Annotated in this window: 49 protein-coding genes and 1 riboswitch; of the genes, 3 read left to right on the top strand and 46 right to left on the bottom strand. The window is 45.9% G+C overall.

All coding sequences use genetic code 11. The annotated features are described in order from the left end of the window. Positions 1–46: 46 nt before the first annotated feature. The 28 genes from ACFO4R_RS05340 to ACFO4R_RS05205 all read right to left on the bottom strand — a co-directional run bounded on the left by ACFO4R_RS05340 (position 47) and on the right by ACFO4R_RS05205 (position 27410). Positions 47–580, bottom strand: a complete 534-nt coding sequence (locus tag ACFO4R_RS05340) for an energy-coupling factor ABC transporter permease (RefSeq protein ID WP_379788012.1) — start codon at positions 578–580, stop codon at positions 47–49. A 372-nt stretch (positions 581–952) separates the two neighbouring features. Then, complete coding sequence (hemL, locus tag ACFO4R_RS05335) at positions 953–2248, bottom strand: glutamate-1-semialdehyde 2,1-aminomutase (RefSeq protein ID WP_379788011.1); 1296 nt, start codon at positions 2246–2248, stop codon at positions 953–955. Between the two features lie 553 nt (positions 2249–2801). Continuing rightward, positions 2802–3065, bottom strand: a complete 264-nt coding sequence (locus tag ACFO4R_RS05330) for a hypothetical protein (protein ID WP_379788010.1) — start codon at positions 3063–3065, stop codon at positions 2802–2804. A 7-nt stretch (positions 3066–3072) separates the two neighbouring features. After that, positions 3073–3432, bottom strand: a complete 360-nt coding sequence (locus tag ACFO4R_RS05325) for a hypothetical protein (protein ID WP_379788009.1) — start codon at positions 3430–3432, stop codon at positions 3073–3075. Positions 3433–3700: 268 nt separating this feature from the next. Then, positions 3701–4663, bottom strand: a complete 963-nt coding sequence (gene hemB / locus ACFO4R_RS05320) for a porphobilinogen synthase (RefSeq protein ID WP_379788008.1) — start codon at positions 4661–4663, stop codon at positions 3701–3703. Continuing rightward, positions 4660–6174: a uroporphyrinogen-III C-methyltransferase gene (gene cobA / locus ACFO4R_RS05315; RefSeq protein WP_379788007.1), complete on the bottom strand. Its 1515-nt coding sequence runs from the start codon at positions 6172–6174 to the stop codon at positions 4660–4662. Before cobA ends, hemB begins: the two co-directional genes overlap by 4 nt. Next, positions 6161–7060, bottom strand: a complete 900-nt coding sequence (hemC, locus tag ACFO4R_RS05310; RefSeq protein ID WP_379788006.1) for a hydroxymethylbilane synthase — start codon at positions 7058–7060, stop codon at positions 6161–6163. Before hemC ends, cobA begins: the two co-directional genes overlap by 14 nt. Further along, a complete protein-coding gene (locus ACFO4R_RS05305; RefSeq protein WP_379788014.1) occupies positions 7051–7686 on the bottom strand; it encodes a precorrin-2 dehydrogenase/sirohydrochlorin ferrochelatase family protein in 636 nt (211 codons plus the stop codon). Before ACFO4R_RS05305 ends, hemC begins: the two co-directional genes overlap by 10 nt. Next, positions 7686–8924: a glutamyl-tRNA reductase gene (gene hemA, locus ACFO4R_RS05300; protein WP_379788005.1), complete on the bottom strand. Its 1239-nt coding sequence runs from the start codon at positions 8922–8924 to the stop codon at positions 7686–7688. The genes ACFO4R_RS05305 and hemA overlap by 1 nt, the downstream gene beginning before the upstream one ends. 4 nt (positions 8925–8928) lie before the next feature. Next, positions 8929–9696, bottom strand: coding sequence for a precorrin-6A reductase (gene cobK, locus ACFO4R_RS05295; RefSeq protein ID WP_379788004.1), 768 nt, complete (start codon positions 9694–9696; stop codon positions 8929–8931). An 11-nt stretch (positions 9697–9707) separates the two neighbouring features. After that, complete coding sequence (gene cobJ, locus ACFO4R_RS05290; RefSeq protein WP_379788003.1) at positions 9708–10439, bottom strand: precorrin-3B C(17)-methyltransferase; 732 nt, start codon at positions 10437–10439, stop codon at positions 9708–9710. Positions 10440–10768: 329 nt separating this feature from the next. Then, positions 10769–11884, bottom strand: a complete 1116-nt coding sequence (locus tag ACFO4R_RS05285) for a cobalt-precorrin 5A hydrolase (RefSeq protein ID WP_379788002.1) — start codon at positions 11882–11884, stop codon at positions 10769–10771. Positions 11885–11888: 4 nt separating this feature from the next. Beyond that, positions 11889–12641, bottom strand: a complete 753-nt coding sequence (locus ACFO4R_RS05280; RefSeq protein WP_379788001.1) for a cobalt-precorrin-4 methyltransferase — start codon at positions 12639–12641, stop codon at positions 11889–11891. A gap of 12 nt (positions 12642–12653) precedes the next feature. Next, entirely contained in the window at positions 12654–13361 is a 708-nt protein-coding gene (gene cobI / locus ACFO4R_RS05275) for a precorrin-2 C(20)-methyltransferase (protein ID WP_379788000.1), read from the bottom strand. A gap of 2 nt (positions 13362–13363) precedes the next feature. After that, the gene (cbiT, locus tag ACFO4R_RS05270) at positions 13364–13948 is read right to left on the bottom strand and encodes a precorrin-6Y C5,15-methyltransferase (decarboxylating) subunit CbiT (RefSeq protein ID WP_379787999.1); all 585 of its coding nucleotides are present in this window, start codon (positions 13946–13948) and stop codon (positions 13364–13366) included. A gap of 8 nt (positions 13949–13956) precedes the next feature. Next, a complete protein-coding gene (gene cbiE / locus ACFO4R_RS05265) occupies positions 13957–14565 on the bottom strand; it encodes a precorrin-6y C5,15-methyltransferase (decarboxylating) subunit CbiE (protein WP_379787998.1) in 609 nt (202 codons plus the stop codon). Then, complete coding sequence (gene cbiD / locus ACFO4R_RS05260) at positions 14562–15695, bottom strand: cobalt-precorrin-5B (C(1))-methyltransferase CbiD (protein WP_379787997.1); 1134 nt, start codon at positions 15693–15695, stop codon at positions 14562–14564. The genes cbiE and cbiD overlap by 4 nt, the downstream gene beginning before the upstream one ends. Positions 15696–15704: 9 nt before the next feature. Next, complete coding sequence (locus ACFO4R_RS05255; RefSeq protein WP_379787996.1) at positions 15705–16340, bottom strand: cobalt-precorrin-8 methylmutase; 636 nt, start codon at positions 16338–16340, stop codon at positions 15705–15707. Then, positions 16328–17251, bottom strand: a complete 924-nt coding sequence (locus ACFO4R_RS05250) for a GHMP family kinase ATP-binding protein (RefSeq protein WP_379787995.1) — start codon at positions 17249–17251, stop codon at positions 16328–16330. The genes ACFO4R_RS05255 and ACFO4R_RS05250 overlap by 13 nt, the downstream gene beginning before the upstream one ends. After that, a complete protein-coding gene (locus ACFO4R_RS05245; RefSeq protein WP_379787994.1) occupies positions 17248–18333 on the bottom strand; it encodes an aminotransferase class I/II-fold pyridoxal phosphate-dependent enzyme in 1086 nt (361 codons plus the stop codon). Before ACFO4R_RS05245 ends, ACFO4R_RS05250 begins: the two co-directional genes overlap by 4 nt. Before the next feature lie 740 nt (positions 18334–19073). Next, positions 19074–20039 (bottom strand): adenosylcobinamide-phosphate synthase CbiB, encoded by a 966-nt coding sequence (gene cbiB / locus ACFO4R_RS05240; protein WP_379787993.1) that lies wholly within the window; start codon positions 20037–20039, stop codon positions 19074–19076. Beyond that, positions 20036–21409, bottom strand: coding sequence for a cobyrinate a,c-diamide synthase (locus ACFO4R_RS05235; protein WP_379787992.1), 1374 nt, complete (start codon positions 21407–21409; stop codon positions 20036–20038). Before ACFO4R_RS05235 ends, cbiB begins: the two co-directional genes overlap by 4 nt. Continuing rightward, positions 21392–21622, bottom strand: a riboswitch (cobalamin riboswitch). It overlaps the preceding gene by 18 nt. A gap of 657 nt (positions 21623–22279) precedes the next feature. After that, the gene (locus ACFO4R_RS05230) at positions 22280–23449 is read right to left on the bottom strand and encodes a 30S ribosomal protein S1 (RefSeq protein WP_379787991.1); all 1170 of its coding nucleotides are present in this window, start codon (positions 23447–23449) and stop codon (positions 22280–22282) included. Further along, positions 23442–24317 carry a 4-hydroxy-3-methylbut-2-enyl diphosphate reductase gene (gene ispH, locus ACFO4R_RS05225; RefSeq protein WP_379787990.1) on the bottom strand — a complete coding sequence of 292 codons (876 nt, stop codon included), beginning with the start codon at positions 24315–24317 and terminating at the stop codon, positions 23442–23444. Before ispH ends, ACFO4R_RS05230 begins: the two co-directional genes overlap by 8 nt. Beyond that, positions 24318–24875, bottom strand: a complete 558-nt coding sequence (locus tag ACFO4R_RS05220; protein WP_379787989.1) for a lysophospholipid acyltransferase family protein — start codon at positions 24873–24875, stop codon at positions 24318–24320. Beyond that, positions 24863–25525: a (d)CMP kinase gene (cmk, locus tag ACFO4R_RS05215; RefSeq protein WP_379787988.1), complete on the bottom strand. Its 663-nt coding sequence runs from the start codon at positions 25523–25525 to the stop codon at positions 24863–24865. Before cmk ends, ACFO4R_RS05220 begins: the two co-directional genes overlap by 13 nt. A gap of 191 nt (positions 25526–25716) precedes the next feature. Beyond that, positions 25717–26592, bottom strand: a complete 876-nt coding sequence (locus tag ACFO4R_RS05210; RefSeq protein ID WP_379787987.1) for a MurR/RpiR family transcriptional regulator — start codon at positions 26590–26592, stop codon at positions 25717–25719. Positions 26593–26699: 107 nt separating this feature from the next. After that, entirely contained in the window at positions 26700–27410 is a 711-nt protein-coding gene (locus tag ACFO4R_RS05205; protein ID WP_379787986.1) for a pseudouridine synthase, read from the bottom strand. Positions 27411–27552: 142 nt separating this feature from the next. Here ACFO4R_RS05205 and ACFO4R_RS05200 point away from each other — a divergent pair, with 142 nt between their 5' ends. Then, positions 27553–28092: a helix-turn-helix domain-containing protein gene (locus ACFO4R_RS05200; RefSeq protein WP_379787985.1), complete on the top strand. Its 540-nt coding sequence runs from the start codon at positions 27553–27555 to the stop codon at positions 28090–28092. A 315-nt stretch (positions 28093–28407) separates the two neighbouring features. Here the strand turns inward: ACFO4R_RS05200 and ACFO4R_RS05195 are convergent, their stop codons facing one another. The 16 genes from ACFO4R_RS05195 to ACFO4R_RS05120 all read right to left on the bottom strand — a co-directional run bounded on the left by ACFO4R_RS05195 (position 28408) and on the right by ACFO4R_RS05120 (position 44970). Further along, the gene (locus ACFO4R_RS05195; protein ID WP_379787984.1) at positions 28408–28551 is read right to left on the bottom strand and encodes a hypothetical protein; all 144 of its coding nucleotides are present in this window, start codon (positions 28549–28551) and stop codon (positions 28408–28410) included. After that, positions 28529–29134, bottom strand: a complete 606-nt coding sequence (scpB, locus tag ACFO4R_RS05190; RefSeq protein ID WP_379787983.1) for an SMC-Scp complex subunit ScpB — start codon at positions 29132–29134, stop codon at positions 28529–28531. Before scpB ends, ACFO4R_RS05195 begins: the two co-directional genes overlap by 23 nt. After that, positions 29121–29834: a segregation and condensation protein A gene (locus ACFO4R_RS05185; RefSeq protein ID WP_379787982.1), complete on the bottom strand. Its 714-nt coding sequence runs from the start codon at positions 29832–29834 to the stop codon at positions 29121–29123. Before ACFO4R_RS05185 ends, scpB begins: the two co-directional genes overlap by 14 nt. A gap of 152 nt (positions 29835–29986) precedes the next feature. Further along, on the bottom strand, positions 29987–30595 hold the full coding sequence (locus tag ACFO4R_RS05180) for a site-2 protease family protein (protein WP_379787981.1): 609 nt from the start codon (positions 30593–30595) through the stop codon (positions 29987–29989). Between the two features lie 95 nt (positions 30596–30690). Then, positions 30691–32358 carry a ribonuclease J gene (locus ACFO4R_RS05175; RefSeq protein ID WP_379787980.1) on the bottom strand — a complete coding sequence of 556 codons (1668 nt, stop codon included), beginning with the start codon at positions 32356–32358 and terminating at the stop codon, positions 30691–30693. 487 nt (positions 32359–32845) lie between these two features. Next, positions 32846–33283 (bottom strand): Fur family transcriptional regulator, encoded by a 438-nt coding sequence (locus ACFO4R_RS05170; protein ID WP_379787979.1) that lies wholly within the window; start codon positions 33281–33283, stop codon positions 32846–32848. 82 nt (positions 33284–33365) lie between these two features. Next, positions 33366–33605 carry a DUF1292 domain-containing protein gene (locus ACFO4R_RS05165; protein WP_379787977.1) on the bottom strand — a complete coding sequence of 80 codons (240 nt, stop codon included), beginning with the start codon at positions 33603–33605 and terminating at the stop codon, positions 33366–33368. Between the two features lie 229 nt (positions 33606–33834). Next, on the bottom strand, positions 33835–34251 hold the full coding sequence (gene ruvX, locus ACFO4R_RS05160; RefSeq protein WP_379787976.1) for a Holliday junction resolvase RuvX: 417 nt from the start codon (positions 34249–34251) through the stop codon (positions 33835–33837). Positions 34252–34265: 14 nt separating this feature from the next. Further along, positions 34266–34529 carry an IreB family regulatory phosphoprotein gene (locus tag ACFO4R_RS05155; protein WP_379787975.1) on the bottom strand — a complete coding sequence of 88 codons (264 nt, stop codon included), beginning with the start codon at positions 34527–34529 and terminating at the stop codon, positions 34266–34268. 362 nt (positions 34530–34891) lie between these two features. Then, positions 34892–35884: a phosphate acetyltransferase gene (pta, locus tag ACFO4R_RS05150; RefSeq protein WP_379787974.1), complete on the bottom strand. Its 993-nt coding sequence runs from the start codon at positions 35882–35884 to the stop codon at positions 34892–34894. A 577-nt stretch (positions 35885–36461) separates the two neighbouring features. Then, entirely contained in the window at positions 36462–37211 is a 750-nt protein-coding gene (gene nadE / locus ACFO4R_RS05145; protein WP_379788013.1) for an NAD(+) synthase, read from the bottom strand. A gap of 151 nt (positions 37212–37362) precedes the next feature. Beyond that, positions 37363–37998, bottom strand: a complete 636-nt coding sequence (locus ACFO4R_RS05140) for a YigZ family protein (RefSeq protein ID WP_379787973.1) — start codon at positions 37996–37998, stop codon at positions 37363–37365. A gap of 10 nt (positions 37999–38008) precedes the next feature. Continuing rightward, positions 38009–39295 (bottom strand): GTPase HflX, encoded by a 1287-nt coding sequence (gene hflX, locus ACFO4R_RS05135; protein WP_379787972.1) that lies wholly within the window; start codon positions 39293–39295, stop codon positions 38009–38011. A gap of 21 nt (positions 39296–39316) precedes the next feature. Continuing rightward, the gene (locus ACFO4R_RS05130) at positions 39317–40099 is read right to left on the bottom strand and encodes a hypothetical protein (protein ID WP_379787971.1); all 783 of its coding nucleotides are present in this window, start codon (positions 40097–40099) and stop codon (positions 39317–39319) included. Positions 40100–40160: 61 nt separating this feature from the next. Further along, positions 40161–43595, bottom strand: a complete 3435-nt coding sequence (locus tag ACFO4R_RS05125; protein WP_379787970.1) for a hypothetical protein — start codon at positions 43593–43595, stop codon at positions 40161–40163. Between the two features lie 13 nt (positions 43596–43608). Beyond that, positions 43609–44970 carry an SWIM zinc finger family protein gene (locus tag ACFO4R_RS05120; RefSeq protein WP_379787969.1) on the bottom strand — a complete coding sequence of 454 codons (1362 nt, stop codon included), beginning with the start codon at positions 44968–44970 and terminating at the stop codon, positions 43609–43611. Positions 44971–45377: 407 nt separating this feature from the next. Here ACFO4R_RS05120 and ACFO4R_RS05115 point away from each other — a divergent pair, with 407 nt between their 5' ends. Further along, positions 45378–45656: a GNAT family N-acetyltransferase gene (locus ACFO4R_RS05115; RefSeq protein WP_379787968.1), complete on the top strand. Its 279-nt coding sequence runs from the start codon at positions 45378–45380 to the stop codon at positions 45654–45656. A gap of 107 nt (positions 45657–45763) precedes the next feature. Here ACFO4R_RS05115 and ACFO4R_RS05110 read toward each other — a convergent pair whose 3' ends face one another. Both ACFO4R_RS05110 and secG read right to left on the bottom strand, forming a co-directional pair. Then, on the bottom strand, positions 45764–47785 hold the full coding sequence (locus ACFO4R_RS05110; protein ID WP_379787967.1) for a sodium-translocating pyrophosphatase: 2022 nt from the start codon (positions 47783–47785) through the stop codon (positions 45764–45766). A 14-nt stretch (positions 47786–47799) separates the two neighbouring features. Beyond that, the gene (gene secG / locus ACFO4R_RS05105) at positions 47800–48027 is read right to left on the bottom strand and encodes a preprotein translocase subunit SecG (protein ID WP_379787966.1); all 228 of its coding nucleotides are present in this window, start codon (positions 48025–48027) and stop codon (positions 47800–47802) included. 301 nt (positions 48028–48328) lie between these two features. Here secG and ACFO4R_RS05100 point away from each other — a divergent pair, with 301 nt between their 5' ends. Then, positions 48329–49042 (top strand): YebC/PmpR family DNA-binding transcriptional regulator, encoded by a 714-nt coding sequence (locus ACFO4R_RS05100; protein ID WP_379787965.1) that lies wholly within the window; start codon positions 48329–48331, stop codon positions 49040–49042. Positions 49043–49445: the final 403 nt, after the last annotated feature.

The raw sequence follows: 49445 nt of genomic DNA, 5'->3' as shown, positions 1-49445 counted from the left end.
GAGCAGTTCATTTGGCATCGATCGTTTTATGGTTAAGATGCCTTGTTTAATTTGTGTAGACACGCTCTAGGAAGGCCGCCATAAATACGGCGAGTTTTACATTTACCTTCTTTAAGGACTTGAATACCGCATAAGCTACAAGCGGTCCCGCAACCGCCATGGAAAAGGTGTTGGCACCGAGGGTGGATAGTCCTCCGTGTGCCAGGAACAAAGCTTGAAACACCAGCACGATCAAACCCAACACCGCCGTAGGTGCAGGTCCGAACAGGATGGCTGCAAGACCCGTTCCTGTCGGGTGCGAGGTGCTGCCCGTTACGGAAGGCAGTTTCAAAGCGGAAAGCACGAAGATAAACGCTCCGCAAAGTGCCAACAAAAGTTTTTTCTCAGGTGTTTCCTTCAAGATCTTGGAGATCTTGTTAAATCCGATCAACACAAAAGGCAAACTTGCCGCTGCCCAAACCGCACACCACAGCGGATCGAGAAACCCTTCCATAATGTGCATCGCGTTGGAGTATACGGGAAACATAAAGACCATATACACCAAAGCGATCAGTACCGCCTTTCTCTTTTTGATGTTCATAGGAACCTCCTTCTCATAATAAAATATTTGAACAAAACCTCGGATGTCTTCTTCCCCCCAGTACAGAAAACATCCTTATCATATCGACTTCGGCATCGCAAATTGCAACGGCACCGAAGTAAATATCTTATTTTTAAGAAAGCACCGCATAACACAAGCATTTTAAGGCAAGTGTCTCTGATCAAACAGCGTGATCCTGTTGTCAAATCATTACTATTCTCGGATAGAAGTACGGTCATATCCGTTCCGCGACTACGAAAACTCATTTCATCTTCCATGTAGTGCAGAGCTCCGATATCAATACCTCAAGTGATGTCCTGCAGATCGTAAAACAGAGCAGGTCGATCCCTCCATCCCCCCGAACAAGTCCTCTTATCGATGAGCCAGACCGCGCATGACCTTTAAATTGCTCTCTATCGTCCTCTCGATGTCCTCATCCGTCAGAGTTATATTCATAAACATCGCTTCGAACTGAGCAGGCGGAAGCAGGATGCCTTCTTCGAGCATAGCGCGGAAGTAGGTCGCATAGAGTTTGACATCGGAGGTCATGACGCTCTCGTATGAATCGATCTTTTTATCGGTAAAAAACAGGCTCAACATAGAGTGATAACGGTTGACCCTCGCTTTGATTCCGCACCTCTCGATATTTCTTTGAAACCCTTCTTCCAAGCGCTTCGCCTTCTCCGTAAGAGAGGAGTAGACTCCGCCGTCTTCCTTCAGTCTGTCAAGCACATAGCAACCCATCTTCATCGCCAGAGGATTGCCCGACAACGTCCCCGCCTGATATACACTTCCGCTCGGTGACACCTGCTCCATAATCTCCCTCTTTCCCGCATAGGCACCCACAGGAAGACCTCCCCCTATGATTTTGCCGAAACAGACCATATCCGGCACGATGCCGAACAGTTCGGCGGCACCTCCGTAGGATAGCCTGAACCCCGTGATCACCTCATCGAAGATCAGCACGATGTCTTCTTTCGATGTGAGTTCTCTCAAGGCCTGCAAAAATTCCATCTTGGGAGTGACCACGCCCATATTGCCCGGCACAGGCTCGATGATCACGCAGGCGATGTCGGGACCGTGTCGCTCCACTTCCCTTCGGACGGATTCGATATCGTTGAATCGGCAAACCAAGGTATGTTTGATCGTATCCTCGGGCACTCCGGGACTCGTGGGAACGTTAAAGGTCAAGGCTCCCGACCCCGACTTCACCAAAAGGGCGTCCGAATGTCCGTGGTAACATCCCTCAAACTTGATGATCTTATTGCGTCCGGTGTAAGCCCTCGCTACCCTGATTGCCGACATGGTGGCTTCCGTTCCCGAATTCACCATTCTGACCATATCGATCCCCCGATAGGCACCCACGATCCTCTCGGCCATCTCAAGCTCGACCTCGGACGGAACACCGTAGGAGATCCCTTCGCCCAAGGCCTCGATTGCAATACGGTTGAGTCCTTCATCACAATGCCCCAGGATCATTGGTCCCCAGGAGGAGATATAATCGATGTATTTATTTCCGTCGACATCGTAGAGATAACTTCCCCTTGCCTTTTGAATAAAGACGGGGTTTCTTCCTACGGAGCCGAAGGCGCGAACAGGGCTGTTTACTCCTCCCGGAATAACCTCCTTCGCCTGTTCAAATAAGTAGTCCGATTTTTTAAACTCCATGTCCCTCACTCCTTACCTATAATAATACCATTTTATTTTTTCTTTTCTACAAGAGTTTCCTCCATAAGGTGAACAACGCCGGATCTAAACTCTCCGATCCGATAAAGCCCCTCCGTTTGACAACCTTTAAGATCATCATCCTTATATGAACGTCAGAAAAATAATTTTTACGACCATCGGTCTTCGCTTACCATATTCTCCAAAAAACAAACTTCTTGATTTTTCTCTTTCTTCTATGCTAAGATGTGTGTAATGGCTCATAATTTTTAAACTCTTTGTATTTTTAGTGTCCTAACTTCATTATACAAGTTTTTAGTTTATGAGTCATTTTGTTTTATTTAGTGTTGCACTTATATTGTAAACCTAAAACTATATTATCTATCGGAATCGACAGGTTGAACTCTTTGAACCGTCGCCCTCCAAATTGTTTTTTCGGCAATGCCAGAGGTTTCATACCCGGTATTTCAAATGGAGAACAGTATTACACATCCCTATTGCCGGACTTCAGATAATAGGAAATACAGATTTGAAGAAACCTCGAAACCTTCCACCCTTACTCCAAGTCCTCTTTTGTGATCGCCATGGATGGATATTGCATCAAATTCGTCAGGTCCATATCCATGGGAACGCTGTACATCATATAGCACTGATCGGAATTTGCAACGATCATCTCCTGCATCTTCTCTTGGGCGAGGTTTCTGTCCTGAGTGATAAAAACCACGGAGACCACGCCCACTTTTTTGCTTCCTTCCTCTCTTATTCCTCCGCGCAAAACAACCTTTAATTCCTTCTTTACCTGTTTTTCCACATTTTCCATTTCTCTCCTACCTCCTGTTTTCTTCTCTTGACAATGCAAGACGCTCCTGCATTTCCTCGAGCTTTCTTTGTCTTTCCTTTTTGCTCAAGCCTTTGTTCAACTCTCTCCAAAGTTCCAACCGATAGTGCAAGCTTTCAGATTTCGGCGGAAACTCTACCTTTCTACCGTCTATAAGCATCCCTTCCAACCGATTCCGACAGATCTCATCATCCATGACCGCCATATACAGACAGTCCCTCTCATACTCTTCTCTCAACTTCAAACGCAGTTTGGATACCAAACAACAGCCCAAAGCACCGAGCAGAAATCCACCGCCGAACACCGCGGTTCTACCCTCAAGACACTTTCTTACCTGCCTACATCTCATCTCTACAACCTCCTGTAACAATAGCAATTCTCCAATATGTGAATCCTTTCCCGTATCTATCTTGCTTTTTATGAAGCATCTCTCAAAGATGAAGAAACTTCCCTACCATCTTACAGCATATGAAACGTTTGTGGAACAACAGGTTCCGAATACCCTGTGACCCTTGACTCTGAAACTGTTACGAAAACGCGAGTTCCACCTCGATGAACACTTTTTGAATCATTTACAACTTCAACCGTTGCAAGCGTCAACTTAAATAAAGAGAGTATTACAACAGAGGTGCGATCTCCTTTGCAAAGTAGGTGATAACGATATCGGCTCCCGCACGCTTGATAGCGATGAGGCTCTCCGTGATCACATCCTCGTTCATCAGTCCCTGTTCCACCGCGGATTTAAGCATGGCATACTCTCCGCTTACCTGGTAGGCGGCAATGGGGATGTTGAAGGTTTGTGAAGCCCTCTGTACGATGTCCAGATATGGCATTGCAGGCTTTACCATAACAATGTCCGCACCTTCTTCGATATCCTGCTCGATTTCTCTGAGTGCCTCGTTTGCATTTGCACAGTCCATCTGATAGGACTTCCTGTCCGAGAACTTGGGTGCCGAGTTTGCCGCTTCCCGAAAAGGTCCGTAAAACGAAGATGCAAACTTCGCACTGTAAGACATAATAGGAAGGTTCTTATATCCGTTTTCATCCAAGACCCTTCTGATCTCTCTTACGCGAAGATCCATCATATCGGAGGGAGCGACCATATCCGCACCTGCCTTCGCATGACTTAAAGCAACCTTACACAGGACCTCAACGGTCTCATCGTTTTTCACCCCTCCTCTTTCGTCGAGGAGTCCGCAGTGCCCGTGCTCCGTATATGCACAAATACAGACATCCGTGATTACATAGATGTCTTCTCTCAACTCTTTGATCTTAGCAACAGCTCTCTGGACAATCCCGTCTTCGCTGTAGGCAGAACTTCCCTCAGCATCCTTTGTCGATGGAAGACCGAACAGGATAACATACCGAAGTCCCAGTTTATAGAGTTCTTCGATCTCCTCTTCCAACCTGTCTGTCGATAGATGAAAACAGCCTTTTAAAGAGGGGATCTCTTCTCTTATTCCCTCTCCTTCTACCACAAACAAGGGATAGACCAGATCCGACTTATGCAGACGAGTCTCACGGATCAATTCCCTGCTCAAGGCACTGCTTCTCATCCTCCTCGATCGTTTTTCTGTCATTTATTCTTTTCCTCCTCTTCGATCAACACCTCGACGAGGGTCTTGATATCGTGTTGTCCTGCCTGTGCGTGAACCTTGTAACCATGCTCCTCAACAGTCGAACTCGTAATCGGACCTATGGAGATGATCTTCAATCCATCATTCTTTAAGAGCGGATCCGCCTTATCTCCAAGTATAGAAACGGTATTTCGAACCGTTGAAGAACTCGTAAAGGTGATATAATCAGGTACATCCTCTATCAATTTCTCCACAACAAGTTGATGAGGTCCTTCCACCAAAGTATCGTAGATGTGGATCTCGTTGACGGAGCAAAGCGTCTCCAAGTTCTTTCGAAGATAGTCCCTCGCTATCTCCGATCTCGGCAAGAGCACCCTGCTGTCAATATCGAGATGGTTTTTCAACTCTTCAAACAAACTCTCCGCCACATAGGTTTTGGGAAGGATGTCCGCACGCAGTCCGTACTCCAACAAGGCTGCCTGAGTTCCGCTTCCGATGGCACAGAGCTTCAACCCGGAGAGACTCCTGGTATCCTTTTCTTTGAGCAGGACCTCCATAAAGATATCCACCCCATTTTTGCTTGTGAAGATCAGGTGGGTATAGTTCTCTATCCTCGATATTTCTTCGGACAGTTCCTCCAAGTTTTTGGGAACGATCTTGATGGAAGGAAGCTCGATTACTTCAGCTCCGAGGTCTTTGAGAGAATTTGCCAGCCCGCTTATCTGCTCCCTCGCCCTTGTAACGACAATCTTTTTGCCGAACAGGGGACGGCGTTCAAAGAAGTTCAGTTTCTCCCTCAAAGAAACCGCCTCGCCTACCACAATGAGAGAAGGCGAAACGAGGCCCTCTTCTTTTCCTGCAAGTTCCTCAATCTTCCCCAGACTTGCGCAAACGGTGCATTGTTGCGGATACCCCGCCCGGCTGATCACGGCGACAGGAGTTTCGGGAGACTTTCCGGCCCCCAAAAGTCCTCGCGTAATGGAGCCGAGGTTCTTCAGTCCCATATAGAAGACGAGGGTACCTTCCAAAGCCGAAAGAGTCGCATAGTCGATCTCCTGTCCCTCATCCCTGTGATGGCCCGTGATCAGATGGAGGGACGAAGCCAAATCCCTGTGCGTGATGGGGATCCCCGCATAACAGAGGCCTGCTATCCCGCTTGTGATGCCGGGAACAACCTCGAAGTCCACTCCTTCGCGATAAAGTACCTCTCCTTCTTCTCCTCCTCTGCCGAAGACATAGGGATCTCCTCCTTTGAGGCGTACAACCCTATGACCCCTCCTTGCCCTCTGCACAAGCAAGTCGTTAATTTCTTCCTGTTTCATCAAATGTTCCGACGAGGACTTGCCCACATCGATCAATTCCACATGAGAGCCGAGATGAGCAAGCAATTCCTTGTTGAGCAGGCGATCGTGTACGACCACATCCGCCGCCTCCAGTATCTTCTTTGCCTTTACGGTGATGTTGTCCGCTTCTCCGATACCGGCTCCGACCAAATACACCTTACCGTTTTTCATATTTTTCTACTTCCCCCTTGATATCGCGAGCCAAGGAGACAGCCAGTTTCCTATGTTCTCCTATCCTGCAATTTCCTTTCTTCTTCAATAACACTCCTGCATCCTCCGTTCCGAAGAGAACAGTCAAGAAGACGTGATCCCCCTCGATTACAGAGTAAGCTCCGACCGGTGAATGACAACCTGCTCCCACCTCTTCGAGATAGGCCCTCTCGGTCTCCGCACAGATATTTGTATCACGGTCCGAGATCGCTTCTATCAGAGAGAACATCCTTCTGTCGTCCTCCCTGATCTCGATCGCCAAAATCCCCTGACAGGCCGCAGGTACAAACTCCTGCGGATCAAGATACAGGGATATCCGATCACGGTAACCCGCCCTGATCATCCCCGCCGCCGCAAGCATCACTCCATCCAAGCCTTCAGTGCGGATCTTCTCCATCCGAGTTTCGATATTCCCTCTGATCGCAACACTCAAGACTTTGTTTTGAGCAAGTTGGAACATCCTCCTCTTGCTCCCCGTTCCTATCTTCTTATTCCTCAATTCTTCAAGAGAAGAAGCTCCTTCTTTTAGTACGAGGACATCCGCTGCTACCTCCCTCTTGGGAGAGTTCGCTAAAATCAGTCCTTTGGGGAGGATGCTTGGCATATCCTTCATCGAATGTACCGCCATATCGATGCCTCCGCTTAGGAGCTCATCCTCCAGTTCCTTAATAAAGATCCCCTTATCATCCATCTTGTGAAGGAGGGTATGTTGATCTCTATCTCCCTTTGTTTTTATGATCTTGGGGACGAAACGGATGCCGGGATGTTTGCTTTGTAACTGCTCAATGACTTGTCCCGTCTGTGTCAAAGCAAGATGACTTCCTCGTGTCCCTACTACTATTTCCAAACTTCTTCTCCTTTGATCTTCTTCAAATACGTTTCAACTTCCATCTTATCGGATTTTAACAGTTCCTCACAGATTCCGGCTACATCTTTTTTCTCGCCCCTCTTCGAAGCCTCTACCGATATCCTTCGAACCTCTTCGATATACCTCAATTTTTCAAAGTCGATATCGAAGAGCGCTTCTTCGATGCGAGATTTGATCATCTTGGAGATCACAGGACTTCCTCCTTCCGTCGAGATCGCTATGCGCAGCATCTCTTTCTCGATCACCGAAGGCATGATGAAATCGCTCTCCTCCTTTTCGTCCGCGACCAAAGTCAAGATCCTCAGTTCCTTCATCCTCTCTGCAAGTCTCCTGTTTACCTCCCGATCATCGGTCGCAAGAAGGGCAAAGTCGACCTTATCGAGCAGATTCCCGTGCTTTTCAAAAAACTCTTCCGCCGACATTCGATACAACGATAACCTCTCATCCTCGATCCGGCGAAACCCCTTCGAAAATTCCTTTGATATGACAATAAGAGAGGCCTCCGACCTCAAGAGGGATCTCGCCTTTCGACAGGCTACCCTTCCTCCTCCGACTACCAAAAACGTCTTCTCCTTCATGTCTATATACAGGGGGTAGTATCTCATCATCTCAGCTCAAAGAGGGAGCTGAGCATATCCATATACCGCTGTGCCTCCTCTTCCTCCTCCATCTGTTTCAAATTTCGAATGGGTTCTCGAATCATTCTCTTGAGAGCGGACTCCAACATCTTCTCTATCACCTTCTTATGTCTATGCTCCAAGGGAACCTTTCGATAGATATAAGACAGGGTATCCTGCTTAATCTGACTGCATCGTTCGTTCAGGGAACGGATTACGGGATCGGTAAGGGTCTTTGCCCGCCAACTCTCAAACTCCGCAATCGCTTCTTCGATCGTACCCCGATGTTTCTCCAGCACCTCTTTTCTCCTCCTTATATTCTCATCCGATTCGGATTTTAAGGAATCGATGTTGTAGAGGAAGACATCCTCAAGCGTTCCCACACTTTCATCGATATCGCGGGGCAAGGCGAGGTCGAGAAGATGGAGGGGACTCTTTCTCTCGGCTAGTGCCCTCGCCGAAAGGATGGTGTGAGGAGAAGAGGTCGCGCAGATGATGATCGTCGCTTCCGGAATGAGCTCAGCCAATCTTTGATACCTCTCCGCCTTGCAGAAGGCATATTGGCTTTGCAGCTCCAAAGTCTTCGCGTAGTTTCGGTTACAGAGGGTGATATCACGAACACCTTCCGCTTCAAGATGCTTGAGAGCCAGCAGGCCCATCTTTCCCAGCCCTATCAGCAGTACCTTCGCCTGCGTGAAGTCTTTGACTTCTTCCTTCAACCTCTTTACTCCGATATAGCTTAGAGAAAGAGGGTTCTGCGAGATCTGCGTTTCGCTCTTTATCCTCTTTGCCGTGGTAACAGCCTCTTGAAAGAGACGGTTCAATATTTTTTTGCTGCTTCTCAGCTCCATCGCGTTCATCATCGCATCCTTGACCTGTCCGAGGATCTGATCTTCGCCGATGACCGCCGAATCCATCCCGAGACAGACTTGATAGAGATGACGGATTACATCGGTTTCCTTCTTTTCGAATAGGAAGTTGCGACAGTCCTCCTGATGAAAATAGGTCGAAAAAAAGTCCTTCACCGTTTCAGATGTTTCTTCGACATCTTCACAGACGAAGTAGATTTCACTTCGGTTGCAGGTCGATAGGACGATGACTTCCTCAAGCCCTCTGTCAAGGAGGAGGTCCGTGGCTTCTATCTTTTTCGACTCTGTAAAGTTGAGCCTTTCTCTCACTTCAATGGGAGAGTTATTGTGGTTTACACCCACCAAGCCCAGTTCCAAATTTCTACGCCTCCCTCTGTTCTTCTTTTAAACGCTTTATCAACTCTTCAATATCACGAAACACATTGCGATATTCCATCTTGGGTCTTCGAATGACGATGCAGGCAAGTCCCAGATCCCTAGCTGCAAGGATCTTGTCATCGACACCTCCGGCCTTTCCGCTGTCTTTGGTAATAACGCTCTGACAGGGGTAGGACAGGTACTGTTCCCGATTCATCCTGTAGGAGAAGGGACCCTGCATCGCAATGATCTGCTTGGCCAAAAATCCGAGTTCTTCACATTTTCGGATCACATCCGAAGTGGGAAGCACCCTGATCGTATAGTGCTCCGATCCCCAATTTTCTACAAAGTCCTGCAAGGTCTTGCTCCCCGTTGTCAAAAAAGCTCTTTCTCCGAAGGTCTTCGCCAGCTCGACCGCCTCCTTGACATCCGCGACGTAGTAGACTCCCTCGTGCCGGATCGTATCCTTTCTCTCATAGCGATAGTAGGTAATCCCGAGTTCCTCGCTCGTCTCCATGGCGGTCTTCGATACGATCTCCGCAAAGGGATGGCTAACATCGACGATGAGGGAGATCTCCTTGTCCCCTATCAGCTTCTTAAACATCTCCTTGTCCATCCTGCCCGACAGCACCTGTTCTTCTTGGGCAACTTCCTCCTTCGCCAGAAGACTTCCGTACTTTGTCGCAGTGGAAAGATAGTAGGCGATCTTCTCCCTGTCAAGAGCACTCGCCAGCTCTCTCGACTCGCCGGTTCCTCCTAAAATCAGTATCATAGTTCTACCGCCTATCTGAAATTCTCCTTGTTTTCATAGCCCCTCTTCGTAATCATTCGTCCGTTTTTAAGGTAGGTGGAGGCATTGCCGACGATGACGATGCTGCTCATATCCACCTTCTCGAAGTCCATGGTCTCCAAGGTGTAGAAGAAACTCTCCTGATCCTCCCGACTCGCATGTTTGACCAAACCTACGACGGTGTCCTTCGACTTGTGTTTTTTGAGAATCTCAAAGGCTTCCCTCAAATACTCCTTCCTTCCCTGACTTCGAGGGTTGTAAAAGCAGATGACGAAGTCTCCCTCTCCTGCGAGTTCCACCCGTTTTTTGATCAGTTCGTAAGGAGTCATCAGGTCGCTCAAACTTATATGGCAGAAATCGTGCATCAACGGTGCTCCCAAGATCGATGCCGCTGCCGTACTCGCGGTTACCCCGCTGATAATCTCGACAGGGATGTCCTCTTCCAGAAGTTCCAAAACCAAGCCCGCCATCGCATAGACTCCGGCATCTCCGCTGCTGATCACGGCGACCTTCTTGCCGGTCTTTGCAATCTCGATCGCTGAACGGACTCTCTCGATCTCGCCTCTCATCCCGTTTTCCACTACCTCTTTATCATCTATCATATCCTTGACCAGGTCGATATAAGTCTTATAACCTACGATGACCTCACACTCTTCAAGAACCCTCTTAGCCTCAAAGGTCATATTGTCCTTATTTCCCGGACCTATGCCCACTACATACAACATCCTCTATTCTCCTTTGTCTATCCCGGATTATTTACAACGATTTTTGAAAAGTATCCGAACGTTACATAGCTATCTCTCAAAAAACGGATTAAGACCACGATTCAACGGATTCACTTTTAGTCTTTGCCTTGCAATCTCGACTCGGATACCCCACCGTGAATAATTCGGGTATATATTTGTATTGACCTCATAATACCGACAGGCTTTCGTACAAAGATATCAGCTCGACAAGGTTGTTGTAGTGTATGAAACATCTGAAACACCCAAAACAAAACCTTATTTTTCTAATCGCCTCACAACTCACAGAAAACCTGTATCTCTTCTTCTCCCTATATCTTAGCAAGAGAGAAGGTCGATCGATCACAACTCGTCTTCTCCTTTACGATCTCTCCCCCGCCTGCAAGGTAGGCACAGCTCTGACTGACGTTATATACCCCGACCTGACGAAAGACAAACTCCGACTTCTCCATGTCAGGCATCCGATCTTCGATACTTCGGATTTCCTCCTTCGTATAAGTCAAAAAGTCCACTCCCAACTCTTCGGCCAGGACCAGGATCGCCTCCTCCTCCTTCTTGATATCGATGGAGGCAAGGACTGCAATCGAGTGCGGGTGGACGTTGAGTGCATCCAAAAATTTCAAGAACTCTTTTTTCAGGAGCTGAGCTTCTATCCCCTTTCGACAGCCCACACCCAGGGCATAACATTTTTTTACAACGGGAAAGATCCTTCGTCCTTCGATCTCAAACTCCTTCTCTTCCACGCGGATCCTACGTCCCCGCACGTCTACATGGGAAGAGACTGTAAACAGAACGATGTTGTCTTCCTTCTTCGTATGAGAAAGGGCGTCTTCCAAGCAGAAAAAGACCCTATCCTCCTCTACCCCTTGTTTTTTCAGGAAATCAAAGAGAATATCTTCCTCCACATCGATACAGGAGACGATTCTCTGAGCCGATATCTCGGCGAGGTTAAGAGCCTTGTAGATGTCGTTATCGCGATAGGAATACGCCTTCCACTCTTTTGCAACGATGTCCCAAGCCGTTTTTTCGTTGACATCCGTAGCCGTGGTTACGACCGGGATACAACCCACATCTCGTGCAAGCTCCCGTGCAAGCTCGTTTGCTCCTCCGACATGACCGCTGAGGAGGCTGATGGCATAGTTCATCCCCTCATCCATAACGACGACCGCCGGATCCTTGGATTTATCCTTAAGAAAGGGAGCAATGGTACGAACGACGATGCCGACCGCCATCACAAAAACAAGATTTTCATAGGAAGAAAATAATTTCTCAACAATATCGCGAAAGGGCGTTTCGTAATAAAAAACTCCCCCTTCTTCCTTCTTCAATTTAAGGGGCAACCAAACCTGAGCATCCAAGTGTCGGCTTAGCCTAAGAGCCGTTGTCCTTCCTCTCGGAGTGATCGCAATGATCGCTGTCTTCTTCATCTCTCTACTTTCTGTACTCATGTTTGAACGCGGGAGCATACAACTTGGAATAATGGTATTCCTCTCCCAAGAACCTTCCTACCAAAATAAGGGCGGTCTTTTTGATCCCCGCCTCCTTTACCTTCTCGGCTATGGTCGAAAGATCTCCCGAGACCTTCTTCTCTTCCGGCCAAGTCGCCTTGTAGATGACTGTACAGGGGGTGTCCTCAGGATAACCTCCCTCGATCAACTCATCGACCACCGCTTCTATGCCGTTGACGGAAAGAAAAATAGCCATCGATGTACGGTGGGCCGCAAAGGATCTCAAATCCTCCGACTCGGGAACGGGAGTTCTACCCGCCATCCTTGTGATGATAAGGCTCTGAGATACCTCGGGAACGGTGTACTCCACCCCTAGAGAGGAGGCGGCTCCGAGAAAAGAACTGACCCCCGGCACCAACTCGTACTCAAGGCCTCTCTTCTTCATCTCTTCAATCTGTTCACGGATCGATCCGTAGATGGAAAAATCTCCCGTCTGGAGTCTTACGACCGTCAAGCCTTTATTTACAGCCTCCTCCATCACATCGACAATCTCAAACAGGTCCATCTTTGCACTGTCATAGATCACACAGCCTTCCTTACAGTAGTCCAACAACTTCGGATTGACCAGGGAGCCCGCGTAGATGACCACATCGGCCTCTTGAAGTTTCCGATATCCCTTCAATGTGATGAGCTCCACATCTCCCGGTCCCGCTCCTACAAAACATACCTTTGACATCTTCATCCCCCTCTAACTGTACTTCCAATTTTTGTTTATCAATATGGTCGTAAAATATGAGACTCTGTCTTTTTCCTTTACGGTAACGGGGAAGATGATCTCCTGCTCCTTCTTCGAAGAGTTACTCACTGCGATCGCATAATCCAACAGATCCAGTTCTTCGATCAGCTCTGCGATCTCAAGATAGTTGCGATACACCTTCATCAGCACGACGGACCTCTCCCTCAACAGATATTCCCTGACCCTTTCTATCCCAACGGTCGCAGGTACAACGATCAGGGCGTCGTTGCCTTCTACCAGAGGGAAGTTGCAGTTTGCCGCAATATCGAGGAAGGAGGTGATCCCCGCTATCGTCTCGACCTCAATCTCCTTCTTCAACTTCTTTAGGAGGTAGATATAGGTGCTGTAGACCAGGGCATCTCCGATCGTGATAAAACCGACGTTCTTTCCCCCGTCGACCTCACAGATGATCTCCTGCGCGATACTGCTCCAAGCTTCTTCCAACACTTCGCTATCATAGGTCATAGGGAAATGCCTCTTTCTTACCTCCACCCTCTCGGAAATATAGGACTTGATGATCTCATAAGCCACACTGTCTTTACTCTCTTCCTTTGCGGAAGGCACATAGAGTATATCGACTGTCGTCAGGGTGTCTATGGCCTTCTTCGTAACATTGTGTTCACTGCCTACCCCTACCCCGATGCCGTAAAACCTTGCCATACTCAAGCTCCTTTCTTCACGCAAAGGATCCATATCGGATTCTCCGGTTTCAGTATCGTATATTTTGCAAGAGGCGTCAGTCTGTTGACTGCAAGCTGGATTCCTCTGAAGGCGGTCAGTTCTTCATCCTGTTTTAGGAGTTTCATCGCCTCATAATAATTTTCCACCGTTACAAAGTTCATCACCATAACTCCTCCATCGTTGAGAAGCTTTTTCGTCCACCGGATGATATCTCCGACATCTCCCGCCGTTCCCCCTACAAAGACGGCGTCGAAGGTCTTCTCCAAAACTACGGGTGCCTTTCCCTCGATGATCTCAAGCCTGTCGGCAATCGAGATCCCCTTGGATACCTCCAAATGAACGATGTTTTCTCTTATCGTTTCCAACGCATCCTTCTTCATCTCTACCACCGTCGCTTCCAACTCCGGGAAGGTGATCAGGGCCTCAAGTACGACGCTCCCGCTTCCCGCTCCGACATCGAGAAAGCTCTTCGCCCTGTAAAGTTCAAGGTAAGAAAGACTGATACTCCTTACCTCCTCCTTCGTCATAGGGACTTTTTCCCTTCGAATAAACTCTCTATCTTCCATCTTATCTCCTATTGTTCTATCATGATCGTTACATTCATATCGTAGGACCTGCACTCCACTTCATCCGCAAAGCAGGCCGTGATGCGTTCCTTTTCATAAGCGAGGTTTTCTCCGATATACATCTTCTTGTTCTTCCCCCTCTTGAGCATCTCCTGTGCAATCTCAAAGGGGCCTATCTTTTCATCCGTGACCATACTGACCTTGCTTAAGGAAGCCATAAGATCAAAGTCGGGGTTCTTTCCATGGGAGGAGGTGAGGTAGACCTCATTCATCGAGAGACCGATCTTCGAAAAGAGGTACTGGATACTGCTGATCCCGTTGATGACCTCTATCCCCAATCCCTCCTGAGATGCAAACCTGCTCAAATACTCGGCGATCCCATAAATGCAAGGATCCCCCGAAGCCAGGACGACGACTTCTTCATCCGCCCTTTCAAGGAGGTAGGTCTTTAGCTCCTGCAAACTTATATACTCATCCACCTTGCGACCCAGCACCGGCTCCATATCCTTCTTGTGTCGCGCATGTCCGATGATGTGATCGGCCTTTTCGAGTTTCAGACGCGCTCCCTCCGTAATGAATCCGGACGTCCCCGGACCCATTCCCACTACACAGATCATACGATCCCTCCGTTTCTTCGGAGCAGGTTCACGAGTTCCTCACTATCGGCGGAACTTCCTACGACCCGTCCTTCCATATTGAAAAATATCACTTCCACCCTTGCCTTGTTATAGACATGTTGTTCACTCCTAAGTTTTGCCCTCTGCGCGAGCTTGTCCCAGATCCCTTCCATCTCGTAGACCTTGACATGCTCCAGGGCCTCCTCCGTCGTGTTCGACTCCATGATCAGCCTCATCAGAGGGTAGGGAGCCTCATTGAGAGCAAGCTCGGAGACAATGATCTCATTTTTTGCATCCGCAACATGGCTGTGGGTATGGAAGATCCCTCCCGAGAGTTTGATCAACTTTCCCAAATGTCCCGCCAAAAGGATGTTATCCGCTCCCTGAGCTACGCCTTCCCTCAACATATATCCGACAAAATTTGAAATAATAACGATCTTATCGGAGGATATCCCCCTTGCATTGAGAAACTTCTCTCCGTAGTTTCCCGGTGTCAATGCCAAGGTCTTCGAGGCCTTGACCGATAATTCTGTAAGCAGGGACTTCTTGTAGCCTTCCTCGCTCATCGGCTCTACGATACCCGTCGTCCCGAGGATCGATATCCCTCCGACGATGCCGATTCTCGGATTGAAGGTCTTTTCCGCAAGAAGCTCTCCCTCGGGTACGAAGATGACGACCTGTGCTCCCCTTTCTCCGAGCACCTTCCTCACCTCTTCTCGGATACACCTCATCGGTGAGGGATTGATAGCCGCTTCGCCGATGTTCTGATGGAGACCTTTCTTCGTGACCCTTCCTACTCCTCTTCCTCCGTCGATGATAAGCTCATCATCCTCTCGAAACACCAGACTTGCTCCTATCAGAGCGTCTTTGGTAACATCGATGTCGTCTCCGGCGAACTTTTTGACATAGGCGTAGTAGGTGTTATCCTTCTTATGACAGTCCTCGATCAATACCGTCAGTTCCTTTCCTCCTGCCGTCGTTACACGGACAGAGCCCGGAAGTTCTCCCAAGATAGCCATGATCGCGCAGGCCTTTGCCGCCGCACTCGCTGCCGTCCCCGTCGTAAACCCCCTGCGAAACTTCTTGGAATCGACCTTCGTATAGCCAAGCTGTCGTTCGTAAAAATCCATGACCCTTTCCTATCTCTCAACCAACTGGTACATCACCGCATTCATGATTGCGGCGGCAATGTTGCTTCCACCCTTTCTTCCCAAGGCGGACGCACAGGGGTAGGCGGATTCGAACAGGGCCTGCTTGGACTCGCTCGCTCCGACGAAACCCACCGGAGCTCCGATGACAGCTTTTACCTTAGGTTGGAAGTCTTCTTCCAGAAGCTGAAAGATCGCGGTCGGAGCATTGCCGAAGGCGAAGACCTTCTCTTTCTCATCCCTAAGGGCCTTTTTGACTGCCGCCATTGAGCGCGTAATCCCTTCCTCCTTCGCCATCCGCTTGACTTCTTCATCGTCAACCAGGCATACCACCTCACAACCCAACTTCTGCAGAGCTACCTTGTTGATCCCCGACAGGGCCATCTTCGTATCCGTATAAATGGTAACTCCGGTACGCAGGGCCTCCTTGATGTTCTTCTCGAACTCGTTGGCAAACTTCAGGTTGTAGAGGTAATCAAAATCCGCTCCTGTATGGATACATCTCTTTATGACAAGTTCTTCAAACTCGTTGTTGAACTTGTAATTCGGATGTTCCTGCTTGACGATCTCATCGATGATCTCAAAACTCTTCTCCTCTATCCTCATAGGCTGCTTTACATAATCCACGATACTTCCTCCTCCATAATTCCGCCCTTGACTACGGGCACACTGTAATAAGAGGTATAATACCTCAATATCCCTTCTTTTCGTAAATCCTCCAAGAGCTTCCCCTCCGACATCACAGAGGGAAGCAAGAGACAGACCGCCGTTCCGCTGTGAGAGATGTTCAGCCCGTATCCCCCACAAAAACGTACAATCTCTTCTATTTCATACAGGCGTGGAGTCTCCACCATCCTCTGATTGAAAATGGCACTCTTCATGGCACATTCCGCCACCTTCTTCCTATTCTTATCCGAAAAAGCCTTTTTTAATTCAAAAAAAAGCCCGGAAACCTCCTTCCGGCATTCCCTTTTCTTACTAAAGTAGTCGCTTTGTCTCCTCAACTCCCCCGTATCCAAGCTCTTGTCGGGGACGAGAATCAAAGACTTCATCCCTTCCAAAAAACCGAATTCTTCCACCGCTTCTCCCTTCAAAGGGTCGAAGAGTACGGTGTTTTGAAAAAAAGAGGCATCCGTGGGTTCGATCTTCGCCGCCAAACGGCAGAGTTCTTCGGTCTCCGGCTTTTCTCCCAGGAAGGCAAGACAGGCTCCCGCCGTCGCTCCTATGTCCGCCGTAGAACTCGCAAGTCCCTTGGCAAGAGGAAGGTCCGTTTCCAGATACACCTCGTAGTTTTCAACCTCCAAAGACTTAAACCCGAAGAGTTCCAGCACCTTCCTCTTCATTTCGGAAGATTTTCGACGTGCAACGAACCCCCTGCATCTGCACTGTACTTCCTCCTTACTTCCTCTTCGCACAAAGTAGGCCTTCGAATACAGACCGATGCAGTAAGACGCCAGGTACTCCCTCTCATCTTCCCTCATCCCCTGGACCAATTCGCCTCCTGTCCCGGGACAGCTTGCACAATATATCTTCTTCATCTGAGGTCCCTTCCGTAACTTCCTTTCATAACTTCCGTGCAAAGGGCAGAGATCAGGTTCTCATTTTCGCTTCGATCCTTGATGCTCACTCTGACAAAACCTTCTCCCAGCCCCCTATAGTTTGAACAGTCCCGAATCAGAAGGCGGTGGTTCACAAGGAGGTCTTCCTTCAAAGATGCCGCCGACATCTTCTCAAGCTCAAAGAGGATGAAGTTGACATCGGTGGGATAGACATTCAATCCCTCGATCTGCGAAAGTTTTGCATACACGAACTCCGTTTCCGCCCTATAAAATTCCTTGCTCCTTGAAATAAAGTCCCTGTCAAATACTACGGAAACCAGCTTCGAAGCGAGGGCATTGACCGTCCAGGGTTCCTGTAAGGAAGCAAGGGAGGAAGCGTTGTCCCGAGAAGTGAAGAGGTAGCCCAATCGAAGCCCCGCCAAGGTATAAAACTTGGTCAAAGCCCTTAACACCATCAGGTTCGGATGGGTCCGTATCAGAGGCAGAAGGCTGTATTCCTCCTCCCTGTGCGAAAACTCGATAAAGGTCTCATCCACACACAGGGCGACCCCTAGAGCTTTACAGAGGTTTGCGAAGTCTCCGATATGCTTGAGCCTGCCGTTCGGATTGTTGGGATTGCAGATAAAAACGAGGTCGAGATCCTCCAAGGCGGAGAAATACCTCCCGTCCAAGTCGAAGTTTCCGTTGTAATACAGGGGGACCGCCTCCTTGCCGCAGCTTTCGATCGCCCTCTCATACTCCGTAAAAGAAGGTTGCCAAACCCCTATACGTTGAAAACGCGGATCTCTTGCGATAAGATAGATGAGCTCCGTCGCACCGTTTCCGACAACGACTTCCTCCTCGTTGACCTCATACCTCAGAGCCAAGGTCTGCCTCAAGTCGGTATGATGAATGTCGGGATAGCGGAACAGACTCTCTATATCGAACTCCTTCAGATACTCCCGAATCTTTTCGGAGCGGAAGATATTGACATTCGAGCTGAAGTCCTTCAAACTTTCCTTGTCCATCCCGTACTTTCGAGCGACCGCAACCAAATCCGCTCCATGACCCTTCTCCCTCATTTCAACCTCCTTTTCTTGCGCCCCCGTCTTTAATGCCGGTATCCGTTTGAACTCTTGTATCAACCACCTGTCTATTACAGCTTTTGAAACACTTTTTTCTGTCTGCAGGTTTCGGGCAGTTCCACACCCCGATCAGATACCTGTATAGATCTGCTCTAAAAAAGTTTTGTATCGAGTTTCTCCCGATTTTTTATCAGGAAACACCGTACAAAATCAAACCCCTGCTGTTGTTTCTTCGGATTTGGGAACCCCTAAACAAAGACACAAAATGACTTTCCCTTTAGTTTCACGAAGTATAAAAACCCTTCTAATACTATTATTCAATAGATGTATTGATATATCGGTTTTTTTCAACCTGCGAAAAATCTCTTTATCTTCTATGGTCACAGATTGTTTATATCCACAACTCAAAGGAAAAATAGTATAAATACATATTTTCAGGAATGGACTTGTTCAAAAAACTAAGGAAATCCCGAACAAAGCCAAACTTCCGATTTTCCTTCGATTTTATAAAACACAAAAGTTTGTTATATCAGTGTTTCCAAGAATTTCATCCTTCGTACAAAATAGGTTTTACGATGATTTTTCGAATTATGCGGTATCACCCTATCTACTATTTTTTTGAATTATACAGTGTTTTCTTTACAAAATATGAACGTTTAGCAAATCGAGTTTTTAAGAAGTTCATCATTCATACAACATTAATTTTATTCCGATTTTTCGAATTATACGGTATTGCCTTATCCTACGATTTTCATCCCTATTTCCCTCAAGAGCAGAAAGAGGAGCAGCGTAGTGATCGTTGTGGCAAAGAGCAGTCTGTTGCTCCTTGAAATATCTTCCGCTTCCAGCTCTTTGACAGCGTCACCGATCGTAGGTTTCTCCACCTTTTTCCCGAAGTACACGTTGGTACCTCCGAGCCGGACCCCCAGAGCTCCGGCAAAGGCCGCTTCCGCATGGGCGGAGTTGGGGCTCAAGTGGTTCTTCCTATCTCTCAGACCTATCCTCCAAGCCTCTTTGGCGTTCAGTCCGACCAAGGGAGCGGAGAGGGCGATCAGAGCAATCGAAACCCTGGCGGGTATAAGGTTGACCAGATCGTCGATCAGAGCCGAGGCCCTCCCCAGCTCGATATAGTCCTCGTTCTTATATCCCACCATCGAATCCAAGGTGTTGCAGGCTTTATAGGCAACCATGAGCGGTGCACCTCCCAGAACTGCAAAAAACATCGGCGCGATCGTTCCGTCCACAGTGTTCTCCGCCACGGTCTCGACCGTTGCCCTCAAAATCTCGGCAAAGGAAAGCTCGGTCGTGTCCCTTCCCACCAAATAGGAGATACGGGTCCTGCTCAAGTTCAGATCCCCCCTACGGACTGCGGATCCCACCTTCTCGGCCTCGACTGCCAAACACTTGGTGCTGATACAGTTCCACATCAACAGGGTCTGCATAGAAAAGGCAAGCAGAGGACTGATCTTCCCTGCAAGTCTGATTGCCCAAAACACCGTTGCGAAGGAGGATCCGACCACAACGAACCAAAGGACACATCCTCCCAAAACCTTATTCTTCGCAAAGCTCCTCCTCACCCTCTTCTCCGTGAAACGGATCAGGCGCCCCATCATGATGACGGGGTGAGGAAACCAATAGGGATCTCCGAGCACAAAGTCTATCAGCGTCGCTATCAAAAGAGAGTAGGCTACCGTTCCCGTCATCTGACTCTCCTGTTTTGCTCGATCGTTCTTATCAAATTCAATGCAAGTTTATAGTTGCTGCAAAAATGAGAGTGGAGGTAGGTGCCGAGTACATTCTTGTACGCAAAGCCCCCTTCCCACTCACGAAGCAGTGTTCCGTCCTGATACTTCTGCATCTTGAAGACCCCTTGCAGATCCGTTTCAAAGTCCGAGTAATGGAACTCATGTCCCCTCACCTCTTCTTCGCACTTTGCGATCACAACTTCCCTCTTTGCAGTTCCCTGACAGTATCCGAAACGTTGCAGGCGATCCTTCATTACGCTTTTCCCGTCCAAAAGTCCTACCATCTCATACTCATAACGCTCCTGATCCAGGAGGGAGGTCCCCAAATACATCAGTCCTCCGCACTCCGCGTAAATCACCCCGCCGTCTTCTCCGAAACGCCGGATACTCTCCCTCATGGAACGATTTGCCTCCAACTCCTTTGCAAAGACTTCGGGAAAACCACCCCCCAGGAAGACTCCGTCACAGTTCGGCAGAGCAGCGTCTCCAAGAGGGCTGAACTCTACCAATTCCACCCCCATATAGCGAAGCAGTTCCAAACTGTCCTCATAATAGAAATGAAAGGCCTTGTCCCTGGCAAGAGCCAGCTTGACGTCCGTGATATTTCTGACACCGCTCCTCCTCTTCTCATCATAGGAAAGCTCAGAAAATTCGGCGAGTTCAAGGATCTTCTCCACATCGACATATTCTTCCACCACATCCGCCATCATATTAAACATGGAATCTAACTCATCGAGCTCACAGCCCGGTATCAGGCCGAGGTGTCTGGATGGAAGGGCAAAGCTTTTGTTAGGCGGGATCCTTCCGAGAACCGGTACTCCCGTATAGCCTTCGATTGCCCTCTTCAAAATTTGATAGTGGCTTTGCGACGATACGTTGTTGACAATGACTCCTCCGATCCGAACATCCTTATCCAAGTCTCTGTAACCCAGAACCGTAGCGGCCGCAGAACCCGCAAGACTCTTTGCATCCAAGATCAGGATGACCTTGCAGTCCAAGATCTTGGCCATACTTGCCGTACTGCAATAATCGATCCGATAGCCGTATCCGTCGTAGAGTCCCATTACTCCTTCGATCACTTGGATGTCCGCAACATCCTTCCTCCCTGCAAAGAGGTACCTCAACTCCTCCTTGTCAAGCATGAATTCATCCAAGTTGCGAGAGAGCTGCCCACAAGCCTTTTCATGGAAGGAGGGATCTATATAGTCCGGTCCCACCTTATAGGGTGCAACCTTATAATTTCTTCTTTTAAGCAGCCTCATCAAGGCCGATACGATCGTTGTCTTTCCCGACGAGCTGCTGACACCTGCAAACATTATTTTTTTCAAGCAAGTCTCCTTTCCGATCACAACAAAAAAGGACTCCTTCGAGCCCAATTACAATCCGATATCGTCTTCTTTTCCCACCCGAAAATATATAATCTGGAACTATAAGGTCTGACTTGGAAACAAAGAGTTTCTTACAGTAGCGGGGGCTGTAAAGGCTTTTCACCTTTTTCCGATAGTTTCTCATACAGTAATACTACCATCAAAACGAGCCCTCGTCAATATACAGGCGGAAGGAGGTTTTTGAACGTATCTTATTTCCTGTATACTTCGATTAAAACAGATGTGATATACGTAACTCTCATTCAATCGAAATGTTATCCTACCCATATCCGTAAACGCAAAAAATTTCATCTTCCGTAGAATACCGGACAACTCTATCAACAGCCGATAACGGTATCAAAAAAACTGCGGTATAGTACTGTTTATCCGCTTAAATGATTGCTATCAATGTCTTTCTATGGTCGATAAAATAGATGTTGATGCTTGCAGACACGGATACAACCACACCTCTATCGGAGGATAGTATAATACTGTTGTCATTTAAATTATGGATATAAACGATCTGTGACCCGTAGAAGATAAACCGATTTTTCGTAAGTTGAAAAAAGGATATATCCATGCTTCTATTGGAGAATAGTATAATACGATTCTTCCTTTGAGTTGTAGATATAAATAATCTGTGACCCGTAGAAGATAAACCGATTTTTCGTAAGTTGAAAAAAGGATATATCCATGCTTCTATTGGAGAATAGTATAAGATCCTCAATGTTTAAATCTTGGACAAAAAAAGAAGACGGATGATCTTCCGCCTTCTGTGACTTACATACATTCCCGATGGAATATAAGTTCTCCCGTTTCTTTCGAAACAACTTATTCCGCATCTACCGGTGTTTCTTCAGCAACTTCTTCCGAAACCTCGATGTTTTCGCTTACAGACGCCTCTGCAATATCTTCTTCCGATACCGACTGTGCATCGGGTCCTTCCACTACTTCTTCCTGATCTTCGTTGAGGTTCAAGGTGAGCTCAATCTTTTGTGTTTCAGGATTGATGCTGATAATCTTCGCTGTCAAACGATCTCCCTGATTTACGATTTCAGCAGGGTTTTTGACATAGGAAGAAGAAAGGTTGGAAATATGGATAAATCCGTCCACGTCCTCATTCAATTTCACAAATACTCCGTATTCTTTGATGTTTTTTACCGTACACTCTACGATATCATCCACCTTCGTGTTTTCTTGGAACACTTCAAACGGATCTCTCTGAAGCGCCTTCACGCTCAAAGACAGTCTTTGCTTTTCAGGATCGAACTCTACGACCTTTACTTCAACCTCGTCGCCGATCGAGTAAAGCTGCTCGATCTTATCTCTTCTGTTCCAGGACAACTCGCTGATGTGAACCAAGCCTGTCATCGCACCCAGGTCAACGAACATTCCGTAATTCTTGATATCACGAACAATACCCTTATATACATTTCCGATCTCCAGATTCTTGATAAACTCTTCTCTCTTGGCTGCTTCTTCTCTAGCCAGGATATTCTTTCTGGAGAGGATCAATCTTCTCTTTCTCGGTTCTACGTCAATAATTTCCGTTTGGAATTCCATGTTTTGGAACTCTTGCAAGTCTTCGTCTTTCACAAATTTGTTTGCTACATGACTTAGCGGAATAAAGCCTTTGATGGAGTTTTTGTATTTTGCGATGAGTCCTTTGTTTCCAATTTCAGCTACCTTTACATCAATGATCTTGCCGATCTCCAAATCATCCCACGCCTTGAAGGCATCCAACCTCTTCTTGGAAAGGATAATTTCACCAGTGTTTTTGTCGATCTTAATGACTTCAAGAGAAACCTCGTCTCCTACCTGAAGTTCTTCATCCCCGTTCATTTCTGTCTTGGGAAGAACTCCATCCGTCTTGTAGTTCAAAGTGATATAATAAGAGTCGGGTTTTACCCTCTCTACATATCCTTTTACAATTGAACCTTTGTACACCTCTTCATAATTCTGTTCTTCTTCCAGCAACAATTTTTCCATTTCGCTACTCATCAATTCCCAACTCCTTACCGTGTTTTTTTGTGTGAACAATAAAATCTATAACTTCATTTATAATGAAGTCGGGGGTAGACGCACCTGCTGTCATCCCAATACTATCATAAATCTTTATTTCGTCTACGTCAATATCATTTGCCGTTTCTATTAAAAAAGTTTTGCAAAATTGAGAGCACAATTCATATAATTTTTTTGTATTTGAACTGTGTCTTCCGCCTATAACTATCATAGCATCAACACTTTGAGCAATTTTGACAGCGTCTTCCTGACGCTCCCTCGTAGCATCACAGATCGTATCAAAAAATTTTAAATTTTTTATCTTTCCTTCCAAGAACTTTTTTATCCTCTGATATTTTTCGACACTGAAGGTCGTTTGGGCCACGACCACATATTCCTTGTCGGAGGAAAACTCGATCTTTTCAAAATCTTCAATTTCCTTTCCTATGATGCAACCTCCCCCTGCCCACAGGTTAATCCCTTCAATCTCCGGATGAAAAGCATCTCCGATGATAACGATCCCCTTACCCTGTCTCACATGATCCCTTGCGATCATCTGAATCTTCTTAACAAAGGGACAGGTCGCATCTTCGATCTCACAGCCCTTTTCCTCCAGCAAGGTGTAGTATTTCTCTCCCAGACCGTGGGAACGGATCACCACTACACTTCCATCATCGATGTCCTCAATGCCGTTTGCTTCAAACAGTCCTTCGTTCATCAGTTTTTGTGTCGCCTGTTCGTTGTGTATCAAAGGTCCGAGGGAGTAGACCTTTTTTTCTCTTTCATTTTCCAACAAAACTCGGGCCTTCTTCATCGCCCTTTGCACACCGAAACAATAACCCGCCTTTTCAGACACGATCAACTTCATCTATATCCTATCTCCGTTTTCTATAATTTTCATCACTTCGTCGCTGATCTCTTCATAACTCTTATCCGAGCTCGGGTAGTAGGGCTTATGGATGATCAGCCTGTTTCTTCCGAACAGTCTATAAGTCGCATCGATGGTTATGGGAACGATGGGACAGTGAGACTTGACTGCAAGAAGTGCCACTCCGGTCTTAGCTTGACTCGCTTCCCCCTTATCGACCCTGGTTCCTTGTGGAAAAATACCGAGCAAACTCTCCTGCTTCAAGGCCCTCAAACTCGCTCTCAAGACGGCGATATCATTGTTGTCCCTCTTGACGGGCAAAACTCCCAGACTGTCAAAAAACCACTTCGATATCTTCGTCTTAAACAACTGGTCCTTTCCCAGAAAGTTGATCCTCCTCTTTACCGCAATGGCAACAAAGACGGGATCTTTGATACTTCCGTGGTTGGCAGCCAGAATCGCCGCACCCGCAGGAGGGATGTTTTCTATCCCCACGACCTTCAAACGATAGAATATCATACCGATCGGCTTGAACAAACCCCTCATCAATGTGTACATAAACTTCTCCTTTGCACAATAGACCCTATCTTTTCTATGACTTCTTCGACCGTCAGAGAGGTCGTATCGACCTCGACGGCATCTTCCGCCTTTCTCAAAGGAGAGACCTTACGATTGGAGTCCTTTTCATCGCGAATCCTCAGTTCCGCTTCGACCTCTTCGAGTGTTATATCCATTCCTTTTTCCTTCATTTGGTTCCAACGTCTCCTCGCCCTTTCCTGCACATCGGCAATGAGAAAGACCTTGACCTCGGCTTCCGGAAATACGGTGGTCCCGATATCACGTCCATCCATGACGACACTGTTCTCCTTTGCAAATTTTCTCTGCAACTCTACCATTTTCTTCCTGATATCGGCAAAGGCGGACACATAGGAAACAGTCTGTGTCACTTCAATACCCCTGATCTCTTCGGCAACTTCCCGGCCGTTTAGACAGACCCGATTTTGTGTATCAAAAGAAACGTGCATCCTCTCCAGAAACCTCCTTCGAGCATCCTCGTTCTCCAGATCCGTACCCTCCTCCAAATATCCGAGGGTCAGAGCACGATACATCGAGCCCGTATCGATATATAAAAACTGAAATTTCTCTGCCAACTCCTTTGCTATTGTGCTTTTCCCCGAACCCGAAGGTCCGTCTATCGCAATAATCAAATTCCATCCTCTCCCATATCCCTTATTTCCATAGCTTTTTCGTTATACAAGTTCCTCTTTCTCGAGAACGATCTGCACGTACCTCACGACAATGGCACCTTATTTTTCTGTGTTTCAACAAAATACCTATAACGTTCTCTCAAGCGACCTCTTCCGAGGTAGGCTATCCACTTTTTTGAATCGATATGTTCTCAATAGATCTCGTACTTGGACCAGATCTTTTCCAACTTACTGAAGTTATCCTGCAGCTCTTCCTTCTTCTTCATACTGAGTGCTATGATCAAAGCGTTTGCGATACTCAAGGGCGCAACCAAAGAGTCAACAAAGGATGACATATTGCTCTTTGCGATCATCGTCTCCTGAGAAAGCTGTGCAATCGGTGATGTCTCACTGTCGGTGATGGATACCGTGACCGCTCCCTGTTCCTTTGCAAATCTCATCAACTCCGATGTCCTCTTGGAATATCGCGGGAAGCTGATCCCGATGACCACATCGTTCTTCTTCACCTTCAAGATCTGCTCAAATACATCGTTGATCCCGTAGTTGACGACCTTCACATTATCGAGCAGAAAATTGAGGTAGTATCCGAGGTACTCCGATACCATCTCCGAACTTCTCAAGCCGACGATATAAATCTTCGGTGCCGAAAAGATCAATTCTACAACCCTTTCAAAGGTCTCCTCATCGAGTTCTTCCATCGTCTCCTTGATATTGTCGATATCGGCCCTAAGCACCTGCTTGACGATGCTGCTCTTGTTTGTATAGTTGGACATGGATGCCCTCTGTGCCGTTGTAAGCTTCTTCTTCAAAAGCTCCTGTAAGTCTTTTTGAAAATACGTATAACTTTCATAACCGAGCTTGTTGGCAAAACGGACCACCGTTGACTCGCTCACCCCCGTTTCACCTGCGAAGCCCGCCGCCGTCATAAAAGCCACCTTATCGTAATTTTCCATAATATATTTTGCAATGATTTTTTGACTTTTTGTCAATGTCATGTAAATTTTCTCAATGTGCTCTATCAAATTTTTATCCGTTTTTATTATCTTGTCCGTTTTTCTCAACGCCATCTTCCCCAATTTCATTATTTACGTATTCGAGCCCGCATAGCCCTAATTATTTTTAATCCGGATAAAACGCCCCACATCTACGGATAATCTGTACAACAAAAACACCCTTATTTTAACCTTGTTTTAAAATAAGCGAGTTCCTGCTCCGTCAACCTTCTGTAACTGCCTTCTTTTAAGTCTCCAAGCTGAAGTTTTCCGATACTGATCCTCTTAAGAGATAAAACCTTCATATTCAAGCTCTGAAACATTTTTCGTATCTGTCTGTTCCTGCCTTCAAACAGCGTTATGCGGTAGGTCAGGATCTCACCCTTCCTGTCAAGCAGAACGATGTCCGCCGGCTTCGTCTTGTATCCGTCTATTCGAATCCCTCTCTGAAACAAGTCTTTGATATTCTTCGGTTCTTTGCCCGAAACACAGACGAGATACGTTTTTTCTATATGATATCTCGGATGAATCATCCGGTTTGTAAATTCTCCATCATTTGTCAAAAGAAGTAAGCCTTCGGACATATAGTCCAGTCTGCCGACCGGATATAGTCTGTGGGGTGTATCGATCAATTCTACTACCGTCTTTCTTCCTCTGTTGTCCGAAACCGCACTGATGTAACCTATCGGCTTGTGAAGAGCATAGTAGACCTTCTCTTCACCCAAAGTGATAACAACTCCGCTCACTTCTACAATATCCTTTGTTTCGTCAACTTCAAGTCCCGGCTCCGTGATCTTCTGACCGTTTACAGAAACGTTGCCCTCTCTGATCAACTCATCCGCTTTTCTCCGTGATGTGATCCCACAACTTGCAATATATCGGTTGATCCTCATAACAGGCGTTTCTCCTTGATTTTAAAAATAATTAATGTTACTATAGTATGCAAGATACCATCAGTTTATTATTATACCACTTATATTATACTACAAGTGTGTAAAAAATAAGTTTATTTTTTGTGAAAGCGGGAATGTTTTTATGAATATAGGAGAAAAAATTAAACGTCTTAGAATATTAAACCAACTGACGCAGGAAGAGCTCGCTCTTCGCTGTGACCTGACCAAGGGTTTTATATCGAAGGTGGAACGCGATCTGACTTCCCCCTCCATTGCGACTTTGATGGATATACTGGAGGTGCTGGGAACGGATTTGAAATCTTTTTTCGACGATGCGGTCGACGACACCATCGTCTTCGGAAAAGAAGATATCTATATGTCCTATAATGAACATTTAAAAACCACGATCCACTGGCTTATTCCAAATTCACAAAAAAATATTATGGAACCCATCCTTATTGAGATTCCACCCGGGCAAAAAACCGAGATCGATCGCCCTCACACCGGTCAAGAGTTCGGCTATGTACTAAAGGGCACCATCCTCTTGTCAATCGGTAAACGCCAGTACAAGGTGAAGAAGGGAGAGAGCTTTTATTTTTCGCCCGATGAAGAGCACTACCTCTCGAATATCTCTTCGGTAAAGGCGGAGATTCTTTGGGTGTCAAGCCCGCCTTCCTTCTAGGAAATCACCGCACAAGGGAAAGTTTCTTGCCCCCTTTGAGTTTGCAAAAGATGAACGATTCTTAAACCGATACTTTATAAGAGTTTTATCCTTGATATAAAATTGATTTGATGCCGATTTTTCCAATTATTCGAGATTTCCCCGGTGTAATGCTATGTTGAAATTCATTGTAATTCCGATTTTTATATGAATTTTTTCGGTTCATAACCAATAGTAAGAAATAAAGGTAACTATCAATATGTCAAAACACCGGTATGTTGACGCATTTACATTTTTACCGATTTCAGCTGCTATATCGGCCTTTTGTCATTATACCTAAGGCTGTAAGATAAAGATCAACAGCCCGTTACACCGGAGCGAAGGATTCTTTCTGAAGATATCGGAGCCTGTATCATCATCCCTTATCTTTTGGAGGATGTTTGATTTTCTTTCAACTCTAAACTTCAGTGCCCTGCTCATCCTCCTGTGCAGCGGTGCTCTCAAACATCGAAATGTTTTGAGTTTGCTCCTCAAAACTTGAGAATTTCGGCATATCCTTGATGTCTTTTAAGCCGAACTGTGTCAAAAACTCAGAAGTAGTGCGATACAAGATGGGTTTTCCGATCCTGTCGAGCCTGCCTGCCTCTTCGATCAGGCCGTATTCCAACAGAATTCTGATCGGATAATCGCTTTTAACTCCTCTGATATCTTCAACCTCAAGTTTGGTGACAGGTTGTCTATAGGCAATGATACTGAGAGTTTCCAGCACGGACTGAGTCAGACTTCGCTTCTTCTGTTTCACAGTCATCAATTCTACATAAAGGTGGTTTTCGGGATGCGTTGCCAACCGGACCGTATCCTTGGTTATGAGTAGGCTTAACCCCGATTCTTCCTCAAAGTAACGCTTTTCAAGAAGGAGAAGGGCTTCTCTCACAATGTTTTTATCAATCTTTTCCTCCCCTTCGATCTCCCGAACCGCTTTGACGATATCGGAGAGCGATATGCTCTCTCCCTCAATAAAGAGGATTGATTCGATGATGCTACACAGTCTATTCAGTCTCATCCGTCAACTCCAACCTTTCTATCGTGATCTCTCCAAAACATTTTTTCTGGATCGCTCTGACCTGCCTGAACTTCGAAAGCTCCAAAACTCCCAAAAACGTAACCACCCGTTCATCCCTTCCGCCTTCACGGATCAGCTCCGAGAAGTTCACCCTCTGCTTGTCTCGCGTATAGGCACGGATTTCTTCGATCCTCTCTTCCAAGGGTTTGTGCTTCTCGCTGATCAGTGTGACATTGCGGTTTTTTCTTTCCAACACCGAAATCGCACTCGAATAAAGGTCCTCCAACTGAACCGAGGAAAAATCGACATACTCGTCAATATAGACCTCGTGAGGTTTTCGGGTATAGTAGCACTCGAGAGGTACGGCGATCTCTCTGAGGTACTGTGCAATCATCCGATACGTCTTATATACTTCCAAAGACTGTCGTATCTTCTCTGTAGGATCTTCCTCTTCATCGGATTCCCTCTGCAGGTAGAGGAGATACCTTGATTTGATATCCAACAACCGCACCGCCATATCCAAGAATTCGGTCATACTCTGCATATCCATCACACTTTGAATTTCGTTGATCCTTTCGATATACTGATTGGTGACCTCAACGATCGAAATGTCACAGATGTTTATTTTTTGTTTATCTATCAATTCCAATAAAAGATCAAAAGGCCCTTCATAGAAGGGCATTGATAATTTACAAGACATAAGAGTTCTCTCCCGTCTTTTTCCTATTCATAGAATTTATACTATTCTCCGATCAAAAAACGAAAATCGCAAAAAGGCATTAATTTTCGAAACGGTTTGATGGGTCTTCAAACAAAGATCCATCCGTCACACCGGTCTGAAAGTCAATAGCGTTAAACATAGAAAAAATTCATCAAAACACCGAGAACCGAATTGAACATCGGATCCAATATCCTATCCAACGCCCCGCTCGAAGCCAACAGGAACAATACCACCATGCTGTATCTTTCAAGCGGATACAGCTTGTAGCGATAGTGTGCGGGCATTACGGCGGACAGAACTCGGTAGCCGTCAAGCGGCGGTATGGGCAGCAAGTTAAAGGTCGCCAGGGATACATTGATGATGATCGCCATTACAAGAACCTCGAAGAGCGGACTGTCTCCCAGGCTTTCTGCCGTATACTTCAAAATCATCGTAAATACAAAGGCCAAAATAAGGTTCATTACGATCCCGGCGATTGAGACAAGAAAAATCCCAAGCTTTTTGTTCTCAAAATTGTCCTCACGAACAGGAACGGGTCTCGCCCATCCGATTTTAGCTATCATCAACATCAAAAAACCTATGGGTTCGATATGGCGAAGGGGATTGAGCGACAACCTTCCTTCTCTTCTCGCCGTGTCATCTCCCATGAGATAGGCTACATAGGCATGAGCAAACTCGTGAAAGGACAGCCCTATCAAAATACCGGGCAGCGCAATCAACGCATCCATAACATTGAACATCTTACACTTCTCCTTTACAAAAACCTTGTGGGGACATCGCCTTTTAAAACCTCATTTTCCTCTCCGAGAACAAAATCTCGACCTTGATCTTCGATCTACACCTCCATAATAATAGGCAAGATCATCGGATTTCTCTTTGTTTTCTGGAAGAGATAGGACTTGAGTTCTTCCTTGATCGACGTCTTGATATAAGACCACTCACGGTTGTTTCTCTCCCGGCTTCTGGCCACGGTCTTCTTAACGATCTCGCGCGCTTCTTCCATCAACTCTTCCGCTTCTCTCACATATACAAAACCTCTCGAAATGATATCCGGCTCGGAAATAATTGTTCCATCCTCTTTCGACAGATTGAGGACGACGACCATCAAACCGTCTTCAGACAGGTGTTTTCGATCTCTCAAGACGATGTTTCCGACATCTCCGACACCCAAACCGTCCACCAGGAGATTTCCGGAAGGAACCTGACCGGTGATCTGACAGTCGTTTCTTGACAGCTCCAGCACTCCTCCGTTTCTCATGATGAAGATGTTGTCGGGATCCATTCCAAGCTCAACAGCCAGCTCTCCGTGTAGGTACAGATGTCTGTACTCTCCATGCACCGGCATAAAAAACTTGGGTTTTACCAATCTGTGAATAAACTTGAGTTCTTCTCTTCTGGCATGTCCCGAAACGTGGATATCCGACTGAGAGTTGTAGACGATGTTCGCCCCTCTCTCAAACAGTCGATTGACCACCTTGGAAATCGCCTTTTCGTTTCCGGGTATGGGATGTGCCGAAATGACGACGGTATCGCCAAGACCTACCTCGATCTTTCTGTGTTCCGCCGCCGCAATCCTTGAGAGTGCGGACATCGGCTCTCCCTGAGACCCCGTTGTAATAATAACGATCTCATCCTTGGAATACTTGTTGATCTCATTGATATCGATAAGCATATTGTCCGGTATGGTCAAATAACCGTTCGCCAGAGCAACATTCATTCCGTTGATCATCGAACGGCCCGAAATGGCGATCTTTCTGTCATATTTGTGTGCAACATTGATGACCTGTTGGATACGGTGAATATTCGACGAGAACGTGGCTACAATAATACGGTTTTCCTGCGCGTTCAAAAAAATCTCATCGAAAGTCTTTCCTACGACCTTCTCGGACTTGGTATAGCCTTCTCTCTCGACGTTTGTACTCTCCGCAAGCATCAACAGACAACCCTTTGAACCGATTTCCGCAATCGAGTGGAAGTCCATAAGTTCGCCGTCAATCGGGGTATGATCGATCTTGAAGTCTCCCGAGTGGAAGATGGTTCCTATCGGTGTGTGAATCGCCAAGGCACAAGAATCCGGTATACTGTGAGTCACTCGGATATAATCGATCTTGAATGCGCCCACCTTGATCGTGCTTCCTGCCGAGACCTCGTGCAACACGGCATTGTTGATGCGGTTCTCCTTCAGCTTATGCGAAACCAAACCGAGGGTAAACCTTGTTCCATAGATCGGTGCATCGATTTTTTTCAATATATAGGGAATTGCTCCTATATGGTCCTCGTGACCGTGTGTAAGGATGATACCCTTGATTTTATCGTGGTTTTTTGTCAAATACGAAAAATCCGGAATTACGATATCGATACCGAGCATCTCATTTTCAGGAAAACTGAGTCCACAGTCAATGACGATGATCTCATCCTTATATTCGATTACGGTCATATTTTTTCCAACTTCCATCAAACCGCCCAACGGTATGATTTTTACCTTGTTTTGTTTTCTTGTCATAGTTGTTCTCCTTCTTCATTCAGGCCGCAATCGACCCCTTGTTTAGTGTTCTGTGTCTGTATTTTGATCCCCTTGTTTTCCTCCAAACTTCTGCTTCGAACGACTTCTTGCACGGTTCGACTTCTTTCCTTTTCCAAAATAGCGTTCGGTGCGGGCAATCCTTCCTGAATCTTCGATCGATAAGGAACTTGAAAACAACCTTCTTCGATCCGCAATTCAAACCAAAATACATATTTTATGATACTTTAAATCTCCATCACAAAAAAACCTTATTTTTCTCAAATAACATTTTTGAGCACAAAAATAAAAGTACCTATGTAATACCGACTCCGATATTCTGTTTTTCTCCGCTCCAACACATAGTTTTATCCTTATACCCCTAATTTTCTCTTTCAATCCCCAACCTTGGCCATCTTTGAGAAAAAAAGAACTCTCCGCTTTATTTGCAAGAAAAAAACCTTCATGTTCATCCATGAAGGCCTTTGTTTTACAAACATTTACTACAAGTTCCATAGAACTTGACATCATGGTCATCAATTTTAAACCTGTAATTCGTCTCGATAATCTCTTCCAAGGGCTCCAGCAGATCCAACTCAACCTCCACGATATCTCCGCATTTTTTGCAGATCAAGTGATGGTGGTTGTGGGAATCGTGATCCAAATTAAACTCGTAACGCAGACATCCGTCGTCCAAGCTCAACTTGTTTGTGAAACCTATTCCGTCAAGCATTTGTAGGGTGCGATACACGGTAGCCAAGCCTATCTCGGGACAACTCTCCTTCACGCGATCATAGATCTCTTCACAGCTGAGATGCTTCCCCTTAGAGTCAATCAACACCTGTACAATAGAGCGTCTTTGAGGAGTAAGTTTCAGCCCCTCTTCTTTTAACCTGTCCTTCAGTTCTTCCATATAATTTGTGTTCATATGTTCTCGCCCCGCATTTCAAATAATAATTGTTTTCAAATAAATTATATGTCAAGAACCAATGATTGTCAATTAAAATTTTTTACTCTTCTTCCAGGCTCTCATATAATTCGGCAACCATCTCAAATTCTTCGTCATCTTCGATCTCCGATAATACCATCTCTTTATCCTCATCGTATTCCAAAACAAAGATGTAGGCCTGATCCTCCGTAAGAGGTTTTAAGACTGCATAGACCCTGTCGTTGGCTTCCAAGGTTGTCAATAATTCAAAACTCGTTTCTTCGCCGTTCTCATCCGTTAATACTATGATGTTTTCTTCCAAGTGATTTTCTCCTTCTCTATCTTCGTTTATCTTTATTCACAAACAACCTTCCTTATCGGAAACAAGAAGATGTCGATGTGCCTCAAGGACCTCTTGCCGCCATCTTTTCGCACACTTATCGACGGATATCACCTCATGGTACAATCCCGCAAGTGTTCCGAGCAATCACGCCGTTTTCCAAAACGGCTTTTAGATAAGAGAATCCCTTACCTGCATTCCCTCATCCTTCTCACTTTTTCTTCATCAGATAAGTTTCGAGAATAAACACTGCCGCTATCGTATCAACAAGGCCCTTTTTATCTTTTTTCTTTACTCGATTTTGTGTCATTACCTGTGATGCCGACTTCGTCGACAAACGTTCGTCCTGATAGACCACCTCGATGTTGTCGGGAAGTTTTTCTTTGAGACGCTCTACAAACTCGATCGTTTTGTCCGCCTGAAACCCGCTACTTCCATCCATATTCTTAGGCAAACCTACAACAAGCGTCGTCGGAAGATATTTATCGATATTCTCGACGATTTCCTCCATATCTTTCTCAAGGTTCTTTCGATGAATGGTATACAAAGGTTGAGCCGTCCATCCCATAAGGTCGGAAATTGCCATCCCGATTCGTTTGTCTCCTATGTCAAGAGCCATCGTTCTCATATGAAACAACCTTCCTACATCTTCATATAATCTTCGAGGATCATCTCCAAAATCTCATCTCTCTCAAACATACGGATCATATTTCTTGCATTGTTATGACTTGTAATATAGCCCGGATCTCCCGATAACAAATAGCCTACCAACTGATTAGATGGGTTATATCCTTTTTCTTCAAGAGACTTCCATACCGAATTCAAAACTTCTTTTATTGTGTACTTGTGCTCTCTTTTGTACTCAAACTTCATGGTAAAATCCATATTTTCTTTTTTTTCAGACATGTCAACCATCCTTTCAAACCGTATTTTATATCAAGGTGAGTTCTTGAAGATCTTCGCAACTTGGATTTCTGAAACTGTCTTCCTCCAAAAAGTCTCGTATATAAAGCAAACGCGTACTGACGCTTTATCCTTTTTCCTATTATAACACAAATATGATTTTTTGCTATCAATTCCACTAAATCCATACAGATTATAGGAAGGGTTGTGATATTCGCAAAAGACTGTAGCTTATACCATGATAATTTTATAAAAGTTACGATCACAAGATGTCACGTCCTCCATCTCAAAGGCAGGGTGTTTTTACACGTTGCTCAAAAGTATAAAAAGTCCCTACAGGGACTTTTTATGAGTTATTAACCTATCTATCCTCTCAACTTCTCTTCCATCAGACCGTTTGCCGCCGTCAGAAGTGCCAACTTGTAAATTTCCTCCTCGTTAGAACCCCTCGAAAGGTCACTGACCGGTTTGTTCAACCCCTGCAATACGGGTCCTACCGCATCATAGCCGCCGAAACGCTGAATCAATTTATAGCCTATGTTTCCCGCTTCCAAACTTGGGAAGATAAAGACATTGGCCTCTCCCTTGAGCGGAGAACCCGGTGCCTTTCTCGCATTGATCTCCGGAACAAAGGCGGCATCAAACTGAATCTCTCCGTCAACAATCAGATCCGGCATCATTTCTTTGACAAGTTCCGTTGCACGAAGAACTCTTTCCGTTTCTTCCGAATGAGCCGATCCCCTCGTCGAAAAGCTTAACATAGCGACCTTGGGCGTCATGCCTATGGATTTTGCGGTATTTGCCGTTGCAACCGCAATCTCCGCCAGTTCTTCCGCGTTAGGCGCAATATTGATGGCACAGTCCGCAACAACGTACTGCCTGTCTTCTTTTACCAAGATGAATACCCCTGAGGTACGATTATATTCCGGTTTTACCTTGATTAACTGAAGCGCGGGACGCACCGTATCTCCTGTGGTATGGACCGCTCCCGAAACCAATCCGATCGCTCTGTCCGTATAGACAAGCATGGTTCCGAAGTAATTGACATCTTCCTTCATCTTTGCGCGAGCCTCATTCGCAGAGATCTTACCCTTTCTCCTCTCCACAAACTTCTCGACCAAAAACTCAAGGTCCTCGTAGGTCTCCGCATCCAACAGTTGCAGATCGCTGATGTCGATCCCGTGTTCTTTTGCAACGGCCTCCACTTCACTTCTGTTTCCCAAAACGATCGGCTCCAAAATGCCGTCCGCCTTCAATCGAACTGTCGCCTTAAGTACCCTGTCGCAGTTTCCTTCCGGAAAAACAATCGTCGGCCTCACCTTGGAAACGGTCTGTTTTAAAGACTCGAATATATTCATCTGCTTCCCTCCAAATTTTTCCTTAGTCTCTAATATTATTCATTATATAATAACGAATTTTCAAATACAATGTATTCTCGAATTTAATATTTTTTTAACAATTCAAATGTTTTTTCCTAAAAACACACTTTTGTCACCCATGCTGTTATATGTTTGGACTTCCATGAAGTTCATTCCCATACCCCGTTGAATGGTCGATGTCCTGTATATATCCTTTTTCTCGTCATAGAGTTATGAACGTGAATATGAAGCAAAACTCCTCCGCTCCGGAGAACAGAGATCTTACACACGATTGAGAAAACGGACGATCCTACATACCCCAAGAACCAATGCGGTCCGTTTCATACCTGTTCCAAGCCGGTCCGAACGAATAAAACATCAGCTGTCTGAATATCGGCAAATTCCGAGGTTATCTTTCACAACTTGGTTTTCGTCTGCAAAACACCGACTTCGTTTTTTCCCCTTCCTTGATCCACAGGTATGAATGTTCGGATGCCCTATGAAGCCGATATCGCGAATCGGTTTGTGTATCGGACGGATATCGCTTTCCGTTCGAGCTTCCATTTCATCCCCTCCGCTAAAACTTAGGAGGTTGCAAGGGAGTATGTCTTTTATGTTCCGAGTTTCGATGCAGCTTCTCTATGACTGTTAAGTCCTTTTCCGGAATGCTTTCGCCCCGAAGATGAGCATCGATGCAGGCATAGGTAGTCCCCATCTCATTCTCATCGGTCTGTCCTTCCCACAGATCCGCAGAAGGAGCCTTGTCCAAAATACTCTGAGGTACTTGGAGGTATTGGGCCCATTCATAGACCTCTTCCTTGGTCAAGTGTGCAAGCGGCAGGATGTCCACTCCTCCGTCTCCATGTTTCGTAAAGTAGCCCGTATAGAGTTCCGCCGCATTGTCAGTCCCGACGACCAGGTAGCCCAAATTGTTTGCAACCGTATAGAGACATGTCATACGAAGGCGTGCCCTCATATTCGCATCCGAAATTCTTCGATATTCTTCCTTCCAAAGAGATCCCATTTCCTTCTCTACCCGATTAAGCATATCGAGTCTCACTTGACTGAGGTCAATCTCAATCGCTTTCAAGGAGCTTGTCCTCACAAGTTCTCTGGCATCTTCCAAGTCGGACGGTGAACTCTTGATTGGTATGATGACGCCGAGAGAGTTATTCGGAAATGCCCGTTGAATCAAACAACCGACAACGGCGGAATCAATGCCTCCCGAGATCCCTACAACAAGTCCCTTGGTATGAGATAGCTCAACCTGCTCTCTCAACCATTCAATCGTTTTTCGGATCCTTTGTTCTATTATATCCGCTTTCATAATTCTATTCACTTCGATCCATTCCTTTCTTGCATCATGTGCTGCGTTTTTCTGTACAATCATCTGTTCAAATGAGCTTCGGCACGATTTAATACTCTTTTATTTATAAGTCGTCTGCGACATTTGTATGGTTGAATGTCCATTCCTAATATCAGAGTTCAACTTCGATATCGAGATACTGTTGCTGTCCCGTATCGATGGAGGCCTTCCCCTCCGTCAGGTCGATCAAAACCCCGATGAGTGCCTTCGTTTCTTCAGGCTTGGAATAGAGAACGACAGACACAATGTCGGTAAACAGGGTCTCTTTGACCCTCGTCCCTCTTCTCTCCAATTCGTTTTGGACTCTGCCCCACAAAGGATAGGCCAGCTCTACCCTGATCACATCAACAATCTCCTTGGAAATCAATCCCGACTCTCTAAGCGCCTCCTTTGCAGCCTGCGCGTAAGCTCTCACTAATCCGCCCTTGCCCAGCTTGATTCCTCCGAAATATCTGGTCACAACGATACAGACGTTCTTTATATTGCGCTGACGAAACAGATTCAAGATCGGAAGACCCGCCGTTCCCGAGGGTTCACCATCATCCGAGGATTTCTCGATAAGCGGTGTGGCGTGGAGGCGGTAGGACGGCACATTATGAGTGGCATCATAGTGCTTCTTTCTGATCTGAGAGATAAACTCTTCGGCCTCCTCCTGCGACGCGACCCTCTTGCAATAGGCGATGAACCTTGATTTTTCAACAATAATCTCCACCCTTGCTTCCCTGTTGACCGTAAGATACTCTTCCAATGTATTCACCTCAATACTTCAATAGATAGTCTTTGTACTTTTCATAATCGATATCGTCGATCAGGAGCTTGATCCGGGTCCCGCCTTCCTCGTAGCTTTCCTCCATAATATTATACTTATTGTGCAGCACATTGAGTATCGATCCCTTATCATAGGGAATAAGAAGATCTACTTCAATGTTGTTGCTGATGATGTCTTGTATTTTTTGGAGCAGCTCCTCAATATGATAGCCTGTCTTTGCAGAGACGGCAATCTTGTTGTTGGCGTTGGATATGATAAAGTCGTCGTTTGCAAGGTCTATTTTGTTAAAGACGGTAACAGTGGGAATGTTTGTGGCTCCGAGTTTTTCAAAGACCTGCTCCGTAGTATTGATCTGAAGATCATATTTTTCGTTGGACACATCGACCACATGAAGAATGAGATCCGCATAGGTGACTTCTTCCAAGGTCGAGTGAAAGGCATTGACCAAATCGTGAGGCAGTTCGGACACAAAACCTACGGTATCGGTCAGTAGAAACTCGTTTCCGTTGGGAAGTTTGGCCTTACGAAGTGCCGTGTCCAAGGTGGCAAAGAGCATATCTTTGACAAAAACCTCTTTGTCCCTGCTGTAATCCTGATGTTCCCTCATCAGACGATTGCAGAGTGTAGACTTGCCCGCATTGGTATAACCTGCCAGCGCCACGATGGGGATCCGGTTCTTGATTCTGCTCTTTCGTTGAACATCTCTATTTTGTCGAACTTCCTTGAGTTCCTGTTCAATCTCGAAGATCTTTCTTCTTATTCTTCTCTTATCGGTCTCAAGCTTTTTCTCTCCGGGACCTCTGCTTCCTATCCCTGCTCCCGTACGGGAAAGATGGCTGCTCCCATGTATGAGGCGAGGCAGCTTATACTTGAGTTGTGCAAGTTCGACCTGGAGTTTGCCTTCCGCGGTGCTTGCCCTCTTCGCAAAGATATCGAGGATCAACATGGTCCGATCGATGACCGTTGTTCCCAAAGCTTCCTCCAAATTTCGAAGTTGAGAACCCGAAAGCTCGTTTTGGAAGATGACGAGGTTGGCCTCCACAGTTTCGACAAATTCCTTGAGTTCTGCGACCTTTCCCTTGCCGATATAATATCTTACATCAATGGATTCTCTGGCCTGAGTGAGGATACCGACCACCCTCACCTCTGCCGCCTGCGCAAGCTCTTCAAGCTCTTTCATCACATCTTCAAACCTTGTATAGATGCGGTTGGATGTACCGAAGTCACTTCCTACAAGTATCGCCTTATATTCCACCTTATTCTGTGTCGTTTCCAAATTCCTTCTCCTTTATCTACCTTACAGTTCCATGATCTTTTCATAAGAACTTATATCGATCTCTTCTCTGTCTATACACCATTTTTGAAAGAGCTCAAGCAAATCTTTTTTGCTCGAAACCTGAGTTTGATACAAGACTCCTTCCTTCATCACCTCAAAGAAATATCCCTCGATCTCTTCACTTTTTTTAAAGCCGAAGAGGCTTCTTTTGGGATAGTTCGGTGTACATTGGATGTACTCTTCTCTTCCCTCCGCAACCCTATCATCATGGAACCATGCGACAACAAAGGCATTGTCTCGATTGGAAGTCCCCCTCTTTGGAGAGTCGATGGTCCCTATCGTTTTTTCGATCTCTTGCCAGTATGCCATCTTTTCATCCTCTCCCTCGGTTCGATAGCACAGAACTTCAATCCCCGGTGCATAGATTCCTTTACTGCTCTGAAAGTCCAATATCCCCACATTGAACTCCTCTGCAAGAGAACACGCATATTCCAAAGCTTCTTCCGCCACCGACCAGCCAAAGGCACAGTAGACCCCGTTGTTGCCGAGAGAGTAGTCGGTCAAGCGGGCTTCGGACTCTTCAGTCGCAAAGGCAACCTCATCGGAGGGAGCATGGTCCCCATTCATAGGCGGAAACCTCTCGAACATCTTGGTCGCCCATTTGATGATCGTATCCGAACAACCTTCCGCGGAAGTATAATCCCTGTCCTCCTCATACTTGGTAAACTCCTCCATATAGGCACAGACGTCCAGGGATGTTCTTAGCGATTCTCTCCGTTCAAATACAAATAAATCAAAACTCATCGCAACCTCTTCCTTTCACTGCTTTTCTTTCTTCAAATTTTCGTATCCCGTCTGTAGCCTCCTACTTCAAAAGATAGGCCAAGAACCTCTCCGCCTTCTCCTTGGCAGCGGACTTCTTGGAGTGTGCAATACCTCTTAAGCCTTCCAACAGTACTTCTTCATCGGATATAAAGCCTCTTTTTATCGCTTCTTTGAAGTAATATGCGTAATAGAGGCAGTTGTCCAAGACCCTGTTGACCCAAGTAGGAGCCTTTTCCTTTCCACCCGCAAATCGGATGCACTCCACGGACATTACCCAAAAAACCGAAAGCAGTTGAGGCTCTTTTTCAAGAATCCGAACCAGCTTCGCAGGACTTACCGCTTCATGTTGAAGAAGGAGTTTGACTGCATATCGAACCGTATCCTGTGTCAATTCCCCTTCATCCACCAGTTTCCTGATCAATCTGGGTACACTGTATATAGCATCTCCGTCTTGAGCAATCAGAGCTATGATGACGGTAAGCAGGGACGACGAAAGTCTTGTCCTTACATTTTTAGAGAGCGCTCCTTCTTGTTCTTCCTTCCAATTTCGATGGGGAGAAACTACCATCTTATGCTCTTCTTCATCAAAATGGAGCCAAACCTGTCTTGCATTTTTCTTCCAATCGTCAGGGTCATTGGGAGAGCCCGAAGGCAGCTCAAGGGCTGATGTTTGACCCTCACTCTCAAAACCGTATAACCAACCTTCCGATATGATCTTGTATTCAAACTCTTCAATTTCCGGCAGTTTCAGAGTAAATACAAAGAGTTTTACACTCCTTTCCGTCTTGAGCACATCGACTTTGATCTGTACATGATCTTCAATCATCGGCTCAGACTTTGTCTGTACCTTCCAAAACTCCTCAAAAGGAAGACCTTGCGTTCCCATGCCCACCTCTTCTTTGGGGAGGATCTCACTCGATTTCAGCTTCTTGCACGAAATCGAAGCAGGCGCTTTCTTCGATGGAACTTCTTTCTCCACTGTTTTGTTTCCGCAAGCATCTTCAAAGTTTTCGATCCGTTGCACCACAGCCTTTGCAGTCGTAACGGCGGCGGACGAGCCCGATCTTGAGGCAAGAGAACGAAGGCCCTTTAGTTCCAACACGATTTGAGGAGCAAGACCTGTGCGTACGGCAAAGAAAACTTCTTCAAGATAGTTTTGCAAAAACTTGACGAGTTCCGCCGTGCCTGCGATCATTCTCGGAGCCCTTAAAGATGCGGCAATCAAATCATCGGCAACTTCCCACACGACAGAAAGGATCCCGTCCTGTGCAATGCCGTCCAAGGCCTTTGCAAGACTTGCCAGATTGGAGGGAGCCTCTCCTCTCCAATCCAAGTATTTCACTTCAGCCCTTCCCGGAAGAAGAAGCCCCCTCTCCCAAGCCTCCCGTGTCGCAAGCAAAACATCTCCTGCATTCTCATCACTCAAGTAACTCTGAACTGCAAAAAAATTCATCGTCCCTGCCTTTCCAAGTGGTTTTCTCCTTCTTACAACCTGTCTTAGGATCAGACCTTGACCGTGATACACCTCAGTGTCCCTTCGTACACACACCATGGCATAGTCCCCCCACAGAGGAAAAGCGGAAAACATATCATCGTAAGTATAGTAAAATCGATTCGGAAAACATTCCAAACTTTTTGGAAGTTCAACCTTTATATTCCAGTAAGGGATCTTCTCAAGATCGAGCTCGGGCTCCACACAAGGATCTTTGAGATAGTTCAACACGACATCACAGGCTACGAGAAGCTTGTTCTTATCATCTTTCAACAACTGCCCGTCCGGCATTTTTACATACAACTTCGCCTTCTTTATCTTATTTAAATCGGACTTTGTCGCCGACTCCACATCCAACCTCGTAAGTGCCAACTGAAGATCCGGCTCCCAAACGGAGCTGCATCCTTCCTCTTTATACTTCAAAAGACGCTCCGCCAAGTCGGAAAGATTGATAGAGAGGTCTTCAAAACTCGGAGTTGATAAAATACAGGGCAATTTGTCGATATTGCTGCAAACGATATAGTTTCTCGCGTTAAACAACCGGCTGTAAAACCTTTTACCCGGCTCTTCATCCCTTCCTCTTGGATCCAAAGTATTGACAGTAGGCTTATTCCTTGCCCATTCATTCAAGAGGCGCAGGATCTGGAGTCCTCTTGGTCTTACCCCCGCCAGACAGAGTTTTGCTTCCTCGGGGTTACTAACAGCCAGCTTATTTGCTGCCGCAAGGAAGCGCTCATTGACCAAATCATAGACCTCTACCCTCCTGTTTGAGACTGTAGCGGCAAGCTCGGTCATATCCTCGGAAGAAACCTCCCCCAATTCAAAACGGGGCACTTCCCAAAGCGGGGGTGTCTTCTGCCAAAGTCCGACGGGTTCTTCTCCAAGTTCTTCTTCCTTATGGAGCGACACATCGATGTTCCACAAAGCACTCAACCGATCTATCAGGTTTGTCAATGTCTTATCATCCGTGTCTCTAATCGAAACGATCCATTCATACAACTCCCCGTCCTCCTTGGGAGCCTGTCTTTTCAAAGCTTCCTTCAATACCAACTGTTTGACCTTCTTGGTTTTGGCAGCGAAAGAAGCCATCAGGATCCGACTCAGATCTTCGTCCTTCGCATGAGCGATCAACAACGGAGCAAACGCTTCGATCACAGGAGTTTCTCCAAATGCAAGAAGAGAGACCAGGTTCTCCGTTCTCGAAACGACATCCTCATGGTCGATACCCATCTTCGTCAAGACTTTTACCCATTCCTTCCTGTCTCCGGGGCGAACTGCCATATCCATTGCAAGAAATACCAAAGACTTTGCATCGTCAAGAGGAAGGAAGCCTTCTTCAACCCCTTTTAACAACACCTTACTAAAAGGTCCCGTTGCAGGCGTATTGATGGCAATCCCGACTTCGATATGTTCACGAAACCGGGTTTTTATCATGTCTAAACCCGGAACCGGTTTTTTGTTTTCTCCTATCATAGAATCCGTCTTTAGATTCAAAGTCTTTGCCGCAAAAAAAGCCCAGTCCTTGATATACTCAACACTTTCAGGAATTTCCAGCTCCAACTCGTGGAGTAGACGGACGCACATACCTCCAAAAAAGGAGTCCGAGTGTTCCCAAGCCCTTCTTCTCGATGTACAGGCAAAGCCTATGAAATCCGCCGCATATTTTTTACCCCTGTGCTTTATCGCCTCCAGAGCCACCTCACTGCTTCTTGCAAGAACATTGGAGGCTCTTCTCGCATCCACTCCTACCCTTACCGCAAAGATCGCAAGTTTTTCCAAGTCTACATCTACGATGTTTACCAAGCCGTAGCCTGTTTCGGACAATTGTCTGAACTCCATCCACTCTCCCGACTTCAAACCGTCCTTCGCAATCTTCTGTTCTTCCTTCGTCCCCACTCCAAGCTCAAGAAGCTCGTTAAACTCTGCCTCCTCATAGCCCAGAGAGCGATATATGGCAAGCGCCTCTTTTAATTTGCTGTTCATATCTCTTCCCCTCTCATCTTTTCCTATGTTCCTTCCCTCTTGTATAAAGGTCTTCCGATCTCATCTTGACTGCCAAAATATGTTTGCAGGGTCCCCTGGCATTCTTATACTTCAGATACCAGGCACAGGTACATCTTGCGGCACTTAAACTTTTTGAAGTGTCATAGACGACCCTATATTCCATATCCTTTGAGCCTACCGACCACTTATCTCCTCCGATATGACGGGTAGTCTCCAGCAATCTTCTCGCTCCCACAAGTCTGGGGTTATCTTTCAGAACCCTGTCAGGCTCCGCAGGCAATTCTCGATGAAAGTAAGCCTCTTCTTCGACATCATAACCCAACTTGCCGTATGTCGCCAAAAGTCCCAATGCCGCATCCAGCTCGGCAGGAGAAAATCGCAAAACACAAGAAAGGTATCTCTCATCGACATGAGGTTCAAATTGAAGGATGGATGACACTTCATCTGCCCGATCGATCACTTCCACACTCGACAAACTCTCCAAAAGACTTCCTTCTCCCGAGTATCCTTCATAAGTTTTTGCAGTCAAACCGAGGATTACATTCGCTCCCGGCAATCCTACCACGATCATCATCCCTCCCATTTCTCTATCGACTTGCCTGTAAAAGTCTATACTCTTGACATCGACCATAAGGCGTTTCAGAGCACTCAACCTGTGAAGGCCGCTGATATAGACACTATCCCTTCCTTCTCTTTGCAACAGTTTGATTCCCGTTTTAGAATAAGTAAGCCAGCCGGATCTCTCCTTGCCGGAAGCAGGGGGAAGGGTTGCTATGAAGTTCTTCGCCGACATTCCCTCCACCCCAAAAACCTTCTTCATCTCCTTATGGATACCGGCACAGTTCCCCAAAGCTCTAACCCATCTGTCGGGCATTTCCACCGGTCTTTGAACAACGAACCTCGTTATCTCTTCCTGCATATGGAAGGTCTTCATCCCTCCTTCTCCAATATGGAGTTTCAGCTTATCTCCCCGCTTTATCGACGTCAGTGACTTTCTGAGATCAATCCCGATATCCACGTTGGTCGTCCCGAAGGCGATGTCTCCGTACAGTGCTTCCTGAAAGAGGTCCAACCTCGCATAGACTCCGTTGCATGCCGAAAAAACCTCCGCCCTTAGCCTGTCTCCCTGTGCGGATAGCACCGGATCTCTCAACCCTACAGGCACATAATTGAAATATCTTGTAGAAACGATATCCGCCAATACCAAAAGAGATCTCGATAAGACGGGAGGATCGACGATGTCTCCGCTAAAAAACTGCGGATGAGAATCAATCCCTTCCGGTGTCAAGGCCGGAGCCAACGACAACATCATATTATCCTTATACAGAGCGGAACTGTTGTTAAATCCTCTCATAAACCCTCCTTATTTGTCGAATACGTCCTGTATGTAACCACACTCTCCACAAACAATGCCCTTGTAGTAAAAGATAGCAAGCATTTAAACTTTTCTTTTATAAAAAGTATATCACAAAGTTTTATTCATATTCAATTTTATTAGGCAAGTCTTTTACAGGTCTCGAGTTTTTTTTAAAAAGCATACAGATAAAAATATATATAGGAGGTTGATCACAAAAACTCTATCTATCAAAAATACCTGATCACAAACGTATGTATCGCCTCCCCTCCCCCGGCATCTTCTACGGTTCTTTGTGAAGAAGTTATTCTGTCATCCATCAGAGCTTACCTTGATTAGAAGATTTTGAAATCGGGTAAGGATACAGTAAGGTAAATTCAAATTTAAAGTAACAGGGAGGAAATAATATGAACTATTCTTATGAACCGGGAAGAATTTTTGCAAATGATGAAAACGGCAAGACGATAGCCGAAGTTACGTTTAAACATATCGACGAGACGACCATCGATGTAAACCACACCTTCGTCGACGAGAGCCTTAGAGGCAAAGGTGTTGCCAACGAATTGATGGTAGAGGTATCAAAACTCTTGGAAGAAAAGAACTGGAAGGCTGTTCCCACCTGCTCCTATGCGGTAAAGTGGAGCGAAAACGAGAAAAACGATGTCTCCCGTTTTGTAAAAAGATAAGCTGTTCTTGCACAGCGATGTCCGTCGTAAGGGCAACATGATAGAGCAAGAAGGAAGATAAATAAAAAAAACCGGTGTTTTTACAAACATCGGTTTTTTTGTACGATTTATTTCATCATATTTAAAACGATTCCGCCGAATTTCAAGAATACCGGTGCAAATACCAAAGATACAATCGTCATCAATTTAATCAGAATATTGATGGACGGTCCCGATGTATCTTTGAAGGGGTCTCCAACCGTATCTCCTACGACTGCAGCTTTATGAGCGTCAGAGCCTTTTCCGCCATGCGCTCCTCCCTCGATATACTTCTTCGCGTTGTCCCAAGCTCCACCGGCATTGGACATCATAACCGCCATAAGCACTCCCGATACAAGAGATCCTCCAAGAAGTCCTCCAAGAGCTTCCGGTCCAAGCAGAAGACCGATCACAAGAGGAGATACGACTGCCAAAAGCCCGGGTACGATCATCTGTTTCAAAGATGCTGTCGTCGAGATATCAACGCATCGTGCATAGTCCGGTTTTTCGGTTCCTTTCATGATACCGGGTTTTTCTCTGAACTGTCTTCGAACTTCTTCAATCATATCGTAGGCTGCGTTTCCTACCGCCTCCATCGTAATTGCGGAGAACAGGAAGGGAAGCATTCCTCCGATGAACATTCCTACAATAACTTCAGGTTTCAGGATTGAAATGGCATCGATGCCTACTGCAGCTGTATAAGATACAAAGAGAGAAAGTGCTGCAAGAGCAGCCGAACCGATTGCAAATCCTTTTCCGATTGCCGCCGTTGTATTTCCTACAGAGTCCAATTTGTCCGTGATGTTTCTTACCGACTCGGGAAGTTCACACATCTCAGCGATTCCACCCGCATTGTCCGCAATCGGACCGTAAGCGTCGACCGCGATCGTCATACCCGCTGTCGCAAGCATTCCGACAGATGCCAAGGAGATTCCGTACACTCCCGCTACCATATAGGAGAACAGGATACCCAAAGAAATAAGGATGATCGGAGCCAAGGTGGATGCCATACCTACGGACAGTCCGGAGATGATGGTCGTTGCAGCACCTGTTTCAGACTGCTCCGCGATCTTACGAACGTATTTATGAGAATCGGAGGTATAAATCTCCGTTACCTGTCCGATCAGTGTTCCTACAACAAGACCTACGATAACCGCTCCAAAGCCTTTTGCATCTCCAAGGATCATCTTGGAGAGGAAGAAGGATGCGACGATGGTGAGTGCTCCCGCAACATAGGTTCCAAGGTTAAGAGCCTTTTGAGGATCCTTACCCTCTTCTCCGCGAACAAAAAAGGTACCGACAATCGATGCCAAAATACCTACTCCGGATACCGCCAAGGGGAAGATCACTCCCTTAAGACCATACTCCGTAGCAATAAATCCGAGAGTCATCGCTGCAATAATGGAACCTACATAGGACTCAAACAGGTCGGCTCCCATTCCCGCAACGTCTCCGACGTTATCTCCAACGTTGTCGGCGATAACCGCGGGGTTACGCGGATCATCTTCCGGAATTCCGGCCTCCACCTTACCTACAAGGTCCGCACCGACGTCTGCAGCTTTGGTATAGATACCTCCGCCGACACGTCCGAACAGCGCAAGAGAAGAAGCTCCAAGTCCGAAACCGGTAATAATATTCATAATTTCACTTGTTTCAATTCTCATTGTTGTAAGAATAAAATAAAGTGCACTTACTCCCAAAATGCCGAGTCCTACAACGCACATTCCCATAACCGCTCCACCTGAAAACGCTACGGAAAGAGCTCCATTCATACCTTGCTCTTTTGCCGCATTGGCGGTTCTTACGTTCGCCTTTGTAGCAACCTGCATTCCGAAGAAGCCTGCAAGGGTGGAAAAAATCGCTCCGACAAGGAAGCATACCGCCGTCAAAACATTGATTCCGACAGCTAAGATCACAAATAAAACGACAATAAAAATGACAAGAGTTTTATATTCTCTTCTCAAAAATGCCATCGCACCTTCATGAATATAGGAAGAAATCTCCTTCATCCTATCATTTCCGGGTGCCACCTTGTTGATTTTGCTTACCAGAAACCCTGCAAACAAGAGTGCAACGATTCCGATAATGGGATACAAAATCAAGTTCTCCATTATTATTCCTCCTTTTACTTTTGAAGTGCAAGTAGTACAACTGCAAGTATTAAAAATACAACTGCCAAAACAACGGTTACTTTTCTAAGTACCGTTTCTTTTCCACGAACCTTATTGCCTGACAGCTGTTCGGACACTCCGCCCATAAATCCGAGACTTGCATTACTTCCGGATTGCAACATGACGGTAGCAATCAATGCAATACTTACAAGGATTTCAAGAACCATAAGAAAATTCCTCATTCTACGCACCTCCAAATCTTATAAAATATACTCACCTATTTTAACACAGGGAAATTGAATTTACAAGATTGAAAGCAAGTATATTCGCATCGATTTTATTCCCTTGAAACCGTGTTTTTCACAGGTTAAAGTATATCTTTAATTTTATATCGTATATAGTATATACAGTATTTTTGCAAAATGGAATATCCTTTTTAAATTTTTTCCATTTTTTATCCGATAATTTATTTTTCTTGATGATTGTACTCTTTTGGTCTATAATATTCTTCGGTAATTACCTTATAAAGATCAGGAGGATTATATGGGACGTATACACAATATTGAAAACCGAAAGAACAAACAGGATTCCAAAAAAGCTGCCGTTTTTACAAAGTACGCGAGATTGATCACGGTTGCCGTGAAAGAAGGTGGTCCCGACCCCGAATATAATGCTTCTTTAAAGACTGCTATCGAAAAGGCAAAAGCAATGAATATGCCTAATGACAATATAGAACGTGCAATCAAAAAAGGAGCGGGGGCCGGAGAGAGTGAAAACTTCGAAAGTATCATCTATGAAGGCTATGGACCCGGAGGAGTTGCAATGATTATTGAAGCTTTGACGGACAACAAGAACCGTACCGCCGGAAATGTGCGTTACTATCTCGATAAGAACGGCGGAAACCTTGGAACTTCAGGCTGTGTTTCCTTTATGTTCGATCGAAAAGGAGTTATCCTCATCAAGAAGAGCGATGAGATCTCCGAGGATGAATTGATGGATGTCGCTTTGGAAGCCGGAGCGGAAGATTTTATCACGGAAGAAGAAGGTTTTGAGATCTTTACGGAAGCGGGAGACCTCTATACGGTAAAAGATGCGATCGAAGCAAAGGGTTATCCCGTCTTGTCTGCGGAGATCACAATGATCCCGCAAACCTACACCTCTGTGGACGAGGCCTCTTTGACCGGTTTGAACAAGCTCTTGGATATGCTTGATGACGATGACGATGTCCAGGAGGTCTATACCAACCTTCAAGCTTAGATAAGCTCGGTGTAAGTAATACCTTACTTCAAAGCATACAAAACGGATACCTTGATTCTTCGCGGTCAAAGTATCCGTTTGTTTGTATACTTGAATATATTGATTTTAAAAAAGCCCTCTCTAAAAATCCTTCTCTACTTTAATAAAACGATGTGAAAAGCACAGTATCTCTTTGTACGGTGCATCATCTTTGGTAATCATACTATTATTCTTTTGAGTTGTGGACATAAACGATATGTGAGCCATAGAAGATAAACCAACTTTTCGTGATTTGAAAAAACAGATATATCCACACTTCTATTGGAGAATAGTATCAAATTTAATTTTCGATGTTTAGAGCGTGTCTACACAAATTAAACAAGGCATCTTAACCATAAAACGATCGATGCCAAATGAATTGCTC

The organism is Filifactor villosus, assembly GCF_042652965.1.
Lineage (GTDB): Bacteria > Bacillota > Clostridia > Peptostreptococcales > Filifactoraceae > Filifactor > Filifactor villosus.
This window is presented reverse-complemented; position numbering and strand designations above follow the sequence as displayed.

What these genes read in the sequence shown, in the direction of transcription:
- ACFO4R_RS05340 (WP_379788012.1), bottom strand. Translation starts at nt 580, where the DNA reads ATGAACATCAAAAAGAGAAAGGCGGTACTGATCGCTTTGGTGTATATG.
- hemL (WP_379788011.1), bottom strand. Translation starts at nt 2,248, where the DNA reads ATGGAGTTTAAAAAATCGGACTACTTATTTGAACAGGCGAAGGAGGTT.
- ACFO4R_RS05330 (WP_379788010.1), bottom strand. Translation starts at nt 3,065, where the DNA reads ATGGAAAATGTGGAAAAACAGGTAAAGAAGGAATTAAAGGTTGTTTTG.
- ACFO4R_RS05325 (WP_379788009.1), bottom strand. Translation starts at nt 3,432, where the DNA reads ATGAGATGTAGGCAGGTAAGAAAGTGTCTTGAGGGTAGAACCGCGGTG.
- hemB (WP_379788008.1), bottom strand. Translation starts at nt 4,663, where the DNA reads ATGACAGAAAAACGATCGAGGAGGATGAGAAGCAGTGCCTTGAGCAGG.
- cobA (WP_379788007.1), bottom strand. Translation starts at nt 6,174, where the DNA reads ATGAAAAACGGTAAGGTGTATTTGGTCGGAGCCGGTATCGGAGAAGCG.
- ACFO4R_RS05305 (WP_379788014.1), bottom strand. Translation starts at nt 7,686, where the DNA reads ATGAGATACTACCCCCTGTATATAGACATGAAGGAGAAGACGTTTTTG.
- cobK (WP_379788004.1), bottom strand. Translation starts at nt 9,696, where the DNA reads ATGATACTGATTTTAGGAGGAACCGGCGAGTCGAGAGAGCTGGCGAGT.
- cobJ (WP_379788003.1), bottom strand. Translation starts at nt 10,439, where the DNA reads ATGTTGTATGTAGTGGGCATAGGTCCGGGAAATAAGGACAATATGACC.
- ACFO4R_RS05285 (WP_379788002.1), bottom strand. Translation starts at nt 11,884, where the DNA reads ATGAAGAAGACAGCGATCATTGCGATCACTCCGAGAGGAAGGACAACG.
- ACFO4R_RS05280 (WP_379788001.1), bottom strand. Translation starts at nt 12,641, where the DNA reads ATGTCAAAGGTATGTTTTGTAGGAGCGGGACCGGGAGATGTGGAGCTC.
- cobI (WP_379788000.1), bottom strand. Translation starts at nt 13,361, where the DNA reads ATGGCAAGGTTTTACGGCATCGGGGTAGGGGTAGGCAGTGAACACAAT.
- cbiT (WP_379787999.1), bottom strand. Translation starts at nt 13,948, where the DNA reads ATGGAAGATAGAGAGTTTATTCGAAGGGAAAAAGTCCCTATGACGAAG.
- cbiE (WP_379787998.1), bottom strand. Translation starts at nt 14,565, where the DNA reads ATGATCTGTGTAGTGGGAATGGGTCCGGGGACGTCCGGATTCATTACG.
- cbiD (WP_379787997.1), bottom strand. Translation starts at nt 15,695, where the DNA reads ATGGATTTTTACGAACGACAGCTTGGCTATACGAAGGTCGATTCCAAG.
- ACFO4R_RS05250 (WP_379787995.1), bottom strand. Translation starts at nt 17,251, where the DNA reads ATGAAGAAGATATATTGTGCAAGCTGTCCCGGGACAGGAGGCGAATTG.
- ACFO4R_RS05245 (WP_379787994.1), bottom strand. Translation starts at nt 18,333, where the DNA reads ATGAGGGAGAAGGGTCATGGAGCGGATTTGGTTGCGGTCGCTCGAAAG.
- cbiB (WP_379787993.1), bottom strand. Translation starts at nt 20,039, where the DNA reads ATGACGGGAACGGTAGCCTACTCTCTTTTGATAGCGACGCTGATAGAC.
- ACFO4R_RS05230 (WP_379787991.1), bottom strand. Translation starts at nt 23,449, where the DNA reads ATGAGTAGCGAAATGGAAAAATTGTTGCTGGAAGAAGAACAGAATTAT.
- ispH (WP_379787990.1), bottom strand. Translation starts at nt 24,317, where the DNA reads ATGAAGTTGATCGTGTCTGAAAAGGCGGGTTATTGTTTCGGTGTGCAA.
- ACFO4R_RS05220 (WP_379787989.1), bottom strand. Translation starts at nt 24,875, where the DNA reads ATGTACACATTGATGAGGGGTTTGTTCAAGCCGATCGGTATGATATTC.
- ACFO4R_RS05210 (WP_379787987.1), bottom strand. Translation starts at nt 26,592, where the DNA reads ATGGCGTTGAGAAAAACGGACAAGATAATAAAAACGGATAAAAATTTG.
- ACFO4R_RS05205 (WP_379787986.1), bottom strand. Translation starts at nt 27,410, where the DNA reads ATGAGGATCAACCGATATATTGCAAGTTGTGGGATCACATCACGGAGA.
- ACFO4R_RS05200 (WP_379787985.1), top strand. Translation starts at nt 27,553, where the DNA reads ATGAATATAGGAGAAAAAATTAAACGTCTTAGAATATTAAACCAACTG.
- ACFO4R_RS05195 (WP_379787984.1), bottom strand. Translation starts at nt 28,551, where the DNA reads ATGAGCAGGGCACTGAAGTTTAGAGTTGAAAGAAAATCAAACATCCTC.
- scpB (WP_379787983.1), bottom strand. Translation starts at nt 29,134, where the DNA reads ATGAGACTGAATAGACTGTGTAGCATCATCGAATCAATCCTCTTTATT.
- ACFO4R_RS05185 (WP_379787982.1), bottom strand. Translation starts at nt 29,834, where the DNA reads ATGTCTTGTAAATTATCAATGCCCTTCTATGAAGGGCCTTTTGATCTT.
- ACFO4R_RS05180 (WP_379787981.1), bottom strand. Translation starts at nt 30,595, where the DNA reads ATGTTCAATGTTATGGATGCGTTGATTGCGCTGCCCGGTATTTTGATA.
- ACFO4R_RS05175 (WP_379787980.1), bottom strand. Translation starts at nt 32,358, where the DNA reads ATGACAAGAAAACAAAACAAGGTAAAAATCATACCGTTGGGCGGTTTG.
- ACFO4R_RS05170 (WP_379787979.1), bottom strand. Translation starts at nt 33,283, where the DNA reads ATGAACACAAATTATATGGAAGAACTGAAGGACAGGTTAAAAGAAGAG.
- ruvX (WP_379787976.1), bottom strand. Translation starts at nt 34,251, where the DNA reads ATGAGAACGATGGCTCTTGACATAGGAGACAAACGAATCGGGATGGCA.
- ACFO4R_RS05155 (WP_379787975.1), bottom strand. Translation starts at nt 34,529, where the DNA reads ATGTCTGAAAAAAAAGAAAATATGGATTTTACCATGAAGTTTGAGTAC.
- pta (WP_379787974.1), bottom strand. Translation starts at nt 35,884, where the DNA reads ATGAATATATTCGAGTCTTTAAAACAGACCGTTTCCAAGGTGAGGCCG.
- nadE (WP_379788013.1), bottom strand. Translation starts at nt 37,211, where the DNA reads ATGAAAGCGGATATAATAGAACAAAGGATCCGAAAAACGATTGAATGG.
- ACFO4R_RS05130 (WP_379787971.1), bottom strand. Translation starts at nt 40,099, where the DNA reads ATGAGTTTTGATTTATTTGTATTTGAACGGAGAGAATCGCTAAGAACA.
- ACFO4R_RS05125 (WP_379787970.1), bottom strand. Translation starts at nt 43,595, where the DNA reads ATGAACAGCAAATTAAAAGAGGCGCTTGCCATATATCGCTCTCTGGGC.
- ACFO4R_RS05120 (WP_379787969.1), bottom strand. Translation starts at nt 44,970, where the DNA reads ATGAGAGGATTTAACAACAGTTCCGCTCTGTATAAGGATAATATGATG.
- ACFO4R_RS05115 (WP_379787968.1), top strand. Translation starts at nt 45,378, where the DNA reads ATGAACTATTCTTATGAACCGGGAAGAATTTTTGCAAATGATGAAAAC.
- ACFO4R_RS05110 (WP_379787967.1), bottom strand. Translation starts at nt 47,785, where the DNA reads ATGGAGAACTTGATTTTGTATCCCATTATCGGAATCGTTGCACTCTTG.
- secG (WP_379787966.1), bottom strand. Translation starts at nt 48,027, where the DNA reads ATGAGGAATTTTCTTATGGTTCTTGAAATCCTTGTAAGTATTGCATTG.
- ACFO4R_RS05100 (WP_379787965.1), top strand. Translation starts at nt 48,329, where the DNA reads ATGGGACGTATACACAATATTGAAAACCGAAAGAACAAACAGGATTCC.